The organism is Arthrobacter sp. P1_C12_2 (assembly GCF_056406415.1).
Map to the genome: position 1 here is coordinate 170,452 of NZ_JBFUAF010000002.1, position 55,837 is coordinate 226,288.

At 65.8% G+C, this 55,837-nt stretch carries 56 protein-coding genes and 1 pseudogene (1 of these 57 cut by a window edge); 30 read left to right on the plus strand and 27 right to left on the minus strand.

Annotated elements, in window-relative coordinates; translation table 11 throughout:
* From AC1DZQ_RS03395 to AC1DZQ_RS03420, 6 genes are all read right to left on the minus strand, one after another.
* Positions 1-135: the start of a CocE/NonD family hydrolase gene (locus AC1DZQ_RS03395; RefSeq protein ID WP_476962160.1), read on the minus strand. It extends 1,608 nt beyond the left edge of the window; 135 of the gene's 1,743 nt are visible here — the first part of the coding sequence; it begins with the start codon at positions 133-135; its stop codon lies off the left edge, out of view.
* Positions 128-1,096 carry an MBL fold metallo-hydrolase gene (locus tag AC1DZQ_RS03400; RefSeq protein WP_476962161.1) on the minus strand — a complete coding sequence of 323 codons (969 nt, stop codon included), beginning with the start codon at positions 1,094-1,096 and terminating at the stop codon, positions 128-130. Before AC1DZQ_RS03400 ends, AC1DZQ_RS03395 begins: the two co-directional genes overlap by 8 nt.
* A complete protein-coding gene (locus AC1DZQ_RS03405; RefSeq protein WP_476962162.1) occupies positions 1,093-2,061 on the minus strand; it encodes an alpha/beta hydrolase in 969 nt (322 codons plus the stop codon). Before AC1DZQ_RS03405 ends, AC1DZQ_RS03400 begins: the two co-directional genes overlap by 4 nt.
* 5 nt (positions 2,062-2,066) lie before the next feature.
* Positions 2,067-3,254, minus strand: a complete 1,188-nt coding sequence (locus tag AC1DZQ_RS03410; RefSeq protein WP_476962163.1) for an FAD-dependent monooxygenase — start codon at positions 3,252-3,254, stop codon at positions 2,067-2,069.
* A gap of 77 nt (positions 3,255-3,331) precedes the next feature.
* Positions 3,332-4,285, minus strand: a complete 954-nt coding sequence (locus AC1DZQ_RS03415; RefSeq protein WP_476962164.1) for a phosphotriesterase family protein — start codon at positions 4,283-4,285, stop codon at positions 3,332-3,334.
* 51 nt (positions 4,286-4,336) lie between these two features.
* Positions 4,337-5,347: a phosphotriesterase family protein gene (locus tag AC1DZQ_RS03420; RefSeq protein ID WP_476962165.1), complete on the minus strand. Its 1,011-nt coding sequence runs from the start codon at positions 5,345-5,347 to the stop codon at positions 4,337-4,339.
* Positions 5,348-5,651: 304 nt separating this feature from the next.
* Between AC1DZQ_RS03420 and AC1DZQ_RS03425 the strand changes: the two genes are divergently transcribed.
* From AC1DZQ_RS03425 to AC1DZQ_RS03445, 5 genes are read left to right on the plus strand one after another with little or no spacing between them, the layout of a single operon-like run.
* Positions 5,652-7,388, plus strand: a complete 1,737-nt coding sequence (locus tag AC1DZQ_RS03425) for an MFS transporter (protein WP_476962166.1) — start codon at positions 5,652-5,654, stop codon at positions 7,386-7,388.
* Positions 7,389-7,445: 57 nt separating this feature from the next.
* Positions 7,446-8,618 carry a cytochrome P450 gene (locus AC1DZQ_RS03430; RefSeq protein ID WP_476962167.1) on the plus strand — a complete coding sequence of 391 codons (1,173 nt, stop codon included), beginning with the start codon at positions 7,446-7,448 and terminating at the stop codon, positions 8,616-8,618.
* Positions 8,615-8,809, plus strand: coding sequence for a ferredoxin (locus tag AC1DZQ_RS03435; protein ID WP_476962168.1), 195 nt, complete (start codon positions 8,615-8,617; stop codon positions 8,807-8,809). The genes AC1DZQ_RS03430 and AC1DZQ_RS03435 overlap by 4 nt, the downstream gene beginning before the upstream one ends.
* Positions 8,806-10,050, plus strand: a complete 1,245-nt coding sequence (locus AC1DZQ_RS03440) for an NAD(P)/FAD-dependent oxidoreductase (protein WP_476962169.1) — start codon at positions 8,806-8,808, stop codon at positions 10,048-10,050. Before AC1DZQ_RS03435 ends, AC1DZQ_RS03440 begins: the two co-directional genes overlap by 4 nt.
* A gap of 26 nt (positions 10,051-10,076) precedes the next feature.
* Complete coding sequence (locus AC1DZQ_RS03445; RefSeq protein ID WP_476962170.1) at positions 10,077-10,691, plus strand: TetR/AcrR family transcriptional regulator; 615 nt, start codon at positions 10,077-10,079, stop codon at positions 10,689-10,691.
* Between the two features lie 86 nt (positions 10,692-10,777).
* Here the strand turns inward: AC1DZQ_RS03445 and AC1DZQ_RS03450 are convergent, their stop codons facing one another.
* The 4 genes from AC1DZQ_RS03450 to AC1DZQ_RS03465 form a co-directional block, all read right to left on the minus strand.
* Complete coding sequence (locus AC1DZQ_RS03450) at positions 10,778-11,536, minus strand: maleylpyruvate isomerase family mycothiol-dependent enzyme (RefSeq protein WP_476962171.1); 759 nt, start codon at positions 11,534-11,536, stop codon at positions 10,778-10,780.
* Entirely contained in the window at positions 11,536-12,372 is an 837-nt protein-coding gene (locus tag AC1DZQ_RS03455; RefSeq protein ID WP_476962172.1) for a fumarylacetoacetate hydrolase family protein, read from the minus strand. Before AC1DZQ_RS03455 ends, AC1DZQ_RS03450 begins: the two co-directional genes overlap by 1 nt.
* Positions 12,369-13,502, minus strand: a complete 1,134-nt coding sequence (locus AC1DZQ_RS03460; RefSeq protein WP_476962173.1) for a cupin domain-containing protein — start codon at positions 13,500-13,502, stop codon at positions 12,369-12,371. Before AC1DZQ_RS03460 ends, AC1DZQ_RS03455 begins: the two co-directional genes overlap by 4 nt.
* Before the next feature lie 129 nt (positions 13,503-13,631).
* Positions 13,632-14,453, minus strand: coding sequence for an IclR family transcriptional regulator (locus AC1DZQ_RS03465; RefSeq protein ID WP_476962174.1), 822 nt, complete (start codon positions 14,451-14,453; stop codon positions 13,632-13,634).
* Positions 14,454-14,501: 48 nt separating this feature from the next.
* Here AC1DZQ_RS03465 and AC1DZQ_RS03470 point away from each other — a divergent pair, with 48 nt between their 5' ends.
* Together AC1DZQ_RS03470 and AC1DZQ_RS03475 are read left to right on the plus strand one after the other, a co-directional pair.
* On the plus strand, positions 14,502-15,860 hold the full coding sequence (locus AC1DZQ_RS03470) for an MFS transporter (RefSeq protein WP_476962175.1): 1,359 nt from the start codon (positions 14,502-14,504) through the stop codon (positions 15,858-15,860).
* The gene (locus AC1DZQ_RS03475) at positions 15,853-17,109 is read left to right on the plus strand and encodes an FAD-dependent oxidoreductase (RefSeq protein ID WP_476962176.1); all 1,257 of its coding nucleotides are present in this window, start codon (positions 15,853-15,855) and stop codon (positions 17,107-17,109) included. The genes AC1DZQ_RS03470 and AC1DZQ_RS03475 overlap by 8 nt, the downstream gene beginning before the upstream one ends.
* Before the next feature lie 177 nt (positions 17,110-17,286).
* Here the strand turns inward: AC1DZQ_RS03475 and AC1DZQ_RS03480 are convergent, their stop codons facing one another.
* From AC1DZQ_RS03480 to AC1DZQ_RS03505, 6 genes are all read right to left on the minus strand, one after another.
* Complete coding sequence (locus tag AC1DZQ_RS03480) at positions 17,287-17,976, minus strand: hypothetical protein (protein ID WP_476962177.1); 690 nt, start codon at positions 17,974-17,976, stop codon at positions 17,287-17,289.
* Between the two features lie 265 nt (positions 17,977-18,241).
* Entirely contained in the window at positions 18,242-19,057 is an 816-nt protein-coding gene (locus AC1DZQ_RS03485) for an MBL fold metallo-hydrolase (protein ID WP_476962178.1), read from the minus strand.
* A gap of 172 nt (positions 19,058-19,229) precedes the next feature.
* The gene (locus AC1DZQ_RS03490; RefSeq protein WP_476962179.1) at positions 19,230-19,796 is read right to left on the minus strand and encodes a dihydrofolate reductase family protein; all 567 of its coding nucleotides are present in this window, start codon (positions 19,794-19,796) and stop codon (positions 19,230-19,232) included.
* Positions 19,797-20,315: 519 nt separating this feature from the next.
* Complete coding sequence (locus tag AC1DZQ_RS03495) at positions 20,316-21,713, minus strand: MFS transporter (protein ID WP_476962180.1); 1,398 nt, start codon at positions 21,711-21,713, stop codon at positions 20,316-20,318.
* A gap of 116 nt (positions 21,714-21,829) precedes the next feature.
* A complete protein-coding gene (locus AC1DZQ_RS03500) occupies positions 21,830-23,350 on the minus strand; it encodes a hypothetical protein (RefSeq protein WP_476962181.1) in 1,521 nt (506 codons plus the stop codon).
* 4 nt (positions 23,351-23,354) lie between these two features.
* A complete protein-coding gene (locus AC1DZQ_RS03505; protein WP_476962182.1) occupies positions 23,355-26,105 on the minus strand; it encodes an MGH1-like glycoside hydrolase domain-containing protein in 2,751 nt (916 codons plus the stop codon).
* Positions 26,106-27,903: 1,798 nt separating this feature from the next.
* On the opposite strand from AC1DZQ_RS03505, the gene AC1DZQ_RS03510 reads away from it, so the two are divergent.
* Positions 27,904-28,149: an META domain-containing protein gene (locus AC1DZQ_RS03510; protein WP_476962183.1), complete on the plus strand. Its 246-nt coding sequence runs from the start codon at positions 27,904-27,906 to the stop codon at positions 28,147-28,149.
* 138 nt (positions 28,150-28,287) lie between these two features.
* Here the strand turns inward: AC1DZQ_RS03510 and AC1DZQ_RS03515 are convergent, their stop codons facing one another.
* Both AC1DZQ_RS03515 and AC1DZQ_RS03520 read right to left on the minus strand, forming a co-directional pair.
* Positions 28,288-28,707: a hypothetical protein gene (locus tag AC1DZQ_RS03515; RefSeq protein ID WP_476962184.1), complete on the minus strand. Its 420-nt coding sequence runs from the start codon at positions 28,705-28,707 to the stop codon at positions 28,288-28,290.
* Positions 28,708-28,769: 62 nt separating this feature from the next.
* Positions 28,770-28,973, minus strand: coding sequence for a hypothetical protein (locus tag AC1DZQ_RS03520; RefSeq protein WP_476962185.1), 204 nt, complete (start codon positions 28,971-28,973; stop codon positions 28,770-28,772).
* A 248-nt stretch (positions 28,974-29,221) separates the two neighbouring features.
* Here AC1DZQ_RS03520 and AC1DZQ_RS03525 point away from each other — a divergent pair, with 248 nt between their 5' ends.
* The 11 genes from AC1DZQ_RS03525 (at position 29,222) to AC1DZQ_RS03575 (ending at position 36,545) form a co-directional block, all read left to right on the plus strand.
* The gene (locus tag AC1DZQ_RS03525; RefSeq protein ID WP_476962186.1) at positions 29,222-29,812 is read left to right on the plus strand and encodes a dihydrofolate reductase family protein; all 591 of its coding nucleotides are present in this window, start codon (positions 29,222-29,224) and stop codon (positions 29,810-29,812) included.
* A 481-nt stretch (positions 29,813-30,293) separates the two neighbouring features.
* A complete protein-coding gene (locus tag AC1DZQ_RS03530) occupies positions 30,294-30,620 on the plus strand; it encodes an ArsR/SmtB family transcription factor (RefSeq protein WP_476962187.1) in 327 nt (108 codons plus the stop codon).
* Positions 30,617-31,447 carry a cation diffusion facilitator family transporter gene (locus AC1DZQ_RS03535; RefSeq protein WP_476962188.1) on the plus strand — a complete coding sequence of 277 codons (831 nt, stop codon included), beginning with the start codon at positions 30,617-30,619 and terminating at the stop codon, positions 31,445-31,447. The genes AC1DZQ_RS03530 and AC1DZQ_RS03535 overlap by 4 nt, the downstream gene beginning before the upstream one ends.
* Before the next feature lie 123 nt (positions 31,448-31,570).
* The gene (locus AC1DZQ_RS03540) at positions 31,571-31,837 is read left to right on the plus strand and encodes a DsbA family protein (protein ID WP_476962411.1); all 267 of its coding nucleotides are present in this window, start codon (positions 31,571-31,573) and stop codon (positions 31,835-31,837) included.
* Positions 31,838-31,857: 20 nt separating this feature from the next.
* Entirely contained in the window at positions 31,858-32,193 is a 336-nt protein-coding gene (locus AC1DZQ_RS03545) for a YnfA family protein (protein WP_476962189.1), read from the plus strand.
* A gap of 214 nt (positions 32,194-32,407) precedes the next feature.
* Positions 32,408-32,839 carry a LexA family protein gene (locus tag AC1DZQ_RS03550; RefSeq protein ID WP_476962190.1) on the plus strand — a complete coding sequence of 144 codons (432 nt, stop codon included), beginning with the start codon at positions 32,408-32,410 and terminating at the stop codon, positions 32,837-32,839.
* 8 nt (positions 32,840-32,847) lie between these two features.
* Entirely contained in the window at positions 32,848-34,146 is a 1,299-nt protein-coding gene (locus tag AC1DZQ_RS03555; RefSeq protein WP_476962191.1) for a Y-family DNA polymerase, read from the plus strand.
* A 40-nt stretch (positions 34,147-34,186) separates the two neighbouring features.
* Positions 34,187-34,462, plus strand: a complete 276-nt coding sequence (locus AC1DZQ_RS03560; protein ID WP_476962192.1) for a hypothetical protein — start codon at positions 34,187-34,189, stop codon at positions 34,460-34,462.
* A 12-nt stretch (positions 34,463-34,474) separates the two neighbouring features.
* A complete protein-coding gene (locus AC1DZQ_RS03565; protein ID WP_476962193.1) occupies positions 34,475-34,849 on the plus strand; it encodes a hypothetical protein in 375 nt (124 codons plus the stop codon).
* 49 nt (positions 34,850-34,898) lie between these two features.
* Positions 34,899-35,849: an NmrA family NAD(P)-binding protein gene (locus AC1DZQ_RS03570; RefSeq protein ID WP_476962194.1), complete on the plus strand. Its 951-nt coding sequence runs from the start codon at positions 34,899-34,901 to the stop codon at positions 35,847-35,849.
* A 354-nt stretch (positions 35,850-36,203) separates the two neighbouring features.
* Entirely contained in the window at positions 36,204-36,545 is a 342-nt protein-coding gene (locus AC1DZQ_RS03575; protein ID WP_476962195.1) for a YciI family protein, read from the plus strand.
* Positions 36,546-36,779: 234 nt separating this feature from the next.
* On the opposite strand, the gene AC1DZQ_RS03580 is transcribed toward AC1DZQ_RS03575, so the two are convergent.
* Entirely contained in the window at positions 36,780-37,772 is a 993-nt protein-coding gene (locus AC1DZQ_RS03580; RefSeq protein WP_476962196.1) for a patatin-like phospholipase family protein, read from the minus strand.
* A gap of 288 nt (positions 37,773-38,060) precedes the next feature.
* Between AC1DZQ_RS03580 and AC1DZQ_RS03585 the strand changes: the two genes are divergently transcribed.
* Both AC1DZQ_RS03585 and AC1DZQ_RS03590 read left to right on the plus strand, forming a co-directional pair.
* A complete protein-coding gene (locus tag AC1DZQ_RS03585) occupies positions 38,061-38,390 on the plus strand; it encodes an SGNH/GDSL hydrolase family protein (protein WP_476962197.1) in 330 nt (109 codons plus the stop codon).
* 109 nt (positions 38,391-38,499) lie between these two features.
* A complete protein-coding gene (locus AC1DZQ_RS03590) occupies positions 38,500-38,748 on the plus strand; it encodes a hypothetical protein (RefSeq protein ID WP_476962198.1) in 249 nt (82 codons plus the stop codon).
* Positions 38,749-38,836: 88 nt separating this feature from the next.
* Here AC1DZQ_RS03590 and AC1DZQ_RS03595 read toward each other — a convergent pair whose 3' ends face one another.
* From AC1DZQ_RS03595 to AC1DZQ_RS03620, 6 genes are all read right to left on the minus strand, one after another.
* Positions 38,837-39,274, minus strand: a complete 438-nt coding sequence (locus AC1DZQ_RS03595) for a methyltransferase family protein (protein ID WP_476962199.1) — start codon at positions 39,272-39,274, stop codon at positions 38,837-38,839.
* Positions 39,275-39,920: 646 nt separating this feature from the next.
* Positions 39,921-40,757, minus strand: a complete 837-nt coding sequence (locus AC1DZQ_RS03600) for an ABC transporter permease (protein ID WP_476962200.1) — start codon at positions 40,755-40,757, stop codon at positions 39,921-39,923.
* A complete protein-coding gene (locus tag AC1DZQ_RS03605) occupies positions 40,754-41,698 on the minus strand; it encodes an ATP-binding cassette domain-containing protein (protein WP_476962201.1) in 945 nt (314 codons plus the stop codon). The genes AC1DZQ_RS03600 and AC1DZQ_RS03605 overlap by 4 nt, the downstream gene beginning before the upstream one ends.
* Positions 41,699-41,730: 32 nt before the next feature.
* Positions 41,731-42,576, minus strand: coding sequence for a DUF4097 family beta strand repeat-containing protein (locus tag AC1DZQ_RS03610; RefSeq protein WP_476962202.1), 846 nt, complete (start codon positions 42,574-42,576; stop codon positions 41,731-41,733).
* A gap of 79 nt (positions 42,577-42,655) precedes the next feature.
* Entirely contained in the window at positions 42,656-43,144 is a 489-nt protein-coding gene (locus tag AC1DZQ_RS03615) for a histidine kinase (protein WP_476962203.1), read from the minus strand.
* Positions 43,145-43,251: 107 nt separating this feature from the next.
* Entirely contained in the window at positions 43,252-43,914 is a 663-nt protein-coding gene (locus AC1DZQ_RS03620; protein ID WP_476962412.1) for a DNA alkylation repair protein, read from the minus strand.
* A 336-nt stretch (positions 43,915-44,250) separates the two neighbouring features.
* Between AC1DZQ_RS03620 and AC1DZQ_RS03625 the strand changes: the two genes are divergently transcribed.
* Positions 44,251-45,168, plus strand: coding sequence for a C2 family cysteine protease (locus tag AC1DZQ_RS03625; RefSeq protein WP_476962204.1), 918 nt, complete (start codon positions 44,251-44,253; stop codon positions 45,166-45,168).
* Between the two features lie 132 nt (positions 45,169-45,300).
* Positions 45,301-45,399: pseudogene (locus AC1DZQ_RS03630) on the plus strand (carbohydrate ABC transporter permease); the annotation flags it as partial.
* Positions 45,400-45,440: 41 nt separating this feature from the next.
* Here the strand turns inward: AC1DZQ_RS03630 and AC1DZQ_RS03635 are convergent.
* Positions 45,441-46,589 (minus strand): RsbRD N-terminal domain-containing protein, encoded by a 1,149-nt coding sequence (locus AC1DZQ_RS03635; RefSeq protein ID WP_476962205.1) that lies wholly within the window; start codon positions 46,587-46,589, stop codon positions 45,441-45,443.
* Positions 46,590-46,773: 184 nt separating this feature from the next.
* Here AC1DZQ_RS03635 and AC1DZQ_RS03640 point away from each other — a divergent pair, with 184 nt between their 5' ends.
* From AC1DZQ_RS03640 to AC1DZQ_RS03670, 7 genes are all read left to right on the plus strand, one after another.
* On the plus strand, positions 46,774-48,309 hold the full coding sequence (locus tag AC1DZQ_RS03640; RefSeq protein ID WP_476962206.1) for an amino acid permease: 1,536 nt from the start codon (positions 46,774-46,776) through the stop codon (positions 48,307-48,309).
* Positions 48,306-49,691 carry a M20 family metallo-hydrolase gene (locus AC1DZQ_RS03645; protein WP_476962207.1) on the plus strand — a complete coding sequence of 462 codons (1,386 nt, stop codon included), beginning with the start codon at positions 48,306-48,308 and terminating at the stop codon, positions 49,689-49,691. The genes AC1DZQ_RS03640 and AC1DZQ_RS03645 overlap by 4 nt, the downstream gene beginning before the upstream one ends.
* Positions 49,688-50,500 carry a nitrilase-related carbon-nitrogen hydrolase gene (locus AC1DZQ_RS03650; protein ID WP_476962208.1) on the plus strand — a complete coding sequence of 271 codons (813 nt, stop codon included), beginning with the start codon at positions 49,688-49,690 and terminating at the stop codon, positions 50,498-50,500. The genes AC1DZQ_RS03645 and AC1DZQ_RS03650 overlap by 4 nt, the downstream gene beginning before the upstream one ends.
* Positions 50,501-50,551: 51 nt before the next feature.
* Positions 50,552-52,210 carry a flavin monoamine oxidase family protein gene (locus tag AC1DZQ_RS03655; protein ID WP_476962413.1) on the plus strand — a complete coding sequence of 553 codons (1,659 nt, stop codon included), beginning with the start codon at positions 50,552-50,554 and terminating at the stop codon, positions 52,208-52,210.
* A gap of 213 nt (positions 52,211-52,423) precedes the next feature.
* The gene (locus AC1DZQ_RS03660; protein WP_476962209.1) at positions 52,424-53,755 is read left to right on the plus strand and encodes an MFS transporter; all 1,332 of its coding nucleotides are present in this window, start codon (positions 52,424-52,426) and stop codon (positions 53,753-53,755) included.
* 56 nt (positions 53,756-53,811) lie between these two features.
* Entirely contained in the window at positions 53,812-54,588 is a 777-nt protein-coding gene (locus tag AC1DZQ_RS03665) for an SDR family NAD(P)-dependent oxidoreductase (RefSeq protein WP_476962210.1), read from the plus strand.
* Between the two features lie 71 nt (positions 54,589-54,659).
* Positions 54,660-55,100: an SgcJ/EcaC family oxidoreductase gene (locus tag AC1DZQ_RS03670; RefSeq protein ID WP_476962211.1), complete on the plus strand. Its 441-nt coding sequence runs from the start codon at positions 54,660-54,662 to the stop codon at positions 55,098-55,100.
* 16 nt (positions 55,101-55,116) lie between these two features.
* Here the strand turns inward: AC1DZQ_RS03670 and AC1DZQ_RS03675 are convergent, their stop codons facing one another.
* Positions 55,117-55,695 carry a histidine phosphatase family protein gene (locus AC1DZQ_RS03675; protein ID WP_476962212.1) on the minus strand — a complete coding sequence of 193 codons (579 nt, stop codon included), beginning with the start codon at positions 55,693-55,695 and terminating at the stop codon, positions 55,117-55,119.
* Between the last annotated feature and the right edge of the window lie 142 nt (positions 55,696-55,837).

Sequence of the window (55,837 nt, forward strand, 5' to 3'; positions counted from 1 at the left end):
TGCCGGCCGCGGCTTGTCCTCGGGGCCCTGGTAGGCATCCGCGGCGAGCTCGACGCCGTCCCGCATCGGGACCCGGAGGTCCTTGCGAACTGCAATCTTCTCCGCGCCGGCATTCAGTAGCTGGAAGTCATCCATGAGTGTTGATCTCCTCATCGTCGGTCATGTGGTCGAATGTCGTGCGGTAGCCGTTGAGCGTCGTGAAGAACGGGGACGGCTCCAAGGCGGGGTCCCCCTCGTAGCCAAGATCCTCGGCCACGAGGGCGAAGGGCGAGTACGGTGAATCCGAATCCTGCAGCCCGGCAGCCAAGCAGTCGTGGGCCGCACTATTGACGCGGGCTTCGATCTCCAGGCTCCCCTTAAGCGCTTCCTCGGCCTGCCCGGCGTCCAGCTCCACTCCGTAGGGCGTGCCGTCCGCGCGGCGATACGGGTGGCCCAGGTAGAGGTGCCGCGGGCGGATCTCGTCGCGGAGGTACCGCAGGCTTGCGCGGTAGCCGGCCGGGTCCACGAAGCCGGGGAAGCCGTTGGCCGCACCGTGGACCTGCACGGCGTCGCCGACGAATACATCGTTCTGTTCGTTAATGACGTACGCCACAGATCCGCGGGTGTGGCCCGGAATCGAGTGCACGGTGACGGTGAAGCCGCCGCCGAGTGAGATGGTCTCGCCGCCCCGCACCAGCAGCGTAGGCTCCATCTCGCCCGAGATGACGGCATTCGTCGCCTCGGTCAGTTTCGCCTCACCGGCGGGGTCATCCAGGTACTGCGCCCGTCCGGCGAGGTATTCGTCCACATGCGCCCGGCGCGAGCGCAACATCGGTGCGTCGGCCTCGTGGATGACCACCTGCGCGCGCCGTCCGGTGAGCTCCCACAAGGCGAAGGCGCCGCCGATGTGGTCGATATGTCCGTGGGTCAGCAGGATCCAGCGAACGTCCTCGATCCGGCGGCCGATCGCCGCCAGTGCCGGCACCATGCCTTCGGCGGGCGAGGACGCAATTCCCGTGTCGACGATCGCGGGTTCCGGGGCGTCGATGTAGAAGCTGTAGAGACCGAATCTCCCCCACGGGGAGACAAGGGGGTGAATGGCGACTGGCGTCGTCATTGCGCTGTGCCCGCGTTAAGCCCGGTGCTCCCGTTAAGCACGGTGCTCCGGCCCAGAAACGCGGCGGTCTCTTCGAATGGCCCGTAGAACTCCGGAATCCAGGAGAAGTTCTGGACGAAGCCGTGGTTGGCCCCCTCGTAGCGGCTGACGGCCGCGTAGACGCCGGCCTCCCTGAGGCGCAGGCCGTAGAGCTCGCCCTCGTCACGCAGGGGGTCGTGCTCGGCGGTGATGATCAGGGCCGGCGGCAGGCCGGCAAGGTCCTGGCGCTTGATGGGGGAGACGAGCGGATCCGCCGGGTCCGCCCCGCTCTCGAGGTAGAAGGAATTGAACGGCAACAAACCCGACGTCTCCAGTCCGTAACCTTCGGCGTTCTCCCGCAGCGACGCGTAGCGGTCGACGTCGAAGTCCAGGTCCAGCGACGGGTAGAACAGGATCTGGTGCGTGATCGCAGAGAACCCGTCATCGTGAGCCCTCGCGGTGACGGCGGCCACGAAGTTGCCGCCCGAGCTGTCGCCCGCGATAGCGAGGTTCTTTCCGTTCCAGCCCAGGTTGCCGCCCTGTTCGGCGGCCCAGCGGACAACGGCGTAGCAGTCGTCAAGGCCGGCAGGGAAAGAGGCTTCGGGGGCCAGCCGATAGCCGACCGAGATGACCTTATGGCCGGTTTCCTTGGCCAGGGATCGCGCGACGTGGTCGTGCGTGTCCAGGCTACCCAGGAAGAACGCGCCGCCGTGGAAGTACACCAGCAGGCCGTAAGCGTCGGCCTCGGCAGGCGTGTAGATCCGCACGGGCACCTCGCCCGATGGCGTCACTGCCGTGGCGTCCTCGACAGAGTGCAGCGGGAGACGCACTTCCAGCGGGGAAACCTGCGCGGCCTCGCCTGCACGCATGGCTTCGGGGTCAAGCGGAGAGCCATCGGGCGCCGGCAAGGTTGCCAGGATTTTGGCGATTTCGGAGTGGATGGTCATGGCGTTCAGGCCTTCGCCGCGGCCGGTGCGTTGACGCTGGTGGGCTTCTGGGACGTGGGCTTCTGCGCTGGGGGCTTCTGGGCGGCGGCCCTCTGAGACTTGGGTTTCTGACCAGGGAAAACGTCGTTGACCTCTTCCTCGGACCACCCCTGCCGCGAGATGCGTTGTAGCTCGTCCGTCACCGGCTTGCGGGTCGCCTGGAACAAGGCCAGGGACTCCTTGACCGAGCCAGCCTGGGCCAGGGCGTCGGCCAGGGCTCCCGCGTCCTCAATGGCAGAGTTCGCGCCCTGGCCCTGGTGGTGGAGCATGGAGTGGGCCGCATCGCCCATGAGGACAACGGAGTCCGTGTGCCACGTGTCGACGGGGTCGATGTCGTAGACCGCGCGGATGTTCACTGTGTCCATGTCGAGGCCGCGGGTGATGTTCACCAGCCGCTCGTCGAAGCCGTTCACGGTGGCCAGGAGATCCTCCTTGGATACCTCGGGTGCCCAGGTGCCGTCCGGGTTCAGGGCGGTGATATCAAAGGAGACCTGGTTGCGGTGGCGCAGCGGCAGAAGGTAGACCTTGGTGCCCTTTCCGATGTACATCCGGAGGTTGTCGTCGGCCACCAGGCCGTGGGCGTCGTCGGCGGAAATCACCGCACGGTAGGCATGTTCGCCGGAGAACACCGGGCCCTTGTCGCTGAAGAGCTGCTCGCGCACCACGGACTTGATGCCGTCCGCACCGACCACCAGGTCGGCCTCGACCGAATTGCCGTTGGTGAAGGTCAGGACGGAACGGCCGCCCTTGTCCTCGATGGTCTCCAGCTTGTGGCCGAGATGCACCATGCCCTCGGGGAGAACGCCCAGGAGAGCCTCGATGAAGTCGCCGCGGTGGATGAGGTAGGTCTGGGTCTGCTCGCCGAACTCCGGCCAGGTGTCCTTCATGATCGGAACACTTTCGGCGGTGAGGATTTCGAAGTAGTCGCTTGGCGAACTGACCTTTGCGATCGCGTCGAAGATCCCCCACTGGCTGAACCGGTCCATAGTGGCCGGGCGCAAGCCGATGCCGGCGCCGACCTCCCGCATCTGGGACGCCTGCTCGTAGACGTTGACGTTCGCGCCAACCAGGCTCAGGGCCTTGGCCGCCGCTGCGCCGCCGTACCCCGCTCCGACGATGGCGATGTTGAGGTTCTTGATTTCCGAAGCCTTCATGGTTTCATCTCTTTCTTGACTATTCTTGGCCGGGCCATTTCTGGGGGACGGGTAAGTTGTGGCGGCCTGTCCGCACGTCAGCCGTGCAGCGACAGGAACTCGGCCGGGTTGTCCTCGAGCAGGAGTTTGAGGGTGGCCTCGTCGATACCAGCTGCGCGCATGTCGGGGATCATGTCCTCGAAGATGTAGTTGATGGTGTGCCCCTTCACGCCCGGCCAGCCCAGCGGGCTGCAATTTGCGTCGGCCGAAACGAGGAGCTTGTCCGCATAGCCCTTGTTCACGAGGTTGACGAAGTGATCCATGCGTTCGGCCCGCTTGCGGCCCCAGAACGGCGGATCCGGCAACTCGAGGTCGTAGCCGAAGGTGTCGAACCCGATGCGGCCGCCCTGTTCGTAGATCCAATCGTGCGGAGTGACCGGAGAGTTCAGGCCGTCGTCGGCGTGGCCGAACAGCACGCGATCCAGTGGGAGGCCCTCTTCGTTGAAGATGTTCACTGCCGGTTCGGGGTCGATGGCCAGGTGGGTCAGGATCGGCGCGCCGGTGACGACGGCGGCGCGCGCCGCGGCCCGGTAGATGCGCTTGTCCAGTTCCGTCATTCGTCCGCCGCGGCTCACGCCGACCTTGATGACGCCGGCCTTGGCGCCCGTGTTGCCGATGCCGACGGTGATCTCGTGGATGAACACCTTCGCGAGGTAGTCCACGGTGGCGCGGGAGAAGTGGGGCAGGGCGGTGTCGCCGCCGACGAAGCCGGTGCAGGCCACGATGTGCACACCCGTCTTCTGCGACAAGGACTTGTAGTAGTCCACGTCGCGGCCGTTGCAGATGCCCGTGGCGTCCACGAAGGTCCCGCCGCCGTATTCGCGGAACTTCCGCAGCTTCGGCACGGTTTCCTCGTAGGCCTGCTCCGGCGACTTCCACCACTTGGTGTCCAGTTCCGAGCCGGGCATGCCGTAGCCGATGTGTTCGTGGACCGCCACGATTTCCAGTTCTTCGGCCGGGATGGTTCCCAGCACTGTGTTGACCTTGGTCATTTCGTTCACCTCAGGGGTTCGAAAGCTTGGTGTGTGAGTCCGGGCGCGTGCTTAGCGCACGGCCAGCAGGTTGCGCGGATTGTCCACGAGGATGCGCCGGGCGTCTTCATTGCTCAGGCCGTTGGCCTTGAGGAAAGGCACGAACGTGGTCAGGACGTGGCTGTAGGGCAGGTTGTACTCCGGCAGGCCCTTGGCCACGCCGACCGAGTTTCCCGAAAGGATGATCTTGTCGGCATGGCCAGCCTTGACGAGCTCGAGCACCAGTTCGGCGCGGTCGTGGTCGGTGAGGTAGTCCGCGTGATCGTTCAGACCCACGTGGTCGATGCCGACAAAGGCTCCACGGCCCGCCACGTCGATGGCGAAGGCGGCGCCATCCTTGCGGTCCAGGTCGCCGACGAGCACGCGGTCGGCCCCGATCTGCTCATCCAGAACGATGCCCAGATCGTGCAGGGCATCGGCGCCGAAGCGGATGGAGACAGGAACGCCCGTGTTCTTGGCGGCGCGGGCGGAGCCGCGGAACAGGCTTTCCTCGGTCGGGGTCATGCCGGCGCGGTCGGCGATGGTGGCCACGATGCCAGCGGCGGCGCGGCGCTCGACCCGGGGAACCACCATCCCCTCGGTGACCTCCTTGCCGAAGAGATCGCCGAACTTTTCGGCCGGCCATGGGGTGGGCGGGTTGGTCTGCGGGGTCAGGAAGTACCCGCCGAGTTCTTCCTCCGGACCCAGACCCGTGGAGGCGACGATGTGGACACCGGTGGAGCGTGACAGCGCCTCGTAGAGCCTGAGGTCGCGCCCGTGGAACATGCCGGTGCTGTCGACGATCGTCTGCCCGCCGTGCTCGCGGAAGTCCGCAAGCTTCGCGGCCAGCGCCTCGAAGATCTCCGCCCGGTCCATGGAGATGTCCGGGGCGTACTGGGCACCGGGGAGCACCGACAACAGGGCTTCATGGACCGCGACAACCCCTAGTTCGGCAGCAGGGACCGGACCCAGGACCGTATTGACTGTTTGCCCGGCCGGGGCGTGGACTGGGTCGCCGGTCTCGGCGGGGGTGGGGTGACTCACGTGGGTTCTCCCTTGAGGTTCGGGTTCTGAATGCAGGGGCGCCGCGGAGCCTGGCCGTGCCGTCGCTCCGTTGCGGTAGCCAGCATCACATATTTCTTTACATGGTGTCAATGATTTAGTCAGAGCGTCGCCGTTGGGGCGTTCACGAAACAAACGTTGTGTAAATGCTCTTGACATCGTGTAAACCTAGACACCAAACTGTGGGGAACCCCACATCTACCTCCGGCCTACCGGCTCTTGCCCGGTAGGGCACCAGTTCTTGCGCGTCACCGGAGAATCGACCGGAAACAAAGGAGTTTCATCGATGAGTCAGACCAACCCTGCACAGACGAGCGCAGCGCCGAGCCGCGGCTCGGTACGAGCCACGTTCGTGGCCGCCTACAGCGCGGTCACCTTGGCCCAGATCACCAACGCCCTGCCAGGTGCCCTCAGCGGCACGTTTGCTGTGGAATTCCACACCTCGGGGGCTGGCCTGACATGGATTGCGGGCATGTTCCTGATGGGAATCGTGGTGTTTGAGCTCAGCTGGGGCCTCCTGGGTGACATGTTCGGACGCAAGAAGCTGCTCTACGTCGGCGCCGTGGTCAGCGTTGTCGGCTCCGTCCTGGCCGCGCTGGCGCAGACCACCGAAACGATGATCTTCGCGCAGGCGGTCGGCGGCATCGGGGCGGGCATCCTGTTCCCCATCTCGCTGTCAATGATCGCGGCGATCACCCCGGACCACCGCGCACGGGCGAAGGTCATCGCCACGTGGGCAGGGTTCCTGTCCCTCGGCGCGGTGATCTCCCCGGTGCTCGCCGGCTTCACGGCGCAGTTCTTCACGGTGCCCGGTGTTGCTCCGGGCGCACCGAACGCGTTCAGCGGCTGGCGGGCGGCCTACTTGGTTGCGGCCGCCATTGCCGTGCTCGTTCTCACCGTCGCGCTCCGGGCGAAGGACTCGGCGGCGTCGGAGGGGCGAAAGCTGGACCTGCCCGGCCAGATTACGCTCGCACTCGGCCTGATCGCCGTCCTCTACGCCACGGTGACAGCGGTAGATGCCGGCTTCGGCAGCGCCGAAGTGATTGCATGCTACGTCGCCGGCGGAATCCTCCTGGTCGCCTTCGTCGTCATCGAATCACGCACCGCGCAGCCACTGATCCACCTGTCGCTGTTCAAGAACAGCGCCTACTCGATCACCGGCATTGTGGCGGTCACGGGCATGTTCGCCTTCCTCGCGATCTGCTTCAGCACGAGCGTCGCCGTCAGCGGGCTCGCCCTGGCTGAGACTTGGAAGGTCGGTGTGCTCTTCGTCTTCATCCAGGGTCCCGCGTTCGCCTTCATCCCGGTTGTGGGGTGGCTCATTCACCACGTGGCCCCGCGCTGGGTGCTCACCGCGGGCTTCGCCCTCATGGCAATCTCCGGTTTCTGGCTCTCGACATTCGCCCTCGGCACTCCGGAGGCCTTCGGCGGCACTCCTTGGACGGCCTTCATTCCGCCGCTTCTGGTGCTGGGTATCGGATTTGCCCTTACAGTCGGTTCCGTTACCGCTGTTGCCATCAACACCGTCCCGCCCCAACAGATCGGCATGGCTTCGGCGACGACGAACCTCCTGCGCGACCTCGGATTCGCCCTCGGCCCCGTTATCGGCTCAGCCATCGCGTTCGGCATCGGAGCCACGGCCTTCGCGGTTCCCCTTGCCGGGATTCTCGGCGAGGCGGGACTGCCCGCAGAGGCCGTCAGCGGACTGGCGAACGTGCCGCCGCTGGGCTTCCTCGCCGGCTGGGACGGGGTCATCGCCCAGTTCTCCGCCCAGGCAGTGGCCGGCGGCGCACCCGCCCCTGCCGTCGACGGCATGGTCCAGACCCTCAACGCCGCACAGCCGAAAATCCAGGGCGTGGCAGGGACCTCGCTGGGCCAGGGGTTCCAGGCTGTCTACCTCACCGCGGGTATCGCGGCGATCCTCTCCGCCATTCTTACCCTCTTCATCTCTGCACGGTCCTCGGCGCCCACCTCCGATGCCATCGCGGAGACCACCGAAGCGAACGCCGAAGCTGCCGTTTAGTACTGGCGGCCCGGCAACCGTTCAACGACCCATCACCTATTCCGCAAGGAGATCACCGTGACTGCACCCATCAAATCAGACATCGATATCTGGGACGACGAGATCCTCGTCGACCCGTACCCCACCTACGCCGCACTCCGCGAGCAGGCCGGCGTCGTCCACCTGCCCAAGAATGACCTGTACGTGCTCACGCGCTACGACATCATCCGCGACGCCCTCGGTGATCCGGAAACGTTCTCGTCCACCAGTATCGGATTCAACCCCATGGTGAACGAGGCGCTGCAGGGCACCTCGCTGGCCTCCGACCCGCCGGTCCACACACAGCTCCGCGCAACTCTGTCGCAGAACCTGACCCCACGGGCCCTGCGTGGCCTGAAGGTTGTCATCGACGAAAAGGCCGATAAACTCATCGCCGAGCTCGCCGCCAGCGGCAGCTTCGAGGCCATCGACTCGCTGGCCCGGGCCTTCCCGATCGAAATAGTTGCCGACCTCATTGGCTTCAGCGGACACGTCAAGGACAACATGCTGCGCTGGGGCCAGGCCGCGATGCAGGTCATCGGCCCGCTGAACCAGCGCACGCAGGAGAGCTTCCCGATCGCCGGTGAGCTCTACGGCTGGTGCTCCTCGGTCACCGCCGAAGACCTCACACCCGGCTCAATTGGCCGCGGAATCTTCGACGCCGAGACCCGCGGCGACATCCCTCAAGGCTCTGCGGGACACATCATCCACCAGTACCTGGGAGCCGGCGTCGACACGACCATCGCCTCAATTGGGAACATTGTTGCGCTGTTCGGCCACCACCCGGAGCAGTTCGAGCTCGTCCGGGCGGACCCGTCGCTTGTCCCCGCTGCCTTCGCCGAGGTGCTGCGCTACTGGGCGCCGGTCCACATCTGGGGCCGGAAGGCCACCCGCGATGTGGAAATCGATGGCGTTACGATCCCTGCAGGAGCCCAGATAGGTATCCTCTTCGGCGCCGGCAACCGGGACCCTCGGCACTACGAGAAGCCCGACACCTTTGACATCATGCGCAACCCGGTGGACCACCTGTCCTTCGGCTACGGACCGCACGGCTGCGCGGGCCAGGGCCTGGCGAAACTCGAAGCGCATGCAATCATCGAGGCCCTTGCCCGCAGGGTGAAAACGCTGACGATCTCCGACGAGGTCCGGGAGCCGGGCAACATCACTCGCAGCCTCGAGTCCCTCCACGTCGAAAAGGTGGTGGCAGCATGAGAATCGAACTTGACCGGCCGCGCTGCGAAGGTCACGGCCTCTGTGAGGAAGCCGCACCGAAGCTGATGCATTTGGACGACGATGGCGAGCTGGTCATCGACGTCGCGGATGTGGACGGCCCCGAACTCGACGCCGCCAGAGCGGCGGTCCGGGTCTGCCCGGTCGCCGCGCTGCGGCTGGAGGCGGCATGAGCATGCGCAGGATAGTGGTGGTCGGCAACGGCATCGCCGGACTCACGGCCTGCGACTCGCTCCGCTCGGCCGGCTTCGACGGTGAGCTCACTGTTGTGGGCTCCGAGCGGCACCATCCCTACAGCCGGCCCGCCCTGTCCAAGGCCCTGCTGCACAATGTCGACGGGAAAGGTGTGGACGGGAACGGTGTCGACGGCAGCCGTGTCGATGCCCTCCAGGCGCACGAGCTCCCCGAACCGACCCACGAAGCAACGGAGCTGCTCGGCGTGAGCGCCACGGGCCTGGACGTCGACGCCCGGTTGGTACGTCTGGACGGGGGCGGTGAGCTGCCGTATGACGGCCTCGTCATCGCCTCCGGTTCTCGGGCGAAGCGCCTCGCCCCCGGGCAAGGACCAGGCGGACCGCAACAGGACGGCGCCTTCCGGGAGCTCACCCTGCGCACCATCGAGGATGCGATCCTTCTCAAGGAACGTGTGGCATCGCGCCCCTCGGTCATCGTGATCGGCGGTGGACCGCTCGGCATGGAGGTCGCGTCCGGTTGCCTGCACGTGGGCTGCGACGTCACACTCGTCTCCGACGCTAAGCCGCTGTCGCGTCAGCTTGGCGACCATCTTGCCGACCTCTTCACCTCCGCCGCCATCCGGCGCGGTCTGCGGGTGGTCGGCGGCGGGAAGGCCCGTCTTGTCGAGCACGGTGCCGGGGCCAAGGTTGTCCTGGCCGACGGCACCGAACTAGAGGCGGATCTCGTGGTCACCGCCGTCGGCGATGAGCCGAACATTGACTGGCTGACCGGCTCAAGACTGCTCACCGACGGGTCGCTGCGCGTCGACACCCGCGGCAGGGTCCGGCCGGACATCGTGGCGGCGGGAGACGTGGCGTTCTTCCCGACCCGACTCGGCGTGCAGCGGGTTCCCTTGTGGACGAGCGCCATCGACCAGGCCAAGGTCGCAGCCGTCGGCCTGCTTCAGGGCGATGCCGCACCCGAGTTCAACTTCCAGCCATATTTCTGGACGGAGGGCTTCGGGTTGTCGCTCAAAGCGGTCGGCTTCACGCCGGTGGTGGGTGCCCCCGACTATTGCGAGCCGGGCGGGGAGAACGGGTCAGCGCTCCTGCGCTGGGACAACCCGGACGGTTCCGGGACCGCCGCCGCGGTCAACTACCGGATCCCGATCCCCAAACTTCGCCGGCTGGCCGACGCCGGTCCGGCCGCGCTGCGTCCGAACGCGCCCGTCCGGGTTTGACGCCACGCCACCGCTAGGATTGATCTATGTCGTCGTTGCGAGAAGCCCAGAAGAAACTCACCCGCGACATGATTGTGGAGCGCGCGCTTGAGCTCTTTACCGAGAAGGGTTATGCCCCGACCACCATCGACGAGATCGCCGCGGCGGCCGGCACCACCAGAGCGACCTTCTACGCCTACTACCCCTCACGCGTTGACCTGATGAGGGACTTCATGGCGCGTGTCAACGCGGTGCTGGACCGTGCCGACGCCCCGGGGAGCGGCTCCACCGCGGCCGACCTCGTTGACGTGGTGCGCGCAGGCGAACTGCCGGGCATCCTGGCCTGGCTGGAGTCACGGGCGGCGCTCTGGCCGGTCTTCCGTCCCTACCTCGACGTGCTCGACGAGGCCGCCGCCGTCGACCGTGAGGTGCGCGCCATGGTCGACGGATGGCATGAGGAGGTCATTTCCGACCTGGTCCGCGGAATGAAGCTGGCCGGGCGCTTCTCGGAGGAGACGCGCCACATCCGCGGAACCCTCGCCTTCACCTCACTTGACTACGTAGCCACGCTCTGGACACGCCGTAAGTTTGAACCAAACCGCGAACACGCGCTCGAGGTGCTAGCCGACAACTGGTACCACCTGCTGTGCGCTGAAAGCTAAGCCGGCCGTCGCGACGCAGCAGACAGCAAGAGCCCCCTCGGCGAGGGGGCTCTTGCTGTCTGCCGTTGGAATCGCGGTTGAGGGGCTCAAATCCACTTCGGTGCGGCCGGAACCGTGCCGTTGGTGGCTGCGGCGCCGGATCCGGTGGCGGTGACGCCGCCGCTACCGCGGCCCGCTGCCCATTCGACGACGGCGGCCAGCGGTCCGGAGACCACCGCGGGGGTCGCCGACGTCGTGTCCCCGAAGGTGAGGTCGCGGTCCGTGACTTTGACCACGAGGTCCTTGTCGGTGCCGCGGATCTTCCAGGCGCCGGTGATGTCCTTCAAGAGCCGTTCCAGCACGGGTGCCGGGATGTCGGAGAACCTGGCGCCGTTGGCCAGGTCCACGGCGTGCATCCAGACTTCGCGGCTGCGCATCCAGACCGTTTCGGTCGCCGGCACTTCCCGGCCCTGGATGGTGCGGACCGTGTGGTGCCAGGCGTCCTCGGGCAGGTCCCGCCATTCGACGTTCAGGTGCACGGCGGAGTGGTCGAAGAGGTGCCGCAGCGCGATCGGGGACAGCGTGGCGCCGAAGTCAATTTCGTGGTCCCGGACCGCTGTGGAGGCGTACATCGGGGTTTCCACCCCGGTGGCCGCCCACTCGATGAGCCGGGCGATGGCCCGGGCGTTGTAGCCGATGTGCGCCGTGATGTGCCGGCGGGTCCAGCCCGGCAGCAGCGACGCGCCGTCGAGCTCCGCGTCGGAGAGCTCGTTGAGCTTGCGGGCGAAGAACGCCGTCCCGCGCCGGGCCTGGAGCAGTGCCTGCAGGAGGTCCGGGTCCGTCGTCTGGTCGTGGCGGGCAACCATCAGGCTTCCTTGATGACGCGGTTCTTCAGCTGTCCCAGTCCCTCGATGGTGGTGACCAGGATCTGGCCTTCCTGCAGGTAGCGCTTCGGGTCCTGGGCGTGGCCCACCCCGCCGGGGGTGCCGGTGGCGATCACGTCGCCCGGGTTCAGCGTGATGATGGTGGAGATGTAGGAGACCAGGAACTCGGGCGTGAAGACCAGGTCACCGGTCGGGGTCTGCTGCTGGACTTCGCCGTCGACCGCGGAAGTCATCAGGGGGCCTGCGCTGAATTCGTCCTTGGTGACGAGGGCCGGGCCGAATGGGGTGGACTTTTCCCAGGTTTTGCCCTGCAGCCACTGGATGGTGCGGAACTGGTAGTCGCGCATGGACACATCGTTCAGCACGGCGTAGCCGGCGATGTGGTCGGGGGCGTCGGCCTCGCTGATCCGGCGGCCCTTCTTGCCGATCACCACGGCGAGCTCGGCTTCCCAGTCCACGGCGTCGGATTCCTGCGGCAGGGCCAGGTCATCGTTGGGGCCGATCAGGGATTCCTGGTACTTGGCGAACAGGGTGGGGAACTCGGGGACTTCCCGGCCCATTTCCTTGATGTGGTTGCGGTAGTTATGGCCCACGCAGATGATCTTGCCGGGGGAGGGGACGACGGCGGCGAGGTCCGCGCCCTCGGCCGGGTGCGTGGCGCCGTTCGCCGCCTTCGCGGTCGCTTCCCAGTTGGCGGTGCGGAGAAGTTCTCCGACGTCGGCGAAGCCGTCGATCTCGGTCAGGGTGTCGCCGTCCTGGCGCACAGCCCTAGTTACTGTGTTGTCCCCAACAGAGGTGCGGAGGGTGAGGAGTCTCATGCGTTCTTGCGTCCTTCGATGTAGGTGCGGTTGAAGTTCAGTCGTTCGAAAATGGGGGCGTCGCTGAAGCGGAAGAGGTCGAAACTTGTTTCTGCCTGCAGAGACCATTCGGCCCAGGACGGGACGACGAAGAGGTCGCCCTTTGTCAGGGTCCTGGTTTCGCCGTTCAGGACCACGGAACCGGATCCTTCGAAGACCTGCCAGACGCTGGAGCCGACCTCGCGCGTGGGTTCGGTGGTGGCGCCGGTGCGGAGGCGGTGGAATTCGGCCCGGATGGTCGGCATCACGTCCCCGCCCGTGGTGGGGTTGGTGTAGCGGACGGCGGCGTGGCCCTGGGACACGGTGGCCGGGTGGCCCTCGTCCTCCAGCAGCAGCTGCTCGGCCAGCGCGCGGTCCGTGTATTCCCAGCGGTACGCCGCGATCGGGGAGCTGGTGGTGTCATCCAGCCCGGAGAGCGGACGCAGGCCCGGGTGCGCCCAGAGCCGCTCGGAGCGGGAGATGTCCGGGGTGGCCTCGTCGGTAACGCGCTCGGTGCCGAACTCGAAGAACCCGGCATCGGCGTAGTGCACGAACGGGATGTCCAGGCCATCGATCCAGGCCATCGGCTCATCGGTGTCGTTGTGGTGGCCGTGGAAGTTCCAGCCCGGGGTCAGCAGGAAGTCGCCACGCGACATCCGCACCGGATCCCCGTTCACCACCGTCCACACGCCCTCACCCTCGACAACGAAACGGAACGCGTTCTGGGAATGCCGGTGCTCCGGCGCGGTTTCGCGGGCGCCGAGGTACTGGATGGCCGCCCACAGCGTGGGCGTCGCGTACGGCGTACCGGCCAGGCCCGGGTTGGCCAGGGCAATCGCCCGGCGTTCCCCGCCCCGGCCCACCGGAACCAGATCGCCGGCGCGGGCGGCCAGCGGATACAGGTCGCTCCACCGCCAGACGTGGGGCACCGCCTTGGGGGTCGGGACCATCGGCATCAAATCCGCGATCTCGGTCCACAGCGGGATCAGGTTCTCCCGATCAAAATCCCGGTACAGCTCCTTGAGCTGGGCAGCCTCTTCGGGCGTCGGCTCCGGAGCAGTGTGCCCCGCTGCCACTGATTCATGGGTCGTGTTCTCCGCGCTGATGGACACGTGGGCCTCCTCGGTAGGTCAGAACAGTTTCTTGGCGTAGTTCGACTCTACGGATGCCGGTGTGTGACCCCCAACATATTCTGCTGGTCAGAATTGGCCGGCTGTTCCTGACGGGACCCGGCTGCGTGTTCAGTCCGGCTCGGCCGGGTTTGCCGCGATATCGATCTCCAGTTGCCGGCACGTTTCCCGCAGGGCGGGGACGAGTCCGGCGTCGAACACTCGGCGGAATCGGGTCGCTGGAGTGGCGACGGTGAGCGCGCCGACGACGTGCCCGTCCCGGTTGTGCAGGGCGATGCCGAGTGCGCTCACGCCCTCCTCCGTGCCCTCGAAATTAGCCGCGAAGCCGTTGCTGCGGATGGACTCAAGCTCACGCAGGAACGCCGGGTACTCCGCGGCCGGGATGGTGTCCCCGCCAATCTCGGCATTGTTGCTGCGGAAGAGCTGATCGATCATCGGCGGCTCCAGTTCGGCAAGCATGGCCTTGCCGCCGGACGTCTTGTTGGCGGGCATCACCGTTCCCTGCCGGTCACCAACCCGCAACACGTTATTCCCTTCCACCGTCCCCAGGAAGCGCACTTTCGTGCCCACCCGCACCATGAGGTTGACAGTCTCGTTGAGTTGCGCGGAAAGCAGCTCCATGTGCGGCTGGGCGAGCGAGCGCAGCTGCCTTGTCCAGCTCAGACCCGCCGGCCCGACCCCCATGGCCGGTCCGGGCACATAGCGGCGGGTTTCGTCCTGCACGGCGAACCCCCGGTAAACCAGCATCGCCAAAAGGCGGTGGGCCGTGGACGGGGCCACCCCAAGCTCCTCGGCAGCGTCCTTGAGCCGGAGCGCGCCCCCGTCGCGGAGCAACTGGAGGAGCTGCAGCGCGTTGTCGACTGCCTCAATGGAATAAGTCGGCCGCTTCTGAACGGGCTTGCGGGCGGACTTGGCTGATGGGTTGTTCTGCACATCAGAATTGTATTGTGGTTCATCCGGGACGGCCACGACAGTAGTGGGATGAATCACACACCATCTGCTGCAGTGCAGCAACGGTTTTCGCCGGGGACTCCCGCCCCCACTACCGCTGGTAGGCCTGCATCAGGGTTCTCAAAAGGATCGGCAGCCGCCGTCCTCGTCTGCTGGTTGTTGGTGGTCTTCGATGGCTACGACCTGATCGTCTACGGCACCGTCCAGTCCTCCCTGATCTCCGAGACGGGCTGGGGCCTGAGCAAGGCCACCGCCGGAACCATCGGTTCCATGGCCTTCGTTGGCATGATGATCGGGGCGATCTTCGCCGGCCGGATGGCCGACTCCTGGGGGCGCCGCCGCACCATCCTCGGCTGTGCCATCGTCTTCTCAATCTTCACCATCCTCTGTGCCTTCGCCCCCAGCGCAGCCGTTTTCGGGGGGCTGCGGCTCCTGGCCGGCATCGGGCTCGGTGGCCTGGTGCCCTCGGCGAACGCCCTGGTCGCCGAACTGGTCACCGCCAAGTGGCGGTCCACCATCGCCACCCTGATGATGTCCGGCGTCCCGATCGGCGGGTCCATCGCCGCCCTCGTCGGCATCCAGCTGATCCCCGCCTTCGGCTGGCAGTCGATGTTCCTCGTGGCCGTCCTCGCGCTGCTGGTCGTGGTGCCGCTCGGAGTGAAATACCTGCCGGAGACCCTGGCCCCGGTCGGCGCCACAGGCAGTGCAACAGGCAAAGCCGCCCGCAAGGCGCCCGACGGCGGCCGCAAGGACAAGGAGCCGTCCGGTTTCAAGTCGCTGCTCCGCGCCCCGTATCTGGGGGTTAGCCTGCTGTTCGCCCTCGCGACCATCGCCACCCTGTTCGCCTGGTACGGACTGGGAACCTGGCTGCCCAACCTCATGCAGCTGGCCGGCTACAACCTCGGTTCCGCCCTGACCTTCGCCCTGGCCCTCAACCTGGGTGCGGTGGCCGGCTCGGTCATCACCGCATGGGCCGGGACCCGCTTCGGTCCGATCCCGACGGCGATCGCCGCGGCCGCCGTCGCCGCCGGGGCGCTCGTGGTTCTGGTTACGGGACCGCCGGTCACCGTCGTGTACCTCATGCTGGTACTCGCCGGCGTCGGCACCCACGGCACGCAGTGCCTCATCATCGCCGCCGTCGCGAGCCACTATCCCGGACACCTGCGCGGGACCGCGCTGGGCTGGGCACTGGGGACGGGCCGCATCGGCGCCGTCGCAGCACCCCAGATCGGTGGCCTCCTGCTGGCCGCCGGGTTGGGCGTCAATTCCAACTTCCTCGCCTTTGCCGGGGCAGCCGCCATCGCAGCAGTCCTGCTGGCCGCCGTCGGCCTCAAACTCAAGTCCAAATCCTCAACCTCTCACCCACTAACAGGAGCAAGCAATGTCTGAGCACGCCACGTCCACCGATGTCCTCGTCATCGGAGGGGGAATGGCCGGACTGGCCGGAGCCCTCGCGCTGCGGGAAAACGGCGCCAACGTCACCCTCGTGGAGCGGGCCCCCGAATTCGGCGAGGTGGGCGCGGGGCTGCAGATGGCCCCGAACGCCTCCCGCGTCCTGAAGCGCTGGGGCCTGCTGGAGAAGGCCCTGGAGATCGGCGTCCAGCCAAAGCACCTGGTCTTCCGCGACGCCGTCACCGGCGAGGAGCTCACCCGCCAGAGCCTCGGCGGGGAATTCGAGGAACGCTACGGTGCGCCCTACGTTGTGATCCACCGCAGCGACCTGCACCGGGTGCTGCTCGAAGGCTGCGAGGCCGCGGGCGTGAAACTCGTCAACGATGTCATGGTCGAGAGCGTGGAAACCATAAACGGCAGGGGAGTGGCCCACACGGCCGCTGGCGTGGACTACGAGGCCGACGTCGTGATCGGCGCCGACGGGCTCAAGTCCACCCTGCGTCCGCTGGTAGCCAACGACGAGCCCGTGCCCTCGTCCTACGTGGCCTACCGCGGCACCGTGCCGATCACCGAAAACACTCCCAAGGCCGACCTCGAGGACGTCATCGTCTACCTCGGACCGGACTGCCACCTGGTCCAATACCCGCTGCGCAAGGGCGAGCTGCTGAACACCGTGGCCGTTTTCAAGTCCGTCTCGTTCGAACGCGGCGAGGAACAGTACGGGGGAGTGGACGAGCTTGAGGCGGCGTACAAGGATTGCGTCCCGGCCGTTCAGGAAGCGCTGAAAAACTTGGGCACCAGCATGCGCTGGCCCATGTACGACCGCGATCCGATCGAAAACTGGGTTGCCGGCCGGATGGTGCTGATGGGCGACGCCGCGCACCCGATGCTCCAGTACCTCGCCCAGGGCGCCTGCCAGGCGCTCGAAGACGCAGCCGTGCTGCAGGACGTCAGCAACGCCGCCGTGTTCACCGCGAACGGCGTCAACCCGGAAGCCTGGGACGACGCCATCAAGGAATTCAACAACGTCCGCGCCGGCCGAACCGCCCGGGTCCAGCGCACCGCCCGCATCTGGGGAGAATCCTGGCACGTCTCCGGGCTGGCCCGGACGCTGCGCAACCTGCTTTTCAAGAGCAGGAAGGACAACGACTTCCGGTACAACGACTGGCTGTACGGCCAGGACGGCGACGGCGTGCCGGCAGTTCGCGCGGCCCACTCCAGTCTGGCGGACCGAATTTCTGCCTGACTTTCCGACGGGTCCGGGCCGGTCATCGGGTGACCCGTCACGTGTTCGGGGCCGGCTCCATCAAGGCGCCGGCCCGCTGCTTCTTCCGTCACGAGTGCAGAGGAGGGCGGTACACCCCTCTGGAACGATAGAGGCCCGTCAACCATGGTGGTCGACGGGCCTCTGTAATGGTGGGCGTTAGCGCTGTCCGGGCTCTCCCGGCGCAGGCGGGTACGGCTGCTGCGCTTGGGGCGGGTACTGACCCTGCTGTGGATATTGCCCCTGCTGGGGCTGGTAGAGATGTCCCTGCTGTTGACCGGGCTGGGGTTGCGACGGCTGGTAGGGCTGGCCCTGGGTGTACGGGGACGGAGCCGGCCACTGGGGTTGCTGTACCGGGGCGTACGGCGGCTGCATCGGCACACGGGCGTAGGCGGCCTCCGCCCGTGACTTTGCCCGGGCTTCGACGGCCCGGGCGGAGAAGAACCGCTGGTGGCCGAGATACACGACCACAAAGAGGCCCACGGCGACGGAGAAGAACGCGACTGCCGTCACACCGGACGTCAGGCCCCGCATGAGGCCGTAGATGAGCGTCAGCAGGCCGCCGATCAGGAACCCGCCGGCGAACAGCGGCTTCCTCGATTCAGTCCAGATACTGGCCCCCAGGATCACCAGAGCCGAGACGAGCGCCGCAATGGTGACGTTGCGGTTGTAGTCGTGCATCGCCGACTGATGGGCATCGATGGCTGCCTGCCTGGCCGCCGTGTCGAGACTAGCCAGCGACGACAGTTCAGGGGCCGGATAGAAGGTCGCGATGCCGAGGCCAACGAAGAGCACGATGATGATGCCCAGGCCGATCGAGTAAAGGACGCGCAGGGATTTTTCGGTCATACCCCTATCATGCGTAGGCAGTCAGGCCGGGACCAGAAGGCGCGCCTCTTGGTGACGGACGGAATCGTCCAGCTGCGCGAGCGAGAATTGGTGAAATCTGCAGAGCCGGACCAGTTCAGGGCAGAAACGGGCGGCCATGCGCACCCTTTTCGGTCATCGGTTCTAAGACTTCGAAAGACAGAAGATCAGCCCCTCTCGACTGATTATCTAACGCCGATAATCAACATTATGTCAAGTAGAAGTAAATGGAGCGCACCCCCACTCGCTAGTCGGGCGTCCCGTCACGCTCGCTTCGCTGGCGCAGGCGCTGCAGTTGCCCTGTGTGCACGTCGCTCACCCATTCCCAGCCGGGCTTGGCCGACGGACCAATCCGCGGGTCGCTGGGATCCTTGCCGTCACGCAAGGCGTGCACGTAGGCCCGATCTTGGTCGACCCGTGCGCGCACCTGGTCAGCTCCGCCGACGGACCCGTGGCCCGGGACCACGACATCGACGTCGCCCGCCACGTCCTCGAGCAACCGCAGCGCAGTGAGATAGTCCTCGATCGGGTCGCCGGTGCCATTCAGGTCGAGCAGCGGAATCAGGACATCAGAAAGCATGTCGCCGGCGACGAGGACTCCGCGTTCCTCGATCAACAGCGCCGCGTGCCCAGGGGCATGCGCCTGATGCTCGATGATTCGGATCCCCAGGCCATCCCACGGAATCTGCGCCGCCTCGGCGGGCAGGCCTGTGATGAGGCCGAGCAAGTCCAGGGATACCGTCTCGGGGATGCCGAACCGGCGCGCATCGATCCCGCCCGACAGGCGTTCCCGGGCGGTCGCCGCACAGCGCGCGGTGCCGTAACGGGGCACCGCACCGAGCCCGGCGTGCCAGAGAAGGTGATCCCAATGGGGATGCGTCGAGAAGCCTGCCACGACGGTGTGCCCCAAGTCCGACAGGTCGGTCACGAGACAGGCCAGTTCATCCTCGTGGACCCCGGCGTCGATGAGCAGCACCCCAGCCCCGCCCTGCACGACAACGGCATTGCTCTGGCAGAACTCGCTCTCGTGGATCAGCACACCCTCCGCGACCTGCGTCAGCACGCGCTGGCCCCCGTTATATCGCGGATGGCGTAGCGGAACTGCAGAGGCATCGTCATGCGGAAGATACTCCCCCGGTGACCCGCGGTGACGCAAGTAGCAGCGAGAACTCGCCGGCCACGAATCCGCCGGGTACTCAACGATCCAGGAAGAATCGAAAGTGCGAGACTTCCGCTTATCTCTTGATCTCGTAGCGCAGAATTGCCACGCCGTTTTCGAACGGGGTGGCCTCGAGCAGCAACAGGTCCTGCCGATCCTCGAAAATGCGCGTTCCCTTGCCGCGTGACACCGGGCAGACCAGCATCCGGACTTCGTCAACGACGCCGGCGTCCATCAGGGACTTCATGAGTTTCAAGCTTCCCCACAGCCAGATGTCCTTGCCGCTCTGCTCCTTGAGCTCCCGGATGGTGGCGACCGGGTCGCGCGTCACGGTGGCGGCGGGAAAATCGCCCCAGGGGGCGTCATCCAGCTTCGACGAGGCGACGAACTTGGTGAGGTTGTTGAGCTTCTCGCCGTACTCGCCCTGCTCTTTGGCGTACGGCCAGTAATCCTTGGTCTGGGCGTAGGTATTCGCGCCGAGAATCATCGTGTCGACCGAGTCGATGAACCCCATCACGCTTGCCTTGAACGCACTGGTGTCCGTCTCGGAGAAGGGCTCCCCTGACACGAAGCTGAGCCCGCCGTCCTCCTCCGCGGCGATGTTGTCGACGGTAACCCACTGCTGCACTATGAGTTTTCGCATGGCGCCAACTGTAGTAGCCGACTAGCGCGCGGTCATCCCGCCCCATCTCGTAGCGCTGGTCCGGTCCGGCGCGGTGTTCGTCAACGGCAAGAATGATCAGTCCCCTACACCGTGTGGCATGACGATCTACCGGATGGATCACGTCGGACGTTCCACACGCCGGTGGCCACCAGCATTGCGCCGAGGGCGCCCATGAACACCCCGGGCATCCCTCGCCTCACGTTCGTCGTCGACGCGGTCCCACTGCTGAGCGGAGCCGGCGGATCGGCCGCACCCACTCCCCCGCAACGAGTCCGACAGGGTCAGGGCGGTTTTCAAGCTCCAGGGTGACTCTGCACGACGAAGTGAATCTCTGGGTGCTTCCCTGACCTCTCTGGCCCTAGAGACAGCCTGCCGGTACGTCGGTTGCGGGTTTCTGGATGGTCCCGGCCGCCGCCGGCTCCTAAGACAGGGACTTTTCGGGACGACGCTCACCCCCATTGCTGTCTCCGGCCCTGCTCCCCCGTCGCGCCAGCCGGGTCAGTCGGGCGGGGCGCCGGACTTCGCAGGAACCAGGTTGGTAGGGAGCATGAACGCTGCCACGAGCCCGACGAGTCCCAACACGGCGAGAGCGATCATCGCGAGACCGTACGACCAGGTGACGAGGATCGTCCCCGCCACGGCGACGCCGAGCGATGAACCCAGGTTCGACACGCTGCGCGACAGGCCGGAGATCTCGCCCTGCAGCTCATCGGGGAAGCTCGACTGGACCAGGTTTACGGAGGGTGTCAACATCGTACCCACTCCCAGCCCGATCAGCAGGAGCCCGGGGGCGAAGGCCCACGCAGACGGATTCCCGCTCACCATGGCGACAAGCAAGGCGATCCCGCACAGCGTGACGATGAAGCCGACGATGACCAGGGTGCGTTGCTTGTACACCTTCGCGAGCCGCCCTGCCGCCATCGACGAGACCAGGATGCCGGCGGTGGCCGCCGTGAAGATCACCCCGGTCTCGATCGCGTTGTACCCGCGCACGACTTGGAGGTACGCCGACACGACGAACGAGGTCCCCAGCAGAATCAGCCATTGCACGTTCTGCGTGATGAGGCCGAGATTCGATGTTCGATTCCGGAAGAGCCCGGTGGATAGCAGCGGCTCCTCACCGTTGCGTTCCATGGCCCGCACGTGGGTGAAGAACCACAGCAGCAGCAGCGCGCCGGCAGCCATGAAGACCGCCATCAGCAGCAGGTCGTTGTCCGCCAGCATGATGCCGGTGACGAGGACCACCAGCCCCGCGGCAGAGAGCACAGCCCCCATGGAGTCAAACGGCTTGCTCGGATCCGCGGGCACCGGATCCTGAACCGCCCGGCGGCTGAGCAAGATGATGATCACGATGATCAGCGCCTGGAAGATGAATGCCGCACGCCAGCTGATCGCGGTGGTGATGAGCCCGCCGATCAGCGGTCCCGCGGCCGCCCCGATCCCGCCCATGCCGCTAATCACTCCGAATGCCCAAGCACGGGAGGTCACGTCCGTGAACAGCATGGTCGTCAGAATGTAGACGGGCGGGATCAGCAGGGCCGTACCGACACCTTCCAGGATCGAGTTGCCGAGGATCAGCACGAACAGGTTCGGCGCCACCGCACTCATCACCGCCCCGACCCCGTACAGCGAGAGTCCGATGATAAATAGTCTCTTGCGACCCCAGAGGTCGGTCAGCTTGCCGCACGGAATCATCAGCGCGGCCATGACCAGCAAGAAGATCGTGATGGCGGTCTGGATTCCCCTGACGGTTGTGTTCAGATCCTCGCTCATGTCGTTGATCATCACGTTCATGTTCGAGCCCGCGAAGCTGCAAATGAACTGCGCCAGGGCGAGCGGCACCAGCACCCTGCGCAGCTCCTGTTTCGTTCGGCCTGTGACCACGTTTCCGGCCATTCCGAGCTCCTTTCGAGGTGGTCGCGATGCCGTCCGACGGCGGATCGCTGGAGTGCGGGGGTGGCGACCGTCGACCGTCTCGCCGGACGGCACAACGGCGGACGCCCCGGGGCCGGTCAGCCTTGGGGAGCGCGTTCTGGCGCTGGGTCGAGGCGGAGCAAATGCCATTGCCAGGCATCAAGTCCGACGAACAGCCCGTCGACGAGATCGTCACCGGCGCGGTCGAAACTCATGTCCCGGGTCGGGTCGGTCAGCTGCCACCGGTGACCACGCAGGTCCTGCCAGGGTGCGCTCACGTGACCTTTTGCGGGCGCATCGCTCAGATTCACCACGATCAGCCACCGGCTGGCACCGTCCCAGCTCCAGGCGACGAGGTTTTCGAAGCTGTTCTCACCTTGCCACCCCGACCGTTCACATAATTGCCAGTGCCCGTCCCGAAAGGTCGGGTCGGCGACAGCCGCCAAGAGCCGGCCGTAGAATGCCGCGAGCTGGTCATCGACCGGCTCGGCGGGGAACCGACCGAGGAACACCGGAAGGCGTACCCTCCACCCCAACAGCTGGCCGTGGTGAATGAGCCGGGCCCCGGTCTGAGTCAGGGCCGCCACCGCCGCCGCCTGTGTACGGCCGGCTCCGAACGCCGTCGCGGCCCGTGGCTCGTCGTGATTCTCCACGAACCGAACAAGGGCGTTCTGATACGTGGGTTCTGCCAGCAGGTGTTGCCGCACCTCGTCGGCGCTACCGCCGTGAAGCCGGTCATACAAACGCTTGTCGTAGCAGTAGTCGAAGCCCTGCTGCATCAGGGACCACTCAAGATCCCAGTAGGCTTCGGCGAGGAATACGAAGCCGGGGTGGGTTTCACGGACGGCGGTGATAACCGTTGGCCAGTACTCTGTACTCGGCGCCGGACCGACCCGGGCACCCCAGGTGCGGGCGAAAACGTCGTTCATGACCAGCATCGCCATGTCGCAACGCACCCCGTCGCACTGATCGGCGATCGATCTCACCGTCTCCACCGCCGCCGATCGCAGGGCCGGGTCGAAGGCGTTAAGCTGGACGACGTCCGGCCACGCCGGGAAGTAGGGGTCCCGCCCGTTGGCGAACACCTGGCCGCCTACCTCGACGAAGGACGCCGGATCCTGGGCCCGATCCGCGGCGGTTCCCGACACGAAGACCTCGGGCGCCCCCGTGGTCCACGGATGATCCGGTGCGACATGGTTGGGCACGAAGTCGAGGATCAACCGGACACCCCGGACCGCCAGCGCCTCCCGGGCGGCGGAAAGCCCGTCCGGGCCACCCAGGCGGTCATCGACCACATAGTCCCTCACGCAGTATGGCGACCCGACGACATCCTCGTCACGCCAATCGGGAAGAGCGGCCTGGAAATCGGACCGCAGGGCTGGATTCTCCAGGGCGATCCCGATTCCGGCGGGGCTGCGACGCCAGACCCCCATCAACCAGACCGAGTCGAAACCCAGTCCGGCAATCTCATCCCAGTACCGTTGCGGGACGGAGCCCAGATCGGTTGGTTGACCTTCTTCCACGCTGATCGATTCGAGCCATGCCCATGCGTTGATCTCGTAGATATAGGGGTGGGCCACCGGTGGCGGGAGGCCTGGCCCCTCCGTGTTGTTTGGCATGGGTTCACGGTTCCGTTTCCGGCGGTGCTGCCGTGGTGGTCGGGTCCGGGCTATCCCGGAACACCATCCGGTAGCTATGGCGGGGTGGGTCGAGGATGAGGTCCGCGACCAGCGCGGTCCACCCGGTCTGGTGCATGGCGCCGAGGCCGGCCCCGTTGTCGCCGTGGAAGTACTCGTAGAAGAGCAGGTTGTCCTTCCACGCGGGATCGTTCTGCAGCAGGTCGACGCCACCATAGACCGGTCTGCGTCCGTCCGGCCCGGGGAGCCAGATGCCCACCAGGCGATCGGTGAGGTCACCGGCTATCTCTCGCAGGGTCAGGTGGTGGCCGGAGCGGGTGGGGTATTCGACGGTGAAGTCGGGACCGTAGAACTCGTCGTACTGCAGGAGGGACCGGATGACGAGGTAGTTGACCGGCAACCACACCGGCCCCCGCCAGTTGGAATTGCCGCCGTACATCGCGGTCCGCGATTCGGCTGGTTCGTACTGGATGGCAGCGGTTGGCAGCCCCGGAACCGTGTAGGGGGTGTTGTGGCGCTTGGAGATCGATCGCAGGCCATGGGGAGACAGGAACGCCTCCTCGTCGAACACGGTGGCGAACAGCCGGGCGAGTTTGTCCATCGGGAGGACCGACAGCAGCGTCCGCCGGGAGTCCCCGGTGCCACGGACCTGCCAATCGAGGATCTCGTGCCGATCGGTCTGTTCCAACCGGCTGGCGAACCGCTTCCGCAGCCGGCGGTTCCGGTCCGTGTCCTGAGTGGGGAGCGCGACCGCGGGCAGCGCAGGGATCAACCCGACGAGGGTCTGCACCTTGATCGGGACGGTGATCCYGGAAGGGTCGGTGAGCCGGTCGTAGAAGAAGCCGTCCTCGGCGTCATAGCAGCCTGAGTCCTCCAGCGCGTCCATGATCAGTACGGTCTGTTCCAGGAATTTCACCACCATGTCCTCATAGACGTCGTCATGTTCGGCGATTTTGGTGGCTAGGGTGAGCATCGCCACGGAGTAATACGCCATCCACGCGGTGCCGTCGGCCTGGTCCAGCTTGAAGCCGGGCGGCAGGTGCGAGCGGTCGATTGGGCTGATGTTGTCCAAACCCAAAAAGCCGCCGCCGAACAGGTTGTTCCCGTCGGGGTCCTGCCGGTTGAGCCACCAGGTGAAATTCAGCAGCAGCTTGTTGAACACCCGCTTCAGGAAGTGCAGGTCGGTGCCGCCGTCGATGACGAACACCCGGATGGCGGCCAGCGCATGGACGGGCGGATTGACATCGTCGAAGCTCCACTCATAGGACGGGAGCGCACCGTTCGGATGCTGGAACCACTCCCGAAGGAGCACCAACAGCTGGTATTTGGCGAACGCGGGATCCAGGTGCGCCCAGGTGACGGCGTGAAATGCCAGATCCCAGGCCGCGAACCACGGGTACTCCCACGGATCGGGCATGGCAAGCACGTCGAACGAGTCCAGGTGCCGCCACCCCGTGTTCCGGCCGTTGCGATGCCCGGCCGGCGGCGGAGGTTCAGCGGGGTCGCCATCCAACCACCGGTTGACCCGGTACGGGTACATTTGCTTGCTCCAGACCAGCCCCGCGCAGGACTGGCGCATCACCTGCATCGGACCGGCACCGATCCCAGAGGGGGCAATCGCCGCGTAAAACTCGTCCGCTTCCCGCTCCCGGTCTGCCATGACGTCATCGAAATAGGAGTCGGACCAGCCGGCGGCGGGTGCCGTTTGGTCCGGGACCGGCCGGTGCAGCCGCAGCCGCAGCTCGACCCGGCCCCCGCCCGGCACGGCCACCTGATACCACCACGCTGCCTTCGTACCCTGAAGTTGCGGATTCACGGTGTCCGCGCCGGAGACCACGTGATCGTTGATGCCGTCCTTCGGATAGGCGGTCACCGGAGCCGCCCCGAACAGTCGGGCCGTGTTCGTCTCGTTGTCGCAGAACAACGCCTGCGGCCGCACTCCCTCCTTAGTGGGAGCGGCGTCGAGCCGGTAGCCGGACAGTCGTGGGTGCTCGACCACGACGCCGTCCCCGTCCAGGGACAACGACGGCGCCTCACCGCCTGAGACCCGCCACGTGTTGTGGAACCACATGGTGGGCAACACCGAAAGCACCGCTTCCTCGGGCGAATGGTTCTCGATGGTGATCCGGGCCAGTACCTCGGTCGGTGAGGCCTTCGCGTACGCGACATCCACGGACCAGTACCGGCCCTCGTCGAAGACACCGGTATCCAACAACTCGAACTCGGGTTCGTCCCGGGAACGCCGGGCGTTCTCATCGATCAACTGCTGATACGGAAACGCTGCCTGCGGGTAGTGATACCGCCACCGCAGCCATGCATGGCTGGGCAGCGCATCCGGGTACCACCAGTATTCCTTGACGTCCTCCCCGTGGTTGCCCTGCGGACCAGTCAGCCCGAACATCCGCTCCTTCAGGATCGGATCGGCCCCGTTCCACAGCGCCAACCCGAGGCACAGGTCATGGTGAACATCGGACAGCCCCGCCATGCCGTCCTCGTTCCACCGGAACGCGCGGGACCGGGCATGATCGTGGGGGAAGTATTCCCACGCGTCGCCACTGTCGCTGTAGTCCTCCCGGACCGTGCCCCAGGCCCGCTCCGACAGGTACGGCCCCCACTCGTACCAGGGATTCGCCTCGAACAGAACATCCTCCGCCGCACCCGTGGCCTCGGCCAGCCGAGCATGTTCAGCGGTCACACGCGGAGATGCCGCGGGCGGCGTCGTCGTGTCATCGGTCATGGGGTCCTCCCAAGGAAGCGGTGCCTGCCGAACCTCTCAAGACATGCCCGGATGGCGGCCCACGACCTGGTCCACCGACCCTCTACGACGTCGTGCGCCGCGCCGGGCGTGCCCTCTGGCATGACGATAGCAGGCAGCGCACCGCCCTAGTTGCCCGGGAGCAACAATTCACCTTTCGTTCACGTCGTCGGGTCTGCAGCTCGCCGTCGGGCAGGGCGCCGTGGCGGCGGTTCATCCAGTGCTCGGACGGTTTGGGACCTTCCGGCACAGCGGCCTCGCCGGCAGCCCGTGTGGCCAGCGGGTCGTCGGTCAAAACACGGGAAAATACCTGTCAGCATGGAAGTTCGCAGGGACCGTTGGAACAGCGCGCACACCAACGATCATTCCGGCTCGGGCCGGTGACTGTCCTGACCGCGTAGCCGGGTTGACGGCCGGCGAGACCCACACCAAGACAGCACAAAGATGATCCATCCCGCCCTCGCTCCGGAGGGTCCCGGCCGGGAACGGCGCCGGGCCTCGGCGTCAGATGGGAGGACGGCCGGATCGGACTCATCGTTCCAGCGGGCGCCGGCGGCCGCAGGTCCGGGCGCTGCAGTGCCCGGACCTGACGGCGTCGGCGCAGCGACAGCCTTGGCGACGTCCGGGCGGAGGACATAGGCGATGAACTCCCTCCGCACAACCGGTTTGGCCGCCACATAGTAGCCTCGACCTTCCCCGGGTCCGCCGACGGCACGATCGATCGCGCGGACCAGCGACCCGGGCAAGAACCCGTCGGGGCGCAGTGTGCGTAACTGTTCGAGTTCACCCTGGGTGAGTCTTCCCAGCAGACCCTCAATATCGGGCATCGCCTGCCTCCTCGCAGCCAATGGCACCCGTCTCTAATGCTAGACCCGGATCCGGAACGGGTGAACTATGCCCTCTCCAATCCGTGCGGCAGGGCCGCGAGGGCCCGCCGGGAATGGGCATCGGCCAACCCGCTGATGCGCACCATCAGCCAGCCATGGGGCGGTCGATGGCAGACACTCCCCACCGCTCCCCTGCTTCGCGCGCTGGAAACCTTCCGCTGACGGTAGGGCGGCTTCAGTCCTGGATTGCGTCCTGGTTGGTCCCGCGGCGCAGTCTGGTCCTTGCACTGTTTTCGACCAGAGTCGGGACGAATCCGAACCCGAGAAGAAGTCCTGGATCTCGTGAGCGTCCCAGGACAGCGCGGAGCAGATGGCCGGGCCAGGTGTGACGGTAGCCGAGAACGGGAGCTCATCGGGCTTCAACGCAATACTGGGGCGGGAAGTTGACCCGGCGATGCGCCCTCCCCGGTTTCGGGTGCCTGGACGCCTCGGGAAACGCCACGGCAATTTCCCTTGAGTGGTTTGTGGGTGTGGATTTGGGCCGTCAAATTCACCGGCAGAAGTTAATGACAAAGCGGCCCTAGAAGCCTATGGTCGGGTTCAGCGTTCATTCTCAAGGGGGGACAATGGATCGCATCTGGCGCTCGCCGATCAGAATTTCAGTTCTAGCGGCGGCATTGCTCATGACATCATGTGCAGTCCCCTCATCAAGCGTGCCGGGATCAGCATCCTCCACCCCCACCATTTCCGGTACCGCCGCGGCATCACCGAGTGCCCTGGCCGGTTCCGGAAGCAAGAGTCCCGTCCCGGCCACCCCCGGCCCGCCGCAGGAAACGTGCGCAGCGTTCCTGCCTACAGCGCCTTGCGCCGCCTACAGTAGCTTCGCCGCAACATCGACCGGTAAGGCTCAGCCCTGGGCGGCCGCGCGGACCATTAAGGTGCGACTGACCTCCGTGGAAGGTACCCTGCAGCTGGCCATGAAAACGGACTGCTCCCCCATTAGCGGGCCAGTCACGATTGCTGGAAACATCATGGCCATCGGGAGGATCGCCACTGGCGCCAGCGGCTGCATCGGTACTGCCGGTATACACCAAGCTTGGATTGATGAATTCCTAAAACGTCCCATTGCAATGACCTATACACAGAACACTTTGGCCTGGACGAGCGGGACAGACACGCTCAGCTTCAAAGCCGAGTAGCCACCTTGTTAGAACTTTGCGGACCGCCCCAGGGCGGTCCGCTTCTTTGGCCCAGCACCGACGGCGATTACGGAGCTTGCCGGATCAGGCACCGCATCGACGACAGGGTCCATGCGCGCTGCCAATTGGCTTCAGGGTTTACGATCTGGCGGGTTCCCCCAGTCGAGGCGCAACGACGATCTGCACATCGTCTTCATACAGCAACGGTCCCGGATCATCCGAAGTCACCACCTCGTATTCAACTCGGTAGCGACGCAGAAGATCCTCGTAAAAGTCCATGTTGATGTGGTGCAACAGATGCATCGCCGTGCTCTTGAACCATGCTTGGGCCGTTGGGTTGATCTCGCGATCGTAAACCGATGCATCCACGGTTGCCGGGTCCACATACGCGCAGTCAGCTCGATCATTGGCACTGCGCCACGCAGCCCAATCCTCAGCGCTGAGCCTGCCGCTGGCCGCCAGACCGTTGGCGAGGCCGAAGATGCCCGGGTAAATGCCTCGGGAATTTGGAAAGACGGCCTGGTAGCGAACGTACTTAGACCGTTCGGTGAGTCCCATGGCGCAAGCCATTCACACGAATCAAGACAAGAAGGCTAAGCCGGGCGAGACTCGGCCGGGCACTACCCATCTCGCCGCGGCGTCGTTCCGGAGAGGAACGCGGTCGCGCCGCCGTAGACCTGGTTGAGATACTCCCCGGCTTCCGTATCGAGAAGGGGTATGGCCCATCCGCCGCGGTCGAAGCCGCCGCTGCGATCCTCGTCCGGTCCGCCCAACCCCTGCATCACGCCGTCCACCGAGACGTTGGTCGTGGTCGTCAACCTCATGTCGTTTCACCTTGTCGAACAACGGCCGCGGCCCCCCGCCTGGATCCCGCTACTGGCTACAGACAAGCACACCTAGTTTTGGTGATCAACGGGGCATCGTTGTGTCGTGCGCACGCGGAAAACGGCGAGCGCTGCTGGAGCTCTCGGAACCGCCGGTGTCAGTGTTCCTCACCTATGAGCGGCACGAAGGCGACAAATACTGGACGCACCGCCTGAGCCGGACCGCCCAGTGGTGACATGATGGGCGCATGAGCCAAGTCACGTGCGATCTGACCATCTCTCTTGACGGATTTCTCGCCGGTCCGAACCAAAGCATGACGGACCCCCTGGGCGAGGGCGGAGAGCTGCTGCACAGGTGGCAGTTCGAAGAACCCGAGTCCAACGCAGCCGAGCTCGAAGGCATCCTCGCGGCCGGCGCGTACATCATGGGACGGAACATGTTCGTGGGTCCCGGGACTTGGGATGAGCAATGGCGGGGATGGTGGGGTGAGGAACCGCCCTATCACGCGCCCGTGTTCGTCCTCACCCATCATCCACGCGAGCCCCTCGAGATGCAGGGCGGCACCACGTTCAACTTCGTAACCGATGGTATCGAATCGGCGCTGGCCCAGGCGCGGAAGGCCGCTGGCAGCAAGGACGTGGCCATTGCCGGAGGAGCGCAGACCGCCCGCCAATTCCTTTCGGCGGGGCTGATCGACGAACTGCGGCTCCACATTGCGCCCATGGTCCTGGGGGCGGGCGAGCGGTTGCTGGACGGCGTGGGGGACCTCAAGCTTGAGCCGTTGGACGTGAGGGGTTCCCGTCTCGTCACCCACGTGCGCTATCGGGTAATCCGCTGACAAGCCGACGCCCGGAGAACTGACGAGCGGACCTGACCGGGGCTCTGACGATCTCCTGGCCGGAAGCGGCGACTGACGTGTTGGCCTATTACCAGCACGAACATCAAGCGTGGGGGTCCCGCGCCCCGGAACTTGCCTCGTTTGTCGCAGAGTCCGGCCAGGAGGCGCTCCGCGACGACCACGGCTTTGCGGCATTGGCGGCTGCCACGATCTCTCTACTCTTTGGCCGACGTGCAGTCTGCATGCTGGACGTGTTCCTGACGGAACGTCTGCGTGGCAAAGCGGTCCATTGTCTTCGAGGGGCATGTGCCCCCTGGAGTGTCATCACGATAGTGATTCGGCTAGCGCGATGCATCGGCAGTCGACTCGTTGACTCGAAGACAGGTTCGACCGCGGGGTGTGCAGGGCGGTGGTGTGGGGCACAAAGCTGACGGATTAATACACAATGGCGTGAATACACCCAAGGCTGTACTTTAGCCATATGGAAACGCTCACCCAGGCACCCGTGCTGGCCCGATTCGGCTACGCGGTGTCAGACCCGACCCGCGCCCGGATCCTTCTGGCACTTTCGGAGGCCCCGTCCTATCCCTCGGACCTGGCTGATTCCGTGGGGGTATCGAGACAGAGCATGTCCAACCACCTGACGTGCCTGCGGGGCTGCGGACTGGTCGTTGCCGTCCCCGATGGGCGGCGGAGCCGCTATGAACTGGCAGATGCCCGGCTTGGTCACGCCATCAAGGACCTGATCGGTGTCGTCCTTGCGGTGGACCCGGCATGCTGCGCTCCGGACGGGCAGTGCATCGCATGACCACGCTGATCCACACACCAACTTCGGATCGCCGCGCGGTGCTGGGCCGGAGGATCAGGCTGTTCGCGGCCGCGACCATTACTTATAACGTCATCGAGGCTGTTGTAGCTCTCTGGGCCGGCGGGGTCGCGGACTCTTCGGCGCTGATCGGCTTCGGCCTGGACTCGGTCATTGAAGTGACTTCCGCCCTGGCGCTGTCCTGGCAGTTCTCTGCCAAGGATCCGGAACGACGTGAGCACCTGACGCTGCGGATCATAGCCATCTCGTTCTTCGCCCTCGCCGCGTTCGTGGCCGTGGACGCCATCCGGTCACTCACGGGCGCAGGCGAGGCCCGACACTCAACACCTGGGATCGTAATCGCTGCCTTGAGCCTGGCGATCATGCCTGTCCTGTCATGGGCGCAGCGTCGCGCCGGGCGGGAGCTTGGCTCCAGGACGGCCGTAGCGGATTCCAAGCAGACGTTGCTCTGCACGTACCTCTCCGCCGTCTTGCTGATTGGCTTGATTCTGAACAGCACTCTGGGTTGGTGGTGGGCCGATGCCGGCGCGGCACTGGTCATCGCAGGTATCGCGGTGCGGGAAGGCATCAACGCTTGGCGAGGTGATGCCTGCTGCGCCATACCGCACGACACTGACGGCCACGCTGAAGAGGACGATGACTGCTGCGCGCCCATCGAAAAGACCTCAGCAGCATCCGCCCTTGCGGTGACCGTGACGGCCGCGACGGCAGGTAAAGAGCCAGCGGATTCTTGCTGCGCAGGGTGCGGACCAGACGCCTCGGCTGCGTCTGTCTCCGTTGACCTTGGAACGCAGCCGGCCGATCGATGAGCGCAGTCGTTTCCGCCGAGGGTCCGCATCACCATCTGGATCCCCCTCGCGGCCCTTGTCGGCGCCGGGGTGATCTGGTGCGTCGTATTCACCGCCAACAACCCCGCGCCGGCCGCACCTCTGGTGGCCGCCGACGCCCAGCTCATCAGGGAAGACAGCCACCGGGGCACGAACCCGGCCACTGAGAAGGCCCAACTGGTCGAGTTCCTGGACTTCGAATGCGAATCCTGCCGGGCAGCTGAGCCCCTGGTGGAGGAACTGAAAAGGGAATACGGGGACCGGATCACTTTCGTCCACCGTTACTTCCCGCTGCCCGCACGCCCGGCGGTCATGCGGTTGGGGTCTGGCTGTCTCTGTCTGCGATCGAGGTCTGGACCCACGACCAGTTAGCCCAATGACAGGATGGGGTCATGCCCATAGCGAAGTCCATCCTGTTGTTCGCCCTCGCCGCCGCCGCTGAAATCGGGGGCGCCTGGCTGGTCTGGCAAGCCGTGCGGGAGGACAAAGCCTGGTGGTGGGCCGGCCTCGGCGTCATTGCCCTGGGGATTTATGGTTTCGTCGCCACCTTGCAGCCCGACGCGCACTTCGGCAGGATCCTCGCTGCGTACGGTGGTGTTTTTGTTGCAGGCTCCCTGGCGTGGGGCATGATCTTCGACGGTTTCCGTCCCGACCGCTGGGACATCATCGGGTCCCTTATCTGTCTCGTGGGTGTCGCCGTGATTATGTTCTCGCCCCGCGGCTCCTAACCCAGATGTACTGGCGCGGTTTCACCTTGGTCCGCGACCGCGACCGCCGGCTGTACTGTCCAGAACGCAACAACCGGGCAGAGCCAGACGGAACGGGCCGAATACTCAGATCGTAGAGCGCACGGTAGATCGTTTCGTGCGCCAGATGCCGTCTTTTGTCGGCCCGTCCGGCTACACTGAATGAATCGAACATATATTCGAATAAAGGTGTGTTGTGGGCGTTATTGTCGGTCCCCGCGTGATAGACGCGGGCATGTCGTTGCTGTCGGTGCTGATCTCTCCGGTCCCCGTCGCGGCCGGGTACCCCTCGCCGGCGCAGGACTACTTTGATGGGCGGATCGACCTGAACGTGCACCTGATCAAGGACATCACCAGCACCTACGTCGTGCGGGTCTCCGGAGACTCGATGGAACGCGCCGGGATCAGCGACGGCGATGAACTGATCGTGAACCGGGCGCTGGACCCCAAGGACGGGTCCGTGGTCATCGCCGTCCTGGACGGGGAACTGACCATTAAGCGGCTGCGGATCACGGCCGCCGGCGTCGTGCTGCAGGCGGAGAATCCGGCGTACCCGGACATCCGTGTACCGTCCTTGTCGGATCTGGTCATCTGGGGCGTCGCGACCCGCTGCCTGCACCATGTTTGAGGCACACCATGTCTAAGCCCGCCCCGATGCGGCGCATGCCACAGATCGCGCACGTGGATGTGAACTGCTTCTACGCCTCGGCCGAGCGGGCATTCGATCCGTCCCTCGAAGGCCGGCCCGTCGTCGTCCTGTCCAACAACGACGGCTGTGCCGTCACCCGGTCCCCAGAAGCCAAGGCCCTTGGCATTGCCTTGGGTGAGCCCTGGTTCAAACTCGCCCCGCGCGCCAGGGAGTGGGGACTGATGGCTCTGTCCAGCAACTACGAACTCTACGGCGACATCAGCGCCCGCGTAATGGAACTGCTCGGCCGGTACAGCGCCTGGCTGGAGGTCTACAGCATCGACGAGGCCTTCCTCGGCGTCAAAGGCACCCCGGACGAACTCCTTGCCCTGGGCCAGACCATGAAGGCAGCCGTGCGGCGCAACGTAGGAGTTCCGGTCTGCGTGGGGATCGCGCCCACGAAGACCCTGGCGAAACTGGCCAACAGGTGGGCCAAGAACAACCCTGCCTTCGGCGGCGTCTGCCATTGGGACTCCGTGCCCGCCGCCGACCGGGAGGCGCTGATGCGCCGCCTGTCCGTGGTTGAGATCTGGGGCGTCGCGACGCGGTTGGCCAAGCGCCTCAACGCCTTGGGGCTCCAGTCCATCCTTGACCTGTCCCGGGCGGACCCGGTCATGATCCGGGACCGCTTCTCCGTGGTCATGATGCGGACCGTCCTGGAGCTGCAGGGTACCCCGTGCATCCCGATGGAGGAAGAACGGATCGGCCGGGACCAGCTCATCTTCTCCCGGTCCTTCGCGACTCCCATCACCACCGCCGCCGGGATCCGGCAGGTCATGAGCGTCTACGGCCAGCAGGCCTCGGCCCGGCTGGCCAAACACGGCCTCCAAGCCAAAGTCCTCACCGCATTCGCCGGCACCTCCCACTTCAACCCGAACGACACCTCCTACCCCTCGGTCTGCGTGCCCCTGCCGATGCCCACCGCCGATCCTGTCCTGCTCACCCGGGCCGCCCACGCTCTCCTGCCCCACATCCACGAGGGCATCAAGTACGCCAGGGCCGGCATCATGGTCACCGACCTCCGGCCCACCGGCAACCAGGCACCGCTGGCCCTGTTCGAAAACCCGCACGAGGAACGCCACGTCGGCACCCTCCTGGAAGACGTGACCCGCCGCTACGGGCGCGGCTCCATCGGCCTCGGTCACGGAGGCATCCGCGGCGGACCGGACTGGACCATGAAACGCGACATGCTCTCCCCCCGCTACACCACCCACTGGGACGAACTCCCCCTCGTCAAAGCCGCCTAACACAACCTGCCGCTCGACCGCACCACGAAAGACCACCCCCATGACCCTTACCACCGAAATCCCGGCACGAACCCGCGACCTCCAGGTCCGGCTCGACCCGGCAGGCAAGCCCCTCGCCATCCGGCACGACGGACGGATCTGGATTGTCGATCCCGCCACCGAGTCCCGACAGTGGATCGGCGGCGACGACGCAAGCATCGAATACTGGAACGTCCATGCCCGGCTGGGGGCCAATTCAACACTGCGGACGTTCACTCTCCGCCGGAACCCGCGCTCCTCACAGTGGCTCTTGGAATCCGTCGATGACGGTTCGTGAATGCCGCCACCGATGAGCGGCGGACCGATCAGCAACCAGACGTGGGAGGCGATCAGGGCGGAGTTCACGCTGCCTGCCCTGGAACAGGTGCGCCTCCGGCTCGCCGAGCTCATGGACGAGCCCCAACCTGTGATGCAGCTGCTCGTCCGAGTCTTCATCGACGACGGCACCTTCTGCCCGGGATTCCAATTCCTCGCCGGCGGCCACCTCCACCCGACCGTCGTCGAACTTTTCCAGCGCGCGATAGAACTGAAGGTTCCGCACAACTACTTCACGGCCTGGATGGTCACACCCTCCCGGGAGCTCGGCGGGTCCCGCCCCGTCGACCATCTGAATGGTGGCCCCGCTCCCCTGCTTCGCGCACTGGAGACCTACCGCCGTTGGTAGTCTTTAGCGCACCATCCCTTTCCGCGCGACATCACTTGAGGTGCAACCTATGACCCCTACGACACCCCCACCGGGCACCGTCCTTCTTGCCGGTGCCACCGGCGATCTCGGCGGACGTATCCTCCGGAATTTGGTCGCTTTGGGGGCCACCGTTCGGGTCCTGACACGACCAGGGACCAGCACGGCGCGGATTGCACAGCTCCGCGCCCAGAGCGTCGAGGTGATCCAAGCGGGCTATGACGATCCGGCCGGCCTCCAAAGGGCCTGCACGGATGTTGACTGCGTGGTCTCCGCGATCAACGGCCCGGACAGCGCAATCTTCGGTGCCCAGTCGCGCTTGCTGGAGGCGGCGGCCGCGGTGGGCGTACCGCGTTTCATCCCTTCCGATTTCTCCATCGATTACCGCGGTATCCGCCCCCGAAGTAACCGGAACTTGCAACTCCGCAGGGACTTCGCACAGCGACTGGACGCCACCGAAATCCGGGCCACGTCCATCCTCAACGGCGCCTTCACCGACATGCTCTCCGGGCAGGCACCAATGATCCTGTTCTCCCGGCACCGTGTGCTTTTCTGGTCCGACGCCGACCAGGTGCTCGACTTCACCACCAAGGACGACACCGCCGCCTACACCGCCGCCGCCGCCCTCGACGAGCGAGCTCCCCGCGTCCTCCAGATCGCCGGGGACCAGGTCACGGCAAGGTCCCTGGCATCCACCATGTCCGACCTGACTGGAACACAATTCCGGCTCCTCTACGCGGGCAGCGTCGGTTCCTTGACTGCCATGAGCCGGGCGGTCAAAGCCCTCATGCCGGCCTCTGACGAGCCGTTCCCACCGTGGCAGGGCATGCAGTACTTCGCCAGCATGTTCAGCGGCGACGCGAACCTGCGCTACATCACCAATGACCGGTACGGCAGCAGGAAGTGGACCACAGCCCGGGACGTCCTGGAGGCAGCACGGGCAGCAGAGCTGACCCCGCAGCAAGCGGAATCCGGCATTTAGTCCAAGCACACAGTGCTGTCAGCGAATCAGGCGCTCGGCTCACTGATTCTGATCCAGTAGCGCCACGCCGTGCTGTCTGCGTTGTTGCAGCCATCCTCGAGGATGCTGGCTAAATCGCAGCTTGAGCTGCGGGTCGCGGAGCCACGTAGGTGTTCGAATCGTTCAGCTGCGGCATCAGCTGCTTGCCTTGGCCCCGCTCGGGTTCACGGCAGGCCTCGACCAGTCGCTGGTACGGTCGCGCGGCTCTACCCTTGACCGCATGTCGGGCACAGGAGCCATAATCGGGCTGGGCGCCGGAGCGGTGCCGCAGAGAAGAGCCGACGGATCGCGCCGCCGGAGCAGAGGAGTCCTCGAATGACGAAGTACCTGATCTCGTTCCCCGGTGAGGCCATGGCGTTCCCCGAGGAGGACTTCGAGGCGGTGGTCGAAGCCTCGCATGCCGTCATCGACGAGGCCAAGGCGGCGGGCGTGTACGTCTTCGGCGGCGGGATCGATGAGGACGTAGACCCGGTGCTCGTGGCCGGTGACGGCACCGTCACCGAGGGCACGTACCCAGGCCACAACGTGCCCAACGGCGGCTACACCGTTCTCGAGCTGCCCTCGCGGGAGGCTGCACTCGAGTGGGCCGCGAAGATCGCCGTCGCCTGCCGCTGCTCGCAAGAGGTCCGGCAGTTCCAGTACGACCCGGCCAGTTGACGAGGGCGACCTCAGCCAGAGACGGTCGTGCGTCGCTACGAGCGCCTGGCCGAGGGATGTCGGCTCGTACGATACGACCGGGCTGGATGCGGGCTGTCGCCCTACCCGGCCACCGATGCGCCAACCAGCCCCATACCCTCAAACATGAAGAGCCGGATCTAATTCAATGCCGTTCAGTTAGGACTCCGCAGGATACGCCTCGACGTTGGAGCAGTTGAAGGCCGTCGGAGAGCGTCAGCGCCAGAATTCGGTGAGCTGCTCGGCAAGGGCTCTGCCTTGGTTGTAACCCGCCCGAGCAGCGGGCGGACGCAGCGACAGATCCATCGCATTGGCGCCGAACATGTGCTCGGAGTTGCTAGCCGGGAAGATCGTTTCGACGCTGCTGGAGCGTGCGCGTAGCTCGTCGACCTGTGCGGCAAGATGCATGCCCCACTCCAACGGCGTCCGCGTTCTGCCGCCGAATGGCGACAGCACCAGCACCCGCCCGTATCCGGCTGCCAGGTCGGCATTCTCGTTGCGCCGGTAGCCGCCGTCGATATATCGGCTGTCCCCGATCCTGTAGGCGTAGCCACTGGCACAACTGGCGGCGACGGCGTCCGCCAGGTCGACTCCGCTGTGGCGGTCGAACACGACCGGTTCACCGGTATGGGCATCGACCGCTGTGATGAGGACCGTCCGTTGCGGCCAGCGCTGACTGGGCAGCCGCGCGGCGACGGTCGCGCGCCACCGCGTTTGCCCGGAACCGTCCGACGCCGCATCCATGTCGAGTGCCGCCGCGCCCATTCTGCGGCGCATGTCAGCGGCATCCTCAGCGGCGGCGATGATCTTGCTCGTTCTCTCCATGTGGTCCGCCGCCGGCCTGATCGGAACGCGTCCACCGTCGGATCCGACCGGACCGGTCTGTTGCTGGGGCGCCGCGGCAAGGATGGCGGCAAGCAGTTCGGTCGGGGTCGCGCCAGCTATCTGGGCCGCGGCCGTCGATCCGGCTGACGTTCCGATGACCAGATCAGCCTCGGTCACATCCAGCCCGGCATCGAAGAGGCCGGCGATGACACCGATCAGCCACGCGTTGCCTGTCGATCCGCCGCCACCGAGGACTAACGCTCGCTCGCCCGCGGCGCGCACCCGCTTTGTGGCGTCGACCTGCGGCTGATCCTGGTCGGTCCGCGGCCGGTCGGAGGCCGTCGTCGTGGTGGAGTGCAGAGCTGAAGAAGGTGTTGTGTTCATGGGAGTCGCCTTTCGCGAATTGCCTGGGCGGGCGCTCCCAGTTGAGACTATTTCAGTCGCGCGATCGCGGACTGCAGGGGAGCACCCATTGCGGATACTGCGTACATGGGTCTCACCTCCTGCCGATGAATCACGATCACGGGAATGATCGCACACCAGCGACGCGGTGCGCAATCGGTATCAAGCCGGTTGCCGTGCGCCTGTCGAACGCGCCGCCAGCCGCTACACCCTCATCTGTGACGGGCCAGTTGACGAAGGCGTGGGTGCGAGGAGTGGGAGGGTCCGGCAATGACTTTGCGACTTGGGGTGTACGAGGACATGTCCCGGCTGCGCGATTCACTCCCGGACTCCCAGGTGCTCGTCGTCGAACCCTACTGGCCCTTCCTGGAAGAGCCACCGCGGATCCGCCGAGTCTTCGATCTCCATGCCGAGTGTGCCGAGGAAACGGGCCTGCCATTCCTGTTGGGCCAATACGGCGTCTTTGCCGCCGATCCTCCCCCGTTCTTCTACCCGGAACCGGATCAGATACACCCGAACGATCTCGGCCACGCCAAACTGGCAGAGGTCATGAGCCAAGCACTCGAACCATACGTGGACAAAGCCAGGGCTGCCGCCTAATTCCTGGGACTACGAAATGAGTCATTCTGGATGGTCTTTTCTTCCAAGGTGGCGGGAACCATCGACATATCGGGGGTATGACATTGAACAGCATGAATCGCCAACCAAGGTGAGCGGATTGAAGGGTCAGGAGCCTCGTCGCTCAGGGGAAATCGGCGGCGGACGGTACGTCGTCAGCGTGATCCTCCTCGTCGTTGGTTGGATGCTGGGGGCGCCTTCGGCGCTGCTGCTCCTCATCGGCTTGGGTGGTCAACTGTTCGGACTGGCCTTTCCGGCGTGGATTCTGATCGGCCTCCTGATAGGAACGTGCACGGGGATCGGGCTGGTCCTGGCCGGGCGAACGATCAAAGCGCGCTAGACATCCGTGGGCGACTAGGGACAGCTGGACTCGACTGGTGGGAATGCCACGCGCACAAGCCAGCGTGGACAAACGGACGGAACCCACATCATCTCGAAGAGCGCTGCGCCCTCGATACTTGAGGGATCCAGCAGCGGACCGTGTCACGGTATTGCTGGAATTCTTCGCCGAAACGTTCCTGGAGGTCAGACTCCTCGAGCGGCCTGACGGCGTAGTTCCACACCAGCGAGCCCACGACCGCGTAGGCAACGACGAACCATGACTGCAGGATGAGACCGATTGCGGCGCCCTGCACAATGCCCGGGGCCGCCATCGGATTCCGAATCCAGCGATACGGACCTGCGATGACCAAGCGGTTGGGCATCGCCGACGGCAGCGGCGTGCCATCTCCCAGCGTCGACATCACTACCACCGACCAGACGCCGAGAGAGCTGGCCAGTCCGAGAACCGTGACGCCGACAGGAACTGCAGACGACGGAAACGCGAGCCCCAACGTCCAGCGCCGTTCCAGGACCGCTATGACCAACGGAATCCCGCCAGGAAAAACCCCAGAATAGGACGATTTGCCCGAAGGTTGAAGCCACGTGGGTCGCGGCGGTCGGGCGGCAGCTGGCGGGGCGGAACGCGAACGGACCGCGGATGATCCACGCAGTCGGTGCACGCCCCAGCAATACGAGGCAGAGAGCGAGCAGGGAACCTGCGGTTGCAGCGCCCATGCTTAGTACGCCCCAGCCGGCTTCTGTATTGATCGTGCCGTATACCGCCAGTGCGACGGCGACGCCGCCGGTCCACCCGGTACTCACTATCGCGGCAGCCTTGACGCCGAATGCTGCACCCGACGCCGCGTCGGCAAAAGTCCACCGTGGCGTCTTAACCAATTGACTGCCTGAATGGGCGCTGTCCAGGGCGACTATTGCCAAGCATACTTATCAATGTTTAGTGTGGTCCTGGGAGGAGGCCCGCCCTGCGAACGCGGGCCTCCGGCACACGCCTCTTGCCGGCTCTCCAACGGCCGGCTCCGCGTCCAAGCGCGGGGCCGGCCTGGACCGGCATCCACAAAATAGAAGCAGGGACTGCGTCTGGCCCCAGATCTCATACTCGGCCCTGCCGCAACAGAACGGGCGGCCGCGATGCGCTCGCGACCGCCCGCAGCTACCGGGTGCATCCTGGGCTCAGCGCACCGACTTCCGCTCATAGATCGCCATCGACCAGGCGTACCCGGCGACCACGATCACGACGCACCACCCGATTGCCAGCACGGGGCTCCAGCCGAGCGGGGTGCCGAGCAGCAGCCCGCGGATGGCCTCGATGAACGGCGTGAACGGCTGGTACTGCGCGAACCACTGCAGCCACTCCGGCATCGACTCGGTCGGCACAAAGCCGCTGCTGAGGAAAGGCAGGAAGGTCAGCACGAGGGGCAGATTGCTGGCCGTCTCGGCCGACTTCGCCTGCATGCCCATGGCCACCCCGAGCCAGCTGATCGCGTACGCAATGAGCAAAAGCAGACCGGCGGCAGAGAGCCACTCGACAAACCCGGCGGTCGGGCGGAAGCCGATGAGCAGACCGACGCCGAGCACGAGCGCGACGGCGATGATCGCCTGGATGGTATTGCCGAGCACGTGCCCGGCGAGCACCGCAGCCCGCGAGATCGCCATCGTGCGGAACCGCGCGGTGATGCCCTCGGTCATGTCCATCGAAACTGTCGTCGCGATGCCGCCGGCGCTGCCGGCGATGGTCAACAGCAGGATGCCCGGCATGACGTACGCGACATAGGCCTCCCGCCCGCCGGCCGGATCCGCACCGGGCAGGCCGGCCCCGAGCGTGCCGCCGAACACGAACACGAAAAATAGCAGCAGGACTACCGGCCCTACGATGGTGAACACCGACAGGCCCGGGTAGCGCACCATGTGCAGCAGGTTGCGGCGCAGCATCGTGACCGAGTCCGTAATGACGTGCGATTGCCGACGGGTGCCCGGGGCGGTCTGGCGCTTGGCGGTGATGGTGGTCATGATTCGGTTCCCTTCGTCTCGACCCGGCCGGTGAGCGCGAAGAACACGTCATCGAGGTCCGGGGTGTGGATGCTGAGGTCGTCGACCTCCAGGTTGGCCGCGTCGAGGCGGTCCAGCACGGTGCGCAGCGCGCCGACACCGCCGTCGCTCGGCACGGTGAGTGAGAGCCCGGCGTCGTCGCGGGCGGACTCGCCGAGCAGGCGGGAGGCGGCGTCGAGCCGCGCGGCATCGGCGAACCGGAGCCGGATGTGGCCTCCGGGCACCAGGCGCTTGAGCTCGTCCGGCGTGCCCTCGGCGACAAGGCGGCCGCCGTCGAGCACCGCAATGCGATCCGCGAGCTCGTCTGCCTCGTCCAGGTACTGGGTGGTGAGCAGCACGGTTGTGCCGTTCGCGACCAGGCCGCGCACGATGTCCCACATGGTGTGCCGGCTGCGCGGGTCCAGGCCCGTGGTCGGCTCGTCGAGGAAGATGACGCTGGGCGCCGAGACGAGGGTCATCGCGAGGTCGAGGCGGCGCTGCATCCCGCCTGAGTAGGTGGCGAGCGGCTTGCGGGCGGCCTCGACGAGATCGAACTGCTCTAGCAGCTCGGCCACCCGGGTCTTGGAGCGCTTCGCCCCGAGGTGGCGCAGCCGGGCCATCAGCAGCAGGTTCTCCTCGCCGGTGAGCAGCTTGTCCACCGCGGAAAACTGGCCGGTGAGGCCGATCGCGGCGCGGACGCCGTCGGGGTCGCGCTCGACGTCGCGTCCGTTCACGAGTGCCGTGCCGCCGTCGGGCCGCACCAGCGTGGACAGGATGTGCACGGTGGTCGTCTTGCCGGCGCCGTTCGGGCCGAGCAGCGCGGTGACGGTGCCCGCGCTCACGGTCAGGTCGACGTCGTCGAGCACGGCCTTTCCGGCGTAGGACTTCCGCAGCCCGTGCACTTCGATTGCTGTCGCGTTCATGTGCTTCGTTCCCTTCTATTGGTTGCCCGGAGTCATCGGGCGCGCTGGATGCTGATGTCACCGTGCTGGGTGCGTGCGCGCACTGCGACGGTCTGTTCGGACGCGTCGGGAGCGCGGTCGCTGTCGAGCTGGTTGCGCACATGCCCCTCCTTCGAGGACAGATCGAGCCAGGCGGGAACGCCGGGCCGCACGCCGATGGTGACCTGGCCGAAGCCGCTCTCGACCTGAATGGAACCGCTCGAAACCTCGGCCAGCTGGATGCTGCCATACGCGGTCTTGGCCGCGACGGAGCCGAGTGCCTTCGTGATCTCGAGGTCGCCGTAGGAGAGCTTCGCCTCGAGGTCGCCGCCGGACTCCCCGATCAGGATGGTGCCGTGCGACGCCTTCAGGATCGCGTCGCCAGTGACCTTGCCGATCCGGATCTGACCGTGGTCTGCCGTGATCTCGATCCCGCCCTCGGCGGTGCCCAGGGTCGCGTTGCCGTGCGAGGCGCGCAGCCACAGGTCGCCGGTGGTGTCGACATCAACGCGGCCCATCGAGCTCTTGATGCGGGTTGCGCCGAGGCGTCCGACGGTGCGCACGCCGCCGACCCCGATCTCTGCGGTGAGCCGGGACCCGGCCGGCAGCTCGACCTTCACGTCGATCGACTCGGTTGGGCCGATCCAGCTGATGCGGGGCCGCGGGCCCGTGATGATGAGCCGCTGGCCGTCGACGTCGACCTTGGTCTCCTCCGCGCCCCGGCGGTCGACCGCCTTGGCGGGGTTGGTCGGCGACACGGTCACAACCGTGTCGTCGCGGTCAGTGGCGATGACTTCGATCCCGCCGACCTGCAGTTTGATGGCGAGGTCGATGGGGGTGGGGGTGTCGTAGGTGGGCATGCTGGCGCCTTCCTCTTATAGATGTGTTTGATCGACCCCGCAGGAATGCGTGGCTGGTGGATGCGGTGGGGTGAGCGGGTTAGCGCGCCCAGCCGGCGAAGTTGTCGCCGGTGCGCAGGGTGCGTTGCGCGGATCGTCGTTGCTTGGGTTGGAGGGCGGCCGCAACCGCGCGGACCAGCCAGGTGTTGACGGACAGGCCGTCAGCCGCTGCCGCCTCGTCCACCCGCGTCTTGAGGGCGTCCGGCAGGCGGAGCGTCGTGCGCGAGGTGCTCGCGTCGTCGAGGTCGAGGGGTGCAGCGGCCCGCTCGTCGCTGTCCGATTCCGTGTTCGGCTGGGTCACTACGAACTCGACGTCGCGTCCGCGCAGCCGCATGTCAACCGATCCGGGGGCGAGGTCGCGGGTGATCTCGCCGACGGCGGCCGACAGGACGTCGAGGAGCACGAGCCGCGTCGCGGCATCGAGTCCGGCGGCCAGCCGCTCGGCGACGGCTCGGGTGTCCTCCGCGCCGTTCTCCGCGGCATCCACTAACTGGCGTTGCAGGTCGGTGACGTACTGTCCGAGTTCCATGCCACCATAGTGACACCACGGTGGTGTCACGTCAAGCTTTCGTGGTGTCACCGGTCACGCGCAGGTTGGTGCGGCGGCTTGCCGGCCTGCTTTGGGAACTCGGGCCTCTATTTGGCGTCCTGTCGGTTCACCATCGCGGTGATCCAGATGGGCGCGAACGGAGAGGTGCAGTTCGGGGGCGTCGGGTAGTCCTTGAGCACCTCCAGGCGCTCGCCAATGCCGATGGCGCGGGCGCGGTGTTCGGGGTGCTCAATCCCGATCTGGGCCAGGCAGTGGTTCATCGCCCACTGCAACCGATCCGGGGCGTCCTTCATCTCCACTTCGATGCTGTCGAGCAGTCCTGGCAGGTCAAGGCCCCCGGGCCTCTTCGCCACGCGTTCCGTGGTCAGCGCCCACCCGGCACTGGCGACCACCGGGTCCGGATCGGCGAACCAGGCCACGCGCAGTTCCTCGGCATGGGGGTTCTTCTTCACCACATAGTTGACGAGCCAGTCCTGCACCTTGGGAGTGTTCGCCTGGCGCAACATGACGTCCAACTCATCACGATCGAACGCCTTCGGACGGCAGATCAGGAGCGCCAGGAGCCGCGCCGCGGTATCACCGGTCCCCCACAGCTCACGTGCCAGCTCCTGCTGGGTCTTTAGCCGCTTCGCCAACGCGCGCAGCTTGCCGAGGTTCACCCCGTGGTCGTCACCGTGCCTGGCGTTCACCTCGCGGATCCTCGGGTCCTCGAGTTCGGCCAGCCCGGCCATCACCTCGGCCACCGTCATGCCGGTTTCCGTCGTCTGGGCCACCCCAGCCTCCTGTCCATAGCTTGTGGGATTCAGCTTACGACCACGGTTCGGCCCCCTGTGGCAACAACCCGGATGCGGCCGACTTCAGAAAAGCGACAAGACCGCACCGCGACAGCGCTCCCTGGTAAGCGCCCGGTGCTTGCCTGTGAATCTCCCGCTGGCCCTTGCCCCCGACTGGTTGCCTGCGGCAAGCTATTGATCACCTGATGAATTGATCAACCAGGAGAGGTCCGACGGCGAGGATGCCGCGGAAGGTTGCCGCGGCAATGCCGCCGCCGGGCAGGAGCCCCGCAGAACGGGAGGGCACGGAACATGGAACGTGCAGTACCCAGGTCGGCTAAATATCGTGCCATCGTCATTTCTTCGTTGATTGCCGTGGTGCTAATTCTTGGAATTGCGTTTATTTTTATTTCCCGGTCGACCGTTGCGCCGTATTCCGGTCCTCCAACCACTCCGGGGGCATCCGGGCGACCAGTGAGTAATCCTGCCGTGTCCGGGAAAGCAACGTTCCAAAAGGTGCCGAATCAGGTTCTGTTTGCGCTTGATAGTGCCGGCAAACCGGATATCTCCGGAGACCTGAAGAACATCAAGCAGGGTGATGCCGGCGATTGCTATTTCCTGGCAGCGTTGATGACAGTGGCCGCACGCTCGCCTGAAACCGTTTTGAACATGGTTCATGACAATGGCGACGGGACCTACACCATTTCATTCCACAGCAAGTATGACGGCGCACCCAATCCGGTGACAGTGACGGTTAATGGTGACCTTCCGTATCGCCGCGGCAAAACCTTTGAAAACGGCATCGAAAATATCGACGGCAAGAACGTTTCATGGGCCGCGATTATCGAGAAAGGGTGGGCGGCCGCGAACGGCAACCACTATGACGGCATCGATGGCACAGACCTCAGCAACGCCCAGGATCACGATGTGCACAACGCCCTTTACGCGATCACCGGCGAGGTGGGCGTCGACCGCAATCCCGGCGGACCCATGACGGAAGTGAGCTTCGCGCAGATCGAGCAGGACTTCACGAACGGCCTCATAACGCTTGGGACCTCCAACGACGACGGCAAGCTGGTCTCCGACCACTCCTACGCATTGCTGGGCGTGAATTCCTCCGACCAAACCGTAGTGGTAGGGGATCCGGAGGGCGGCCAAGATACGCTGCCGTTCGATACTTTCCAGTCCACCAACATCAACCAGTACATCGCAATCCCGACCTATCCTTGAGCGCCAGCCCCCTCCCCTGCCGGTTGACGGCATGATGCCGGTACGGCAGCACGGCGCTTTGTCGCTGTCATGGCTGTTCCCGGCGTCGTGCTCCTGATTCCGAAGTCCCTCGTCATTAACCAACTGGGGATGCTGGCCGCTGCCGCGATCATGACCATCCCCGTCGCCATAGTGTTCTTCATCTTCCAGAAACGGATCATGAACGCCACCGCCGGCGCGGTCAAGGAGTAACTGGTGTCGGCGCTGTCAGACCACCTGAGGTTCAAGGCTGGCTAGCCTCCGATGGCGAGCAGCGCCAGCGCGCTGTCGCGTGGTTTTTGAAGGTCCAGACCGGTGTAGCCCTCGAACGCCGCCAGCCGGTTGACCACGGTATTGCGGTGGCAGGCGAGACGGTCGGCCGTCGCCACGAGGCTGCCGAGCTCCAGGTAAGTCCGCGCTGCTTCCAGGAGGCGTTCCCGCTCCGCGTCGCTGCATCGCTCAAGCGCCGAAAGTACCAGGCTTTCAGGGTTGCAGCCCACTTGCGAAAGCCGGTGTGCCGTGATGGACAGCCAGCGGTCCCGCAGCGTGAAGACTCCCCTGCTGCCCATGGGCAGGTCCTTCATGATTTCCCGGGCAGCGCTGACGGCTGCGCGCACTCCTGCGATCCCGTTGGCGGGCGGTGCCACTGCGACGGCCACACCGTCGAACAGTGCGGCCTCCTGGAAACTCAACTTTTCGTCGGAGGATGCCGTCCGGGGCCGGATGACCAAGGTGTGGTGGCCCTGGTCATAGGTCAGCACAGGAAGGTCCCGGGGCGGGCGCGCCCGGATCCGCCTCCTGATCAGCAGACCATCGTTCCGGTCAATGGCCGCCACCAGGAACACCCCGTGAGGGTTAATGCGCAGTGCGCCCGCTATCCGTGACAGATCCGTTGGGGAGGGTTCGGCCGGCGCCAGCAGTTGCGTCAGGTACTGCTGTTGAAGATCGGCATCGGCGCCCTCAATTTCCTCCAGCTCCCTCAAATAGCGTTCTTGGACGCTGGACGCGAACCGGTCCACCGTCGCCCAGACCACTTCTGCCTTCTCTACCAGCAGCGCAGGGTCGGCGCCGAGCGCTGGGGAGGCCAGCGCATCCCACAGCACCGAAAAATCCAGCCGGATAGCCCGCACCAGGCCTTCCAATGGAACTCCCTGCCGAGCCCTGCGGGCACCAAGTTCGGAGGCAATGTCCGCCAGCGCGTCAATTTCGGAGGCCTGTCCCCCGAGGGCCGAGAGCATGGCAGCGAAGGAGCGGAAGCTGCTGCGGCGCAGATCTTCAAGGGTGAGACCCGAGTCCGCGTAGGCCGGGTCGGGAAGTATTCGGGTCAGAAACTTTTCCACGAGTTCGGGCAGCTGCGTGCCGACGGCGGCAATGAGAACTCGCCATCGTTCGTCCTCGGTCATATCAGTCCTCCCACAGTCGCCGCTCCTATCATCCCCGAAGCGGACCTCGACAGCGTTGTACCTTCGTACATTTTTTGCCTGCTCTTCTGCCTTCCGCCGTCATGGGCAATGGCCCCGCGCCTTGGGACGATCGAAGTCAGCCGCAGCGTGGCGGCGAACAGACTTTGACCCGCCAGGAGATTCCATGACCATCATTGACCCAGTCGAGGAACGGACAACGGCCGTCCGTCCCGACGAACAGTCCGGATACAAGAAGGGACTTTCCAACCGCCAGGTGCAGATGATCGGGATCGGCGGAGCCATCGGCACCGGCCTGTTCCTGGGTGCGGGTGGACGCCTGGCCTCAGCCGGGCCCGTACTCCCTGTGGTGTACGCGATCTGCGGAGTGTTTGCGTTCTTCATTCTCCGTGCCCTCGGCGAACTGGTCCTGCACCGCCCGTCTTCGGGCTCGTTCGTCTCCTACGCCCGGGAATTCTACGGCGAAAAGGCCGCCTACATCTCCGGATGGGTCTATTCGCTGTCCTGGGCGCTCACGGCGATCGTGGACATCACCGCCGTCGCGGTCTACCTGAATTACTGGACCGCCTTCAGCAGCGTGCCGCAATGGATCCTGGCACTGGCCGCCCTGGTCGTGGTCACCGCCGTCAACCTCATCTCCGTGAAGCTGTTCGGTGAGCTGGAATTCTGGTTCGCCGTCATCAAGGTGGGCGCCCTCGTGGCGTTCCTCCTGGTGGGAGGCATCTTCCTCGCCGGCAACTTCCCAGTCGCAGGCCACCAGCCCGGGCTCTCCCTGATCACGGACCACGGCGGCATGCTGCCTAACGGGCTCCTGCCCGCCATCGTCATTGTGCAGGGCATCGTGTTCGCCTACGCAGGCATCGACATGATCGGCGTCGCCGCGGGAGAGACCAAGGACCCCCGGAAGATCATGCCCAAGGCGGTCAACGCCGTCATCTTCCGGATCGCCATCTTCTACGTCGGATCCACGGCCCTGCTGGCGATGCTGCTGCCGTACACCGCCTACAAGGCCGGCGAGTCCCCCTTCGTGACCTTTTTCGCCAGCATCGGGGTACCAGGCGCCGGTGACGTGATGAACTTCGTGGTCCTCACCGCGGCCCTGTCCAGCCTCAATGCCGGCCTCTATTCCACCGGGCGGATATACCGCTCCATGGCCCAGACCGGGACAGCGCCGAAGTTCATGGAGCGCATGAGCCGCGGCGGCGTACCCTACGGCGGAATCCTCTTCACCGCCGCATTCACCCTGCTCGGCGTGGGCCTGAACGCCGTTGTTCCCAAGATGGCCTTCGAAATCACCATCAACGCCACCGCCCTGGCCATCCTCTGCACCTGGGCCACCATCATTTTGTGCCAGCTCAAACTGTACAAACTGTCCAAGGCGGGGCTCATGCCCCGGCCCGCCTTCCGGCTCTTCGGTGCGCCGTGGACCTCCTACCTCACACTGGCCTTCCTGGCCGCGGTGCTGGTCCTGATGCTGTTTGATTTCCCGATCGGAACCTACACGGTCGGCTCCCTGGCGATCATCATCCCGGCACTGATTGCCGGCTGGTATTCGGTGCGGAAACGCGTCAACGAGCTCGCCAGGACCCAACCGCTGACCGGCGCCATCACAGTACAAGTACCAGCGCCAACGCCAGCCACCCCGCATTCAGCAACCCAGCATTCATCAAGCCGGTTCAACAACGAGGAGCACACACCATGACTGCCGCAGCTACCCGCCCCGCCCATACGCTGGCCACCAATACACTGGCCGGACCCTCCGCGGACACCCGCCAGGCAACTTCCGATGACGCCGCGTCTTTCCTCCGCGACTTCCGCAGCCTCTCGGCCATCGGGGAAACACCCGGCCACGGCGTGGACCGCCAGGCCGCCACCGCGGCGGACGCACAGGCACGTGCCTGGTTCACCTCCCTCGCCTCGCAGTACGGCTTCCGCACCGAGGCGGACAGGATCGGCAATCTCTTCGCACTCATCGAATGGAACCCCGGCGCGCCCTTCGTTCTGGTGGGATCGCACCTGGACAGCCAACCGACGGCCGGAAAGTACGACGGCGCCTACGGCGTCGCCGCAGCCCTTCACGCCGGCCGCCGGCTGGCGGACCGGGCAGCCTCCACACCGTCCGACGGCGTCGCCGCGGCCGCCGCGCCCAAATACAACCTCGCCGTCGTTGACTGGTTCAATGAGGAAGGCTGCCGCTTCGCCCCGTCCATGATGGGCAGCTCCGTCTACACCGGAAAGCTCCCGGCCGACGCCGCGCTCGCCGTCACGGACACCGCCGGCACCAGCGTGCGCGAAGCGCTCTCCGAAATCGGGCACCTCGGCAGCGGCGAGGGTCCCACGGCGGCGGCCTACGCCGAGATTCACATCGAACAGGGCCGTTCCATGGAGGACTCGGGCACCACGATCGGCCTGGTCCACGCCTGCTGGGCCGCCGCGAAATACACCGTGACCGTCCACGGCGAACAGGCACACACGGGCTCAACCGTCATCGCCGACCGCAGGGACGCCCTGTTGGGCGCCTCCCGCCTGGTGGTGCTGCTGCGGGAAATCGCGGACCACTTCAGCGGCGCGGTCCTGCACACCTCCGTGGGCCAACTGACCGTCTACCCGAACTCGCCCGTGGTGGTGCCGTCCCGGGTGGAGCTGGTCATGGACCTGCGGACCGCCGACGAGGAGATCCTGGCCTCCGCCAAAGCCCTGCTCCGCGCCGGAATCGCCGGCATCGAGGCGGAGGCCAACGTCAGCATTGACGTCGCGGAGTCCCACGCCTGGGGCATCAACCCCTACCAGCCCGCCGGTGTGACCCTGGCCGCCGAATGCGCTGCCGAACTGGGCCTCAGTCACCGCCAGGTGTTCACGCTGGCCGGACACGACTCCATCAACATGAAGGACATTGTCCCGACGGTCATGCTGTTCGTCCCCAGCGTGGACGGCATCTCCCACAACGAACGCGAGTACACGAACGACGACGACGCTTGCGCCGGCGTGGACATGCTCACCCGTGTGGTGGAACGGCTATGCAACGGGGACCTCGACGGCGCCGCAGCACCCGAGTCCGGCGCCGGGGTCCGGGGCATCCAGTGACGGGCCGCATCAGGGTGGCCGTCCTGCAGGGCACCGGGCTGGTCAACTCGCCGCAGGAGAACCTCAACCGGCTTGCCTCCCGCGCGCAGGAAGCCCGGGCGCAGGGCGCGGAGCTGCTGGTGACGCCCGAACTGTTCGTCAGCGGCTATGCGCCCAGTTTGGTCCACACCACCGACGGCGCAGCCCAGCGGAAGCAGCTCGCGGACATCGCTGCGTCCGCCGGCCTGGCGATCGTGGGCTCCACGGTCGAACACGACCGGGACCGGCACTATATTTCGGCGTCCTTCTTCGACCGCGATGGCGCCGAACTGACCCGGTACCGCAAGCAGCACCTCTTCGGGGCCGAGGAGAAGGGCGCCTTCGATGCCGGGGAGGCGGATCCCGCCGTCGTCCGCTTCAAGGGGGTCAACGTTGCCCTCGGAATTTGCTTCGACATCGAGTTCCCCGAGTTTGTCCGCGCCGCGGCCGTCGCAGGCGCGGAACTGCTCTGCGTTCCAACGGCGGTTCCGCTGCGCGCGGGCGGCCAGACCGACGCGCACCCCTTCGACACCCGGCTGGTCCCGGCGATGGTGGTGCCCACCCGCGCGCTGGAAAGCCAGCTTTTCATCGCGTACGCCAACCACGCCGGCCCGCACTTCGCCGGCCTGAGTACCGTCGCCGATCCGTACGGCCGCCGCCTCGCGGCGGCCAGCGACGACGCGGAGCTCATCGTCGCGGACGTTGCCGTGTCCATCCTCCGCCAGGCCCGGCTGGACACCGACTACCTTTCCACCTTCGTTCACAGCGCAGCCAGCGCACGCCCCCAGTAAAGGACCCCTGTGACCATCGCAGCCACCAGCACGCCGACTGCAAACCTGAGCATGCTCATCCCCGATTTCCCGTTCCCCTACGACGACTTCATCACCCATACGGCGGGAATCGGCTCCGTCCCGGCCGACATGTATGGCACGGAAGTGGCCGTGGTGGGTGCCGGGATGTCGGGACTCGTCGCCGCCTACGAACTCATGAAGATGGGGCTCAAGCCCGTTGTGTACGAGTCCTCCCGGATCGGCGGACGCCTTCGCGGAGGAACCCAGCCGGGCCAGTCCGGCCCCGTCGCTGACCTCGGCGGAATGCGCTTCCCGAAGTCCGGTGCCTCGTTCTTCCACTACGCGGACCTCGTCGGCATCGAAACCCAGCCGTTTCCCAACCCGCTGACCCCCGCAGCCGGTAGCACGGTGATCGAGCTCGGCGGCCAGGCCCACTACGCCGAGACACCCGCCGACCTTCCCGGCTTCTTCGGGGAAGTCTCCAATGCCTGGGACGACTGTCTGGAGGAACGCGCCCACTTCAGCGCCATGCAGGAGGCCATCCGCACCCGCGACCTGGCCACCATCAAGAAGCTCTGGAACGAGCTGGTTCCGCGCTTCGATGACACCTCCTTCTCGGGCTATCTGGCCGCTTCGAAGGCGTTCTCCTCCCTGCCGTTCGAATACCGGGAGGCCTTCGGACAGGTCGGGTTCGGGACGGGCGGCTGGGACACCAATTTCCCGGACAGCATCCTGGAGATCCTCCGGGTCGTGTACGTGGATGCCGACGCCGACCAGCACCGGATCATCGGCGGCGCCCAGCTCCTGCCCGAACGGCTCTGGAACTATGCCCCGCCGGGCCTGGCGCACTGGCCGGAGGGCACCAGCCTGGCCTCCCTGCATGGCGGCCACCCGCGGCCCGGCGTCGCCGCCATCCGGCGGGTGCCCGGCAATGACCGCGGAACGGCTGGCAGCCAGGAACCCATCGCCGTCACCGACAAATGGGGACAGTCACGGCAGTACGCGGCCGTCATTGCGACGTGCCAGAGCTGGCTGCTCTCGGCGCGGATCGACGTCGACGAATCGCTCTTCAGCCACAAACTCTGGACCGCGATCGAGCGCAGCCACTACATGCAGTCCTCCAAGACGTTCGTCGTCGTCGACCGGCCGTTCTGGAAGGACATCGACCCGCAGACCGGCCGCCAGGTCATGAGCACCACGCTCACCGACCGTCTCACCCGCGGAACCTACCTGCTGGACAACGGCCCGGACCAGCCTGCCCTGATCTGCCTGTCCTACACGTGGAACGATGATGCCCTGAAGTGGCTGCCGCTGGACGCCGACGAACGGGTCCGGCTCATGCTGCACTCCCTGAAGCAGATCTACCCCACCGTGGACATCGCCTCGCACATCGTCGGTGACCCCATTACGGTCTCCTGGGAGGACGACCCCAACTTCATGGGCGCTTTCAGCGACAACCTTCCCGGTCACTACCGCTACCAGGAACGGCTGTACACGCACTTCATGCAGGACGGAATGGATGCGGCGCACCGCGGGATCTACCTTGCGGGTGACGGTGTCTCCTGGACCGGCGGCTGGGCCGACGGGGCTGTGACCACTGGCCTGAACGCGGTGTGGGGCGTCATGACGCAACTCGGCGGCAAGACCCATCCGGAGAACCCGGGACCGGGCGACCGCTTCGACGAGTTGAAGCCTGTCCGGCTGCCCTGACCGGAGCGGGCCCTTCCGCGATTGGGCGAAGGATCATGCTGGTCGGCGTTGACACCCACGAGGCCGGCCCATCGGGCCGGCCTCGCGGCCCAACCGGGCACGTCTGGGTGTAATAAGTCTGGTGACTGTTGGGCCACAGAGTGGTAAACATGAACTGTTCCGCTGAGGAACCCGGCGGGCTCGTTTCTGTCAGCGAGGTGCATCATGACTTCCATGAATCCTGCTAATCAACTCGACGAGCTCGGCCAGCGCACTCTGCGCAGGGCGCGCCGCCGCATCATGCCGCTGATCGTCCTGCTCTACTTCGTTGCATATCTGGACCGGAACAATGTCGGCTTCGCGAAGCTGACCATGAGCGAGGACATTGGCCTGAGTGCATCGGCCTATGGCCTCGGCGCAGGCATCTTCTTCCTCGGCTACGCGCTGCTGGAAATCCCGAGCAACGCCGGCATGTACAGGTTTGGCGCCCGCAAATGGATCGCCCGGATCCTTATCTCATGGGGCATTTTCGCCACGGCGATGTGCCTGGTGAACGGCGCGACCAGCTTTTACATCGTCCGGTTCCTGCTGGGTGCGGCCGAGGCAGGGTTTTTCCCGGCCATCTTGTTCTACCTGACGCTCTGGTTCCCGTCTGCCCAGCGTGTCACGGTGCTGGGCATCTTCATCCTGGCGCAGCCCGTATCCAACGCCCTCGGCGCACCGGTGTCGGGCCTGCTGCTGCAGATGGATGGCATCTGGGGCCTGCAGGGGTGGCAGTGGCTTTACATCATTGAGGGCATCCCGGCTATTATCCTCGGGATTCTGACCCCGATCCTGATGACCGACCGCCCCAGCCAGGCGCATTGGCTGGCTGACGATGAGCGCGAATGGCTGACTACGACCATGGACGAGGAGCTTGCCCGACACCAGAAGGGGCGGCCGCATCACTTCCTGGCCGGCCTCAAGGACCCGCGGACCATTGCCTACTCAGCGCTGTACTTCGGGCTGGTCTGCGGTATCTACGGCCTCGGGCTGTGGATGCCGACGATCGTTGCCGCACTGGGCGACTTCAGCACCGCGCAGGTCGGTCTGATCGTTGCCATTCCCTACACGGTTGCGGCGGTTTTCGTGTACTTCTGGGGTAAGCGCTCGGACCGTACCGGAAACCGGGTTCTGCATGCGACCATCAGCATGGTCATGGCGGCCATTGGCCTCTTGGCTGCCGGCTACCTGGTCGAGGTCAACGCCGTCCTGGCACTGTTGGCCCTGACGCTTGCGGCCATGGGTATTTACTCCGCTATTGCCCCGTTCCTGGCCATGCCCGCGACTGCCTTGGTCGGCGCTGCGGCCGCAGCCGGGCTGGCGATGGTGAATTCGCTCGGTAATCTGGGCGGGTTCGTGGCTCCCTACGCCGTGGGGCTGTTCAATGACGCCACGGGAGACAACCGTTCCGGCCTCGTGTTCCTGTCGGCCTGCCTCGCCATCACGGCCGTGGCCACCTATCTCTACGCACGCAAGCGCCCGGAGGGACGGGTACGCCGGCCACAGTTGGTGAGGAGGCTGTAGCTTCCGACGACTTCGACATCCAGAACTGACCATCAGGCGACAAGGGGCTAAGGGACATGACCCAGCAACAAGCGTTTCCGTCCGGGCGGACCGCGGTGCTGACGGGCGCCGCCTCTCCCCGCGGCATCGGACGGGCGACGGCGGAATTGCTCGCCAGCGGAGGCTGGGCGGTTGCGATTCTGGATGTCGACGGCGACGCGGCGCGGAAGGCGGCGGCGGAAATCACCGACATCTACGGCGTCCAGGCGGTCGGGGTGGGCGCGGACGTGTCCAATCCTGCAGCCGTCAACGCTGCCATCGACGAGGTCGAATCGACGCTGCCGCCGATCATTGGCCTGGCCAACCTGGCAGGCATCAGCTCACCCACGGAGTTCATGGACGAGACCCTCGAGGCCTGGGAGCGGGTGTTCAAGATCAACATGACTGGCACGTTCCTGGTCACGCAGCGGGTGCTTCGGGGCATGATCGAGCGGAAGCTAGGCAGGATCGTGAGCGTCTCGTCCATCTCCGCCCAGCGTGGAGGCGGGACCTACTCCAAGGTGGCTTACAGTGCTTCGAAGGCTGCCATCATCGGCTTCACCAGGGCTCTGGCCCGGGAAATGGGACAGCACGGAATCACGGTCAACTGTGTGGCTCCAGGTCCCGTGGACACTGACATCATGGGCGGAACACTGACGGAAGAGCGGAAGGCCGCAATGTCAGCCGACATCCTGGTGGGCCGGGTGGGAACCGTGCGCGACATCGCCGCGCTGATGGTGTTCCTGATGGGCGAGGACGCCGGATTCATCACGGCCGCGACGTATGACATCAACGGAGGACTGCAGATTTCCTGACCGCAGTGACGCGAAAGGCCGTATCCAATGCCATCCAGCCCACGGGGCATCGCTGACGCGTTCGCCGCCGCATGGAACGCTGCGGATCCGGTGGCCTTGGCGGCGCTTTCACTGAGGACGCCGACTTCGTCAATGTTGTTGGCCTATGGTGGAACACCCGTGAGCAGATCCGGGACAACCATGCCTACGGCTTCCGGCACATGTTTCCGGACACTGTCATGGTGCTGGACCGCGTCACGGTCCGCGAGCTCGGGCCCGACGTGGCCGTGGTTCACGCGGGTTGGACCATGAACGGCCAGATCACCCCCGCCGGGGAAAGAGCGGGGACCAGGCAAGGCGTCATCAGCTTCACGACGGTCCGGCAAGACGGCGGACAGTGGCTCGCGGTAAGTGCGCAGAACACGGATGCAATTCCCGGGATGCAGACCCACGTCGCTTCAAGCGAAGGCCTGGTAGCGGAAACGTATGCGTCCCGTGCGCGTTCCGAGCCCGCGCCGACTACACGCCCCTGACAGTGGGGAGCCTGACCTAGACGGCAGCCATTACGCGCTCGCCGTTGAAGTATTCGAGCTGCCAGCCGTCGACGGCATGGTGGTGGGCCAGGTTGAGCACGGCGTTGTCGATGCTTTCCAGGGTTCGGCCAATGGCGCGGCTGAGGCTCACGCGCAGGAGCGTGCCGTGGGCGACGGCCAGGACGCGGCGGCCGCGGAACTCCTCGGCCAGCGCTTCCAGCGCGGCCAAACCGCGGGCGGCTGCCTCGTCCTCTCCTTCCGCGCCGTGGAAACCACTGGGGGTGCGCAGTGCATCCAGCTCAGGGCTGGCCTGAAGGCCCTCCGCGAGTCCGAAGCTGCGCTCGGTGAGCTCCGGCACGCGCCGGGCTACGCTGAGCCCCAGCCCGGCGGCAATCAGGTCGGCAGTTTCCGCGGCACGGCTCAGCGGCGAGGACACGATCGCGTCCCACTCATAGGCAGACAGGGCGGCGACGGCGTCGCGCGCCTGGCCGCGGCCGACGTCGTTCAGCGGAATGTCGGTGGATCCCTGCAGCCGGCGCTCCGCGTTCCAGTCCGTCTGGCCATGGCGGACAAGGGCGAACGTCGTAAAGGTCATGCCTGCCATTCTGCCCTGCGGGCGGACGGGCCACTAAACCGCGGTTACGAAACGGCCGATTCTACGCATGACTATGTCAGCCTTGTTGGCCCCAGCTCGACGGCGGTACCCGGCTCCATCAGGAGCCAAGACTAGTTCTGCC

Excerpts from the sequence above, each read along its gene's own strand:
- AC1DZQ_RS03400 (WP_476962161.1), bottom strand. The coding sequence starts at position 1,096 with ATGACGACGCCAGTCGCCATTCACCCCCTTGTCTCCCCGTGGGGGAGA.
- AC1DZQ_RS03405 (WP_476962162.1), bottom strand. The coding sequence starts at position 2,061 with ATGACCATCCACTCCGAAATCGCCAAAATCCTGGCAACCTTGCCGGCG.
- AC1DZQ_RS03410 (WP_476962163.1), bottom strand. The coding sequence starts at position 3,254 with ATGAAGGCTTCGGAAATCAAGAACCTCAACATCGCCATCGTCGGAGCG.
- AC1DZQ_RS03415 (WP_476962164.1), bottom strand. The coding sequence starts at position 4,285 with ATGACCAAGGTCAACACAGTGCTGGGAACCATCCCGGCCGAAGAACTG.
- AC1DZQ_RS03425 (WP_476962166.1), top strand. The coding sequence starts at position 5,652 with ATGAGTCAGACCAACCCTGCACAGACGAGCGCAGCGCCGAGCCGCGGC.
- AC1DZQ_RS03435 (WP_476962168.1), top strand. The coding sequence starts at position 8,615 with ATGAGAATCGAACTTGACCGGCCGCGCTGCGAAGGTCACGGCCTCTGT.
- AC1DZQ_RS03440 (WP_476962169.1), top strand. The coding sequence starts at position 8,806 with ATGAGCATGCGCAGGATAGTGGTGGTCGGCAACGGCATCGCCGGACTC.
- AC1DZQ_RS03445 (WP_476962170.1), top strand. The coding sequence starts at position 10,077 with ATGTCGTCGTTGCGAGAAGCCCAGAAGAAACTCACCCGCGACATGATT.
- AC1DZQ_RS03450 (WP_476962171.1), bottom strand. The coding sequence starts at position 11,536 with ATGGTTGCCCGCCACGACCAGACGACGGACCCGGACCTCCTGCAGGCA.
- AC1DZQ_RS03455 (WP_476962172.1), bottom strand. The coding sequence starts at position 12,372 with ATGAGACTCCTCACCCTCCGCACCTCTGTTGGGGACAACACAGTAACT.
- AC1DZQ_RS03470 (WP_476962175.1), top strand. The coding sequence starts at position 14,502 with ATGAATCACACACCATCTGCTGCAGTGCAGCAACGGTTTTCGCCGGGG.
- AC1DZQ_RS03475 (WP_476962176.1), top strand. The coding sequence starts at position 15,853 with ATGTCTGAGCACGCCACGTCCACCGATGTCCTCGTCATCGGAGGGGGA.
- AC1DZQ_RS03480 (WP_476962177.1), bottom strand. The coding sequence starts at position 17,976 with ATGACCGAAAAATCCCTGCGCGTCCTTTACTCGATCGGCCTGGGCATC.
- AC1DZQ_RS03490 (WP_476962179.1), bottom strand. The coding sequence starts at position 19,796 with ATGCGAAAACTCATAGTGCAGCAGTGGGTTACCGTCGACAACATCGCC.
- AC1DZQ_RS03495 (WP_476962180.1), bottom strand. The coding sequence starts at position 21,713 with ATGGCCGGAAACGTGGTCACAGGCCGAACGAAACAGGAGCTGCGCAGG.
- AC1DZQ_RS03500 (WP_476962181.1), bottom strand. The coding sequence starts at position 23,350 with ATGCCAAACAACACGGAGGGGCCAGGCCTCCCGCCACCGGTGGCCCAC.
- AC1DZQ_RS03515 (WP_476962184.1), bottom strand. The coding sequence starts at position 28,707 with ATGGGACTCACCGAACGGTCTAAGTACGTTCGCTACCAGGCCGTCTTT.
- AC1DZQ_RS03520 (WP_476962185.1), bottom strand. The coding sequence starts at position 28,973 with ATGAGGTTGACGACCACGACCAACGTCTCGGTGGACGGCGTGATGCAG.
- AC1DZQ_RS03525 (WP_476962186.1), top strand. The coding sequence starts at position 29,222 with ATGAGCCAAGTCACGTGCGATCTGACCATCTCTCTTGACGGATTTCTC.
- AC1DZQ_RS03530 (WP_476962187.1), top strand. The coding sequence starts at position 30,294 with ATGGAAACGCTCACCCAGGCACCCGTGCTGGCCCGATTCGGCTACGCG.
- AC1DZQ_RS03535 (WP_476962188.1), top strand. The coding sequence starts at position 30,617 with ATGACCACGCTGATCCACACACCAACTTCGGATCGCCGCGCGGTGCTG.
- AC1DZQ_RS03545 (WP_476962189.1), top strand. The coding sequence starts at position 31,858 with ATGCCCATAGCGAAGTCCATCCTGTTGTTCGCCCTCGCCGCCGCCGCT.
- AC1DZQ_RS03555 (WP_476962191.1), top strand. The coding sequence starts at position 32,848 with ATGTCTAAGCCCGCCCCGATGCGGCGCATGCCACAGATCGCGCACGTG.
- AC1DZQ_RS03560 (WP_476962192.1), top strand. The coding sequence starts at position 34,187 with ATGACCCTTACCACCGAAATCCCGGCACGAACCCGCGACCTCCAGGTC.
- AC1DZQ_RS03565 (WP_476962193.1), top strand. The coding sequence starts at position 34,475 with ATGAGCGGCGGACCGATCAGCAACCAGACGTGGGAGGCGATCAGGGCG.
- AC1DZQ_RS03570 (WP_476962194.1), top strand. The coding sequence starts at position 34,899 with ATGACCCCTACGACACCCCCACCGGGCACCGTCCTTCTTGCCGGTGCC.
- AC1DZQ_RS03575 (WP_476962195.1), top strand. The coding sequence starts at position 36,204 with ATGACGAAGTACCTGATCTCGTTCCCCGGTGAGGCCATGGCGTTCCCC.
- AC1DZQ_RS03580 (WP_476962196.1), bottom strand. The coding sequence starts at position 37,772 with ATGAACACAACACCTTCTTCAGCTCTGCACTCCACCACGACGACGGCC.
- AC1DZQ_RS03585 (WP_476962197.1), top strand. The coding sequence starts at position 38,061 with ATGACTTTGCGACTTGGGGTGTACGAGGACATGTCCCGGCTGCGCGAT.
- AC1DZQ_RS03600 (WP_476962200.1), bottom strand. The coding sequence starts at position 40,757 with ATGACCACCATCACCGCCAAGCGCCAGACCGCCCCGGGCACCCGTCGG.
- AC1DZQ_RS03605 (WP_476962201.1), bottom strand. The coding sequence starts at position 41,698 with ATGAACGCGACAGCAATCGAAGTGCACGGGCTGCGGAAGTCCTACGCC.
- AC1DZQ_RS03610 (WP_476962202.1), bottom strand. The coding sequence starts at position 42,576 with ATGCCCACCTACGACACCCCCACCCCCATCGACCTCGCCATCAAACTG.
- AC1DZQ_RS03615 (WP_476962203.1), bottom strand. The coding sequence starts at position 43,144 with ATGGAACTCGGACAGTACGTCACCGACCTGCAACGCCAGTTAGTGGAT.
- AC1DZQ_RS03620 (WP_476962412.1), bottom strand. The coding sequence starts at position 43,914 with ATGACGGTGGCCGAGGTGATGGCCGGGCTGGCCGAACTCGAGGACCCG.
- AC1DZQ_RS03625 (WP_476962204.1), top strand. The coding sequence starts at position 44,251 with ATGGAACGTGCAGTACCCAGGTCGGCTAAATATCGTGCCATCGTCATT.
- AC1DZQ_RS03635 (WP_476962205.1), bottom strand. The coding sequence starts at position 46,589 with ATGACCGAGGACGAACGATGGCGAGTTCTCATTGCCGCCGTCGGCACG.
- AC1DZQ_RS03640 (WP_476962206.1), top strand. The coding sequence starts at position 46,774 with ATGACCATCATTGACCCAGTCGAGGAACGGACAACGGCCGTCCGTCCC.
- AC1DZQ_RS03645 (WP_476962207.1), top strand. The coding sequence starts at position 48,306 with ATGACTGCCGCAGCTACCCGCCCCGCCCATACGCTGGCCACCAATACA.
- AC1DZQ_RS03655 (WP_476962413.1), top strand. The coding sequence starts at position 50,552 with ATGCTCATCCCCGATTTCCCGTTCCCCTACGACGACTTCATCACCCAT.
- AC1DZQ_RS03660 (WP_476962209.1), top strand. The coding sequence starts at position 52,424 with ATGAATCCTGCTAATCAACTCGACGAGCTCGGCCAGCGCACTCTGCGC.
- AC1DZQ_RS03665 (WP_476962210.1), top strand. The coding sequence starts at position 53,812 with ATGACCCAGCAACAAGCGTTTCCGTCCGGGCGGACCGCGGTGCTGACG.
- AC1DZQ_RS03670 (WP_476962211.1), top strand. The coding sequence starts at position 54,660 with ATGGAACGCTGCGGATCCGGTGGCCTTGGCGGCGCTTTCACTGAGGAC.
- AC1DZQ_RS03675 (WP_476962212.1), bottom strand. The coding sequence starts at position 55,695 with ATGACCTTTACGACGTTCGCCCTTGTCCGCCATGGCCAGACGGACTGG.